This window comes from Streptomyces sp. MH60 (assembly GCF_002939385.1).
Taxonomy (GTDB): domain Bacteria; phylum Actinomycetota; class Actinomycetes; order Streptomycetales; family Streptomycetaceae; genus Streptomyces.
Genome location: NZ_MULI01000001.1, coordinates 1 through 56,775 on the forward strand (window position 1 = coordinate 1; position 56,775 = coordinate 56,775).

Genomic DNA, 56,775 nt, shown 5'->3' on the forward strand with positions numbered 1-56,775 from the left:
CTGTGGGGCACGATCCTGCGCTCCCTCGGCACGGCCCTCGGCGACCGGGACGCCCCGGACGCCGCCCGCGTCGCCGAAGGGGTCGTACGGGCCTGTGCCGCCGTACGCCGGCTGGGCGGGGCCGAGGTCGGCGACAAGACCATGGTCGACGTCCTCGTGCCCTTCGCCGACGCGCTGGCCGCCGCCACCGCCGACGGCCTGACGCTGACCGACGCCTGGGACCGCGCCGCCACCACCGCCACCGCGGCCGCCGCCGCGACCGCGGACCTGCTGCCCCGCAGGGGCCGGGCCCGCCCGCACGCCGAGAAGTCCCTCGGCACCCCTGACGCGGGCGCCCACTCACTCGCCCTGATCACCCGCGCCGTCCACGGCGCACTGCTCGACCACCACTGAGGAAAGCCGCCATGACCGACAAGCTCCGCATCGTCGTCGGCTCCGACGACGCCGGCCACCAGTACAAGGAAGCCCTCAAGCAGGACCTGCGCGCCAGCGCCCTGGTCGCCGAGGTCACCGACGTCGGCGTCGACGCCGACGGCCACACCGCCTACCCGAAGGTGGCCATCGCCGCCGCCGAGATGGTCGCCCGGGGCGAGGCCGACCGCGCCCTGCTGGTGTGCGGCACCGGCCTCGGCGTCGCCATCGCCGCCAACAAGGTCAAGGGCATCCGGGCCGTCACCGCCCACGACTCCTTCTCCGTCGAGCGGGCGATCCTCTCCAACAACGCGCAGGTGCTTACCTTCGGCCAGCGCGTCGTCGGCCTCGAACTCGCCCGCCGCCTGGCCGCCGAATGGCTCACCTACCGTTTCGACGACAGCTCGGCGTCGGCCGCCAAGGTCCAGCTGATGAGCGACTACGAGAGCGCCGACGACGCCGGCGCGGCGAACGCGAGCGCGGCCGGCGACGGGGCGGCCGCCTGATGCCCGCCCCCGCACCGTCGCCCGTGCTGCTGGGGGTGAGCCTCAAGATGTACTTCGGCCACCACCAGACGCTCAACTGGTCCCGCAGGATCGCCGCCCTCGCCGAGCGCCACCCCGCCGTCACCTCCGGCGCCGCCCGCCTCTTCGTCCTCCCCGCCTTCCCGGCCCTGGTCCCCGCCACCGGCATCCTCGCCCCCTACGGCGTCGCCCTCGGCGCCCAGGACATCGCCACCGAGGACAGCGGCCCCTACACCGGCGAGGTCGGCGGCCCCGTCCTCAAGGAGATCGGCTGCCGCTACGCCGAGGTCGGCCACGCCGAGCGCCGCCGCCTGTACGGCGAGGGCGACACCGTGGTCGCCGCCAAGACCGCCGCCGCCCTGCGCAACGGCCTCACCCCCGTCCTGTGCGTCGGCGAACGCGACGAGGCCGACCCGGCCGACGCCGCCGCCCGCACGGTCGCCGAGGCCGAGCGCCTGCTCGGCGGACTGCGCGGCGCGGTCGTGCTCGCCTACGAACCCCAGTGGGCCATCGGCGCCCCCGAGCCCGCCTCCGCCGACCACATCGCGGCCGTGTGCACCGCGCTGCGCGGCTGGCTCGACTCCCACCCCGGGCACGCCGGTTCCACCGTCATCTACGGGGGCAGCGCGGGCCCCGGCCTGCTGACCCGGCTGGCCGGCACCGCCGAGGGCCTGTTCCTCGGCCGCTTCGCCCACGACCCGGCGAACGTCGAGGCGATCCTCGACGAGATCCGCTCCCCGGCCCCGGCCCCGGCGGCGGTGGCGTGATGGCGTACGGCATCAGCACCTACGCCTACTTCTGGCGCGTCTCGGCCCGCGCCCCCGAGCCGATGACCCTGCCGGACATGCTCCGCGACACGGCGGAACTGGGCGGCGAGGTCTTCCAGATCTGCGACTACGCGCCGATCGAGTCCTACGACCGCGCGCGGCTCGCCGACCTCCGCGACACGGCCGCGGACCTCGGACCGACCCTTGAACTCGGCACCCGCGGCATCCGGCCCGAGCACCTGCTCAGCTACCTCGACATGGCGGGCGAACTGGGCGTCACCCTGGTCCGCTCCATGCTCAACACGGCCGACCACCGTCCGGACCCCACCGAGGCGGTGGCCCTCCTGAAGGAGGCCGTGCCCCGCTACGCCGACGCGGGCGTCACCCTCGGCCTGGAGACCTACGAGCAGGTCGCCACCGACGACCTGGTGAGCGTCGTACGCGCCGTCGACGATCCTCACCTGGGCATCGTCCTCGACCCCGGCAACAGCGTCGCCCGGCTGGAACGCCCCGCCGACGTGGTCCGCGCCACCGCGCCGTACGTGGTCAACATCCACGTCAAGGACTTCGCCTTCACCCGCCGCGACGGCTGGGTCGGCTTCACCTACGCCGGCTGCCCGCTCGGCGAGGGCCTCCTCGACTACGACGGCATGATCGCCGCCGTACGCGCCGCCCGGCCGGGGGACCGCGGCACCCACCAGATCGTGGAGCACTGGCTCCCGTGGCAGGACGAGGGCTACGACGCCACCGCCCGGCTCGAACACCAGTGGACGCAGCACGGCATCAACACCCTCCTGAGGAGCAAGTAATGGCCACCGAGATCCAGACCCGCGCCGACGTGCAGACCGTCGCCGTCATCGGGGCCGCCGGCAAGATGGGCCAGCGTGTCTCCAACAACCTGGTCGGGAGCGACTTCCGGGTGCTCTTCAGCGAGGCCTCGCCCAAGGGCCAGGAGCTGATCCGTGGCCTCGGCCGGGAACTGACCGAGTCCGCCGCCGCCGCGGCCGAGGCCGACGTCGTCATCCTCGCCGTGCCCGACGTGGTCCTCGGCAAGGTCTCCGAGGAACTCGTGCCGCTCATGAAGCCGGGCACCGTCGTCCTCACCCTCGACCCGGCCGCCGCCTACGCCGGACTGCTCTTCGCCCGCGACGACATCCACTACGCCTGCGCCCACCCCTGCCACCCCTCGGTGTTCCTGGAGCGCACCACCAAGGAGGAGTGGCAGGACACCTTCGGCGGCATCGCCGCCCCGCAGGAGGTCGTCGCCGCCTACGAGGGCGGGGACCCGGCCAAGCAGGAGCTCGCCGACTCCGTCGTCCGCGTCATGTACGCCCCGGTCGTCGACGTCCACTGGGTCACCGTCAAGCAGCTCGCCGTCCTGGAGCCGACCCTCGTGGAGACCATCGCCTGCATGGTCGGCGCCCTGCTCACCGAGGCCCTGCACGAGACCGTCCACACCGTCGGCGTCCCCGAGAAGGCGGCCCGCGCGATGCTGCTCGGCCACACCCAGGTCGCCCTGGCCAACACGCTGAAGGGATCCAACCCCTTCTCGGACGCCTGCCTGATCGCCATGGACTACGGCCGTGAGTCCATCGTGCGCGAGGACTGGAAGAAGGTCTTCGACGACGAGGAGCTGGACAAGGTCATCACGCGCATGCTGAAGATCAAGGAGATCAAGCGCTGACCCACTCGTACAGGCGTCGCCGGAGACCCGCACGGGCCTCCGGCGTCGACGTCGTCAGGCGCGGGTGTCGAACCGCGCCCGCACGCGCAGGAGTTCGGACAGGTCCGAGCCCACCGTCAGCTCGCGCGGCGCCGTGCCCCGCCGGAACAGCCGGGCGTCGCGCTCACCGCCGAGCACCGCCCGGTCGCCCTCGACCCGCAGCCAGGAGCCCTCCCGCAGGCCCAGCACGGGCACGTCGTTCTCCTCCAGGAACTCCGTGAGCCGCTGCTCGCGGGTCTCGCCCTTGTGCGTCGAGCCGGGGTCCGGGTCGAGGTAGTGCGGATTGATCTGGAACGGCACGAGACCGAGCGTCTCGAAGGACGGCGGCTCGACGATCGGCATGTCGTTGGTGGTGCGCAGCGAGGGCGCCGCCATGTTGGTCCCGGCGCTGGCCCCCATGTACGGCAGCCCGCCGCGCACGGCCTCGACCAGCGCCTCCCGCAGCCCCGTGCGGTACAGCGCGGAGAGCAGCCGGAAGGAGTTGCCGCCGCCGACGAACACGGCGTCCGCCTCACCGAGCCGGGCGAGCGGGTCGCCGCCCTCGTGCACGCCCCGCACCTCGATCCCGGCGCCGGAGAGCGCGCCGCGGACCCGGGCGGTGTAGGCGTCGTGGTCGGCCAGCGCGTACGGGACGAAGGCCAGTTGGGCCCCGGTGGGCAGGAAGCCGGTCACGGTGTCGAGGGCGTGTTCCAGATAGCCGCGGCCGTGCTGGGTGGAGTTGGACAGGAGCAGCAGATTCACGGGGTCGGTCCTCGCAGACGGGTGGATCGGGTGGATCAGGTGGGCCGGTGGGTCAGGCGGTGGGGGACGTGCGGGGTGGACGCGGACGCCGGTGGTGCTGGGGCGGATGCGTCAGGCGCTGCTCCAGCAGCCGGGCGGCGCGGCGCAGCATCTCGAGGCGGTCCTCGGGCCCCTCGGGGAAGCGTTCCTTGGCGGCGCCGAGACTGAGGCTGCCGTAGGGCTCCGAGCCGAGGAACACCGGCATGGCGACCGTGCCGATGCCCGCGTCGTACTCGCCGACCGTCCACGCGTAGCCCTGCGCGCGCACGGTGCGGAACTCGCGTTCCAGCTGGTCGGGGTCGGTGACCGTGCGCTCGGTGAAGCGCGCCATCGGGCGTCCGCGGAAGAGCCGGTGGCGCTGCTCGTCGGGCAGGAAGGCGTAGAACGACTTGCTGGTGGCCCCCGCGTGCGCCGGGTACAGCTCGCCGACCAGCGGGTAGTAGCGCAGCGGTCCCTCCTCGCCCTCGACGGCCGCGACACAGCGCATGTGGAAGCTGTCGGGCAGGCAGAAGAGCACCGTGTCACCGGTCGCCGCCCGCAGCTCGTGCAGCACCGGTTCCGCGAGCAGTTCCAGGGAGCCCGAACGCTCCCACAGGCGGCCCAGGCGCAGGGCGGCCGGGCCGATCCGGTATCGGCGGGTCGCCGGGTCGGAGACCAGGAAACCGCGGCCCGCGAGGGTGGACAGCAGACGCTGGGCGACCGAGGTGTCCCAGCCGAACTCGGCAGCGATCTCGGTGACGCCCCAGTCCGGGCGGGTGCGCTCGAACGCCAGCAGCACCAGCAGGGCGCGGTCGACGGTCTGCAGCGCCCCGGCCGGTGTCCTGCGGTCCACGGGTTCGACCGGGCGACCGGTCATGACGGGCTCCTCTCCCTCACCTCTCACCATCTCACCATTCAGACTCGTATTGCAGATAACGGGAAAGAGTTGCGGACAACGCTAGTCGATCCCGAACCTGCTGGGAGCACCGCCCCCGGTGCGGATCAGGAGAACTGCCCATGTTGAAGTACGTCCTGGACCTCGTGGATCTGCTCGACGATCCCGACGTCGACGGCAAGCGCGTCGCCGCCCACCTCGACGCCGTGGCGGGCCCCGAGGGCTCCGGCGCCGAGGTCACCACCGTCACCGGCGAGCGCGGCTCGACGGACTTCGTGCTCGTGCGGATACCGGGCCGGGCGGGCCGTACCCGGGGCGGTTCCGCGCGGACGCTCGGCGTGGTGGGGCGGCTCGGCGGCGTCGGGGCGCGCCCGGAGGCCGTCGGCCTGGTCTCGGACGCGGACGGCGCGGTCGCGGCGCTCGCCACCGCCGCCAAGCTGCTCGACATGCGGCGCCGGGGCGACGTGCTCGACGGGGACGTGATCGTGGCCACGCACATCTGCCCGGACGCCCCGACCGCGCCGCACGACCCGGTGCCGTTCATGGACTCGCCCGTCGACATCGCGACCATGAACCGGCACGAGGTCACCGGCGAGATGGAGGCCGTGCTCTCCGTCGACACCACCAAGGGCAACCGGATCATCAACCACAAGGGCCTCGCCCTGTCGCCCACTGTCAAGGAGGGCTGGGTGCTCAAGGTGAGTGAGCCGCTCGGCGAGCTGCTGGCCGTGGTGACCGGTGAGCCCTTGGTCACGTACCCGGTGACCACCCAGGACATCACCCCGTACGGTAACGGTGTACACCACATCAATTCGATCCTGCAGCCCGCCACGGCGACGGCCGCACCGGTGGTCGGCCTCGCCATCACCTCCGCGGCGGCGGTGCCCGGCTGCCAGACGGGCGCCAGCCACGAGACCGACATCGCGGCCGCCGCCCGGTTCGCCGTCGAGACCGCCAAGGCCTACGGCGGCGGACAGCTCGACTTCCACGACGACCAGGAGTTCGACGCCCTCGTGTCCCGCTACGGCTCGCTGACCCGGCTGCAGACCCTCGGCCGCGAACCCGGGGGAGCGTGATCATGACCACGCACAAGGACTCCGTCACGGAACCGGCGCAGTCGGCCACGGGAGCCGTGGGCAGCGACGACTACGCCCTCTCCCGCGTTCCGCGCGACAAGCGGCTCGGCTTCTGGACCATGCTGCTGCAGTGGCTCGCGCAGTCCGGCTCCATCTCGCAGTTCACCCTCGGCGCCACCATCGGTGTCGGCATGACCTTCGGCGACGCGTTCCTCGCGTTCACCCTCGGCGCGGTGATCCTCGAAGTCGTGATCTTCGCGATCGGCCTCGCGGGCATGCGCGAGGGCCTGGCCACCCCGCTGCTCACCCGCTGGGCGGGCTTCGGCCGCAACGGCTCCGCGCTGGTCAGCCTGGTCATCTCGGTCAGCCTCGTCGGCTGGTTCGGCGTACAGAACACGATCTTCGGCGACAGCGTGTCCGCGCTCGTCGGCGGGCCCTCCTGGCTGTGGTGCACGGTCGCCGGTGTCGCCATCACCGTGCTGGTGATCTTCGGCTTCCGGTACATGGCCGTCTTCGCGAAGATCGTCACGCCGCTGTTCTTCGCCATGGTCGCCTGGTCGGTCACCGACGCGCTCAGCGACCACTCGTTCTCCGAGCTGATCCACTCCCCGGCGCCCGGCGAGACCATCCCGCTCGCCGTCGCCGCGACCGCCATCGCGGGCGGCTTCATGACCGGCGCGATCGTCTCCCCGGAGATGACCCGCTACAACCGCAAGGGCAGCCACGTCTTCCTGCAGAGCGCCTCGTCGATGATCCTCTCCGAGTACATCGTCGGCCTGACCGGCGTCCTGCTCGGCCACATGGTCGGCAGCGGCCAGGTCTCCCAGATCGTGCTCTCCACCTCCGGCGTCTTCGGCGTCCTCGTCGTCCTGATGTCCACCGCGAAGATCAACGACTGGAACCTGTACGGCTCCTCGCTCGGCGTCGTGAACTTCTTCCAGGTCGTCTTCGGCAAGCGGGTGCACCGCGGCGCGGTCACCATCGTCCTCGGTATCGCGGGCACCCTGCTCTCCGCCGTCGGCATCATGACCCACTTCACCGACTTCCTGTCCGTGCTGGGCGTCGCCATCCCGCCGGTGGGCGGCATCATCGTCGCCGAGTACTGGGTGGTGCGCCGCATGCGGGCCCCCCTGGACGCCACCCGCGCGTCGGGCACCCTGCCCGCCACCTCGCCGACCTGGGTGCCGATGTCCCTGGTCATCTGGGCCGCCGCCTTCTGCGTCGGCAAGTTCTACGACGGCGGCATCCCCGCCCTGAACTCCCTGCTGACCGCCTTCGTCCTGTACTGCGTCCTCGGCCTCGCCGGCTGGATCAGGACGTACGGCACCACGGCCCTGGACGACACCGCCGAACCCACCCCGGCCGTCTCCGGCACGGCCACCGTAGGAGCACCGTGAGCACCACCGTCCCCTGCCCCGTCCCGGCCTCCGAGGAGGCCCAGCGGGAGGTCGTCGGCCTCTGCGCCGAGCTGATCCGCTTCGACACCTCCAACCCGACCAGCGACGAGCGGGCCTGCGCCGACTGGGTCGTGGCCAGGCTCGCCGAGGCCGGCATCGCCTCCGAGCTGGTGGAGAGCGCCCCGGGCCGCGCCAACGTCGTGGCCCGCATCCCGGGCACCGACCCGGCCCGCGGCGCCCTGCTGGTCCACGGCCACCTGGACGTCGTACCGGCGGACGCGGCCGAGTGGCGGGTGCCGCCGTTCTCCGGCGAGATCCGGGACGGCTACCTGTGGGGCCGCGGTGCCATCGACATGAAGGACACGGTGGCCGTCATGCTGGCCACCGCCCGGCACTTCGCCCGCACCGGCACCCGGCCCGCCCGCGAGATCGTCCTGGCCTTCCTCGCCGACGAGGAGGCCGGCGGCGCGTACGGCGCCCACTGGCTGGTCGAGCACCGGCCGGACCTGTTCGCGGGCGTCACCGAGGCGATCGGCGAGGGCGGCGGCTTCAGCTACGCCCTGGACGACACCCGGCGCCTGTACCCGATCGAGAACGCCCAGCGCGGCATGGCGTGGATGGAGCTGACGGCGTCGGGCCGCGCCGGGCACGGCTCGTCCCCCAACGACGAGAACGCCGTCACCGACCTCGCCGAGTCCCTCACCCGCATCGGCCGGCACACCTTCCCGGTCCGGCTGATCGAGCCGGTGCGCGCCCTGCTCGCCGAGGCCGCGCGGCTCCAGGGGATCGACCTCGACCTCGACGCCGAGGACCTGGACGCCGAACTGGCCAAGCTCGGGCACGTGGCGGACTTCATGCAGGTCGTGCTGCGCAATTCGGCCAACCCCACCATGTTCACCGCCGGCTACCAGACCAACGTCATCCCCGGCCGGGCCACGGCCCGCGTGGACGGCCGCTTCCTGCCGGGCCACGAGCAGGAGCTGATCGACACCATCGACGCCCTGCTCCTGCCCTCGGTCTCCCGCGAGTGGGTCAACCACGACATCGCCATGGAGACCGGCTTCGACGGCCCGCTCGTCGACGCCATGTGCGCCGCCGTGCGCGCCGAGGACCCCGACGGCCACCCCGTGCCGTACTGCAACCCGGGCGGCACCGACGCCAAGGCCTTCACCAAGCTGGACATCCGCTGCTTCGGCTTCAAGGGGCTCAAGCTGCCCCACGACCTCGACTACGGCCGGCTCTTCCACGGCGTCGACGAGCGGGTGCCGCTGGAGGGTCTGCGCTTCGGCGTACGGGTGATGACCCGGCTGTGGCAGGAGTGCTGACGCGCGCGGCCGGTGGGGAATGCCCCGGCGGCCGACGGCGTTGTGCAGCGTGACTGACATGCGCGGGACAGAACGGCAGCCCGCGCCGCGGTCGGAAGGAGCACCATGGCACGCAGTACCGCACGCCCGGTCGTCAGGCTGAAGTCGACCGCGGGCACCGGTGTCACCTACGTCACCCGCAAGAACCGACTCAACGACCCCGACCGGCTCGTTTTGCGCAAGTACGACCCGGTGGCGGGGGAGCACGTGCCGTTCCGCGAAGAACGCTGAACGGCGCCGAGGAGAGCGAGGAGGCAGTCATGAAGGTACGCAACTCCCTGCGCGCCCTCAAGGCCAAGCCCGGCGCGCAGGTGGTGCGCCGCCGGGGCGTGACCTACGTGATCAACAAGAGAGACCCGCGTTCCAAGGCCCGCCAGGGCTGAGCGGACGACGCTTTCCGGCCCGGCCCCCGCTGTCGACAGGGGGGCCGGGCCGAGGTGTGCGCGCGACCCGCGCCGCGCGCTCCCGGCCCGTCCTGACACACTGCTGAGCGCGCCATCCGCCCGTTCACAGGAGGACTTCGTCATGACCGAGCAGCCGCCGGCCCGCCTCGCGGGGTACGAGCGCCGGTTCAACACGCTGTTCGCGGAGTACTTCGACACGCTCGGCGCGACGCTGGACGCCCCGTCCTTCAGCCGCTTCACCCCGGACTGCGTCGAGTTGCTGCGCGACCTGTCGCTGCGCGGCGGCAAGCGGATGCGGGTCGTACTGCTGCACGAGGCGGCACGGCTGGTGACCGCCGAGCCGGTGGAAGGGCTGGACGCCGCCGCGCTGAGCGTCGAACTGCTCCAGACCCACGGCCTGGTGCACGACGACCTCATCGACGACAGCGCCACCCGCAGGGGCGGCCCCACCACCTACTACGCCTTCCGGGAGAAGTTCCCCGGGCATCCCCGGGCGGCTCTCGCCCTCACCGTGCTCGCGGGCGACCTGGCACTGGCGCTCTCCCTGCGCGTGCTCCTTGAGGCCCGGCTGCCGGTCGAGATGCGCCAGGCCATGGTCGAGGTCCAGACCCGGGCGGCGGCCGACACCTTCGTGGGCCAGATCGTCGACCTGGAACGCGACTTCCTCCCCGCCGCCCCGGACGACGACCTCCTGCACACCGTCGCCGACCACAAGTCGGCCCGGTACTCGGTCCTCGCCCCCCTGCGCCTCGGCCTCCTGGCCGCGGGAGGCCGACCAGAAGCGTATGAGACGGAGTTGAGTCACTACGCCCGCCTGATCGGCATCTGCGGACAGATGCGCGACGACTACCTGGACCTGTTCGGTGACGCGGCGGCGATGGGGAAGCCGACCGGCACCGACATCCGCGAGGGCAGGCGCACGTACACCGTCGTCCGCCTGCTGTCCGCCGTGAGCGGCCCGGAGCGGGCCTTCGTGGAGAAGGCCCTGGGCGATCCCGCCTGCACACCGGAGACCGTCGCGGAGATCCGCGCGATCGCCGAACGCGCCGGGGTCGCCGGCCGGATGCGCGCGGACATGCGCCGGTACGCCGATCAGGCCCGCGCGGTGGCGGCGGGCTGGCGTCCCCGGTGGCGCGAGGACGCCGTCGCCTTCTTCGAACGGCTGCCGCGGTGGAGCGTCGAGCGGACCGCCTGACACCTGTTCCCCATGTCGCTCGAAGGGGTATTCGGGATCTTTCGCCCCGGCTGCCCGGTCATGCTCTGACCGGAGGTGCCGTCGACCAGGCGCTTCCGTCCCGTGACCCTTTGGGGGAGAAGCATGGCGCACTCGATACGACGGGGACCGGGCGGGGACGACCGGACCGTGCTGCTGGCCGCCGGACTGGCCGACCTGGCGCTGAGCACGATCGGCTCGGCGGTGGGCGGGCTGCGCGGGCTCCTCGGCCGCTCGGACACCGCCGACCTGGTGCGCGAGGCCGAACAGGACCTCCGGGCCCGGGGCAGACTGGCCCTGGACCGCTGCGCGCCCGTGCCCCCCGCTCACCTGGAGGTTCTCGCCCAGCACGTGAAGGCCCGCCGGGCCGCCGACGACGGCGATGTCTGACCACTGGGACCCGGCCGACTTCAGAGCCCGCGTCGACGGCGTCCTGCGGGACTTCCTGGCCGAGGAGAGCGGTCACCTCGTGGCGCTCGACGAGGATCTCGCGCCCGTGGCCGAGCAGCTGCGGAACTCGGCCGGACACGGCAAACGGCTGCGCGCGGCCTTCTGCTACTGGGGCTGGCGGGCGGCCGGACAGCCCGAGAGCGACGCGCTGGTGCGGGCGGCGGCCTCCATGGAACTGGTGCACGCCGCCGCGATCGTCCACGACGACCTCATCGACGACAGCGCCCTGCGCCACGGCCTGCCCACCGCCCACGTGGCCCTGGAAGCCGTCCTCGCCCGGGACGGCCGCCCGGGAGCCCGGACGGCGGCGAGATCCCTGGCCATGCTGGTGGGTGACCACCTGATGGTCCTCGCGGGCCGCCTGTTCACCACCAGCGGTCTGCCGGCCGCCTATCTCGCCCGCGCCCGGGACCTGTGGGCCGCGCTCGCCCGCGAACTCATCGCCGGCGAGTGCCTGGAGATCCTGCACACCGGCGGTTCGCCGGACACCGACACCTCCCTGAAGGTCGTCCGCTACAAGACCGCCAAGTACACCGTCGAGCACCCCCTGCTCATCGGCGGCCTGCTCGCCGGCGCCGCACCCGCGCTGCGGGACACCTACCGGGCCTACGGACTGCCGCTCGGCGAGGCCTTCCAGCTGCGCGACGACCTGCTCGGTCTCTTCGGGGACCAGGAACGCACCGGGAAGGCGGCCCTGGACGACCTGCGCGCCCACCGGCCCACCGCGCTGCTGGCCGAGACCTGGAAGGCCGCCGACGCCTCCCAACGGACCTGGCTGCGGCGCCTGCTGGGCCGTGACGACCTGGACGCCACCCATCTGCGCGACGTGCGCCACCTCATGCTGGAGCTGAGGGCGCCGCAACGGATCGAGCAGATGATCGCGACCCGCGTCGAGCGCGCCACCCGCGCCCTGGACACCGCCGGGACCCCGCCGCACGCGCGCCGGGCGCTCGGCGAACTCGCCCGGCAGGCCACCGACCGCACGCACTGACGAGGAGACCGCGATGCCCCACACCGAGAAGTCGATGGACGCCCTGCGCCGCAGCGGAGACGAACTGGCCGACGCGGTCGTCGCCACCCTGTTCGAGCGCGGCGAGGTCGGCACGTTCAACTCCCTGATGCGCTACGTCTCCACCACCGGCCAGGAACTCCCCGACGGCCTCCCCGGCGTCGCCCGGGAGTACCTGCGGGTGACCGCCACCCCGCCGGACTGGGTGGACTGGGACGAGATGGAGAAGGCCCGCCTGTTCTTCACCGACAACAACGTGCACATCTCCACCGCGCTGTCGTTCGCGTCCATGCCCGCCTGCTACCTGGTGCCGCACGTGGCCCGGCTGCTGTCGGCCACCCACGGCCTGAACTACCCCTCCAAACGGATGGCGGAGACCGGACAGTTCACCGTCTACCTCATGCGGCCCGACGCGTTCGAGGCCGGCGGACGCTTCCTCCCGGCCGCCCAGAAGGTACGCCTCCTGCACGCCGCCATCCGCCACCACCTCACGCGGGAGGACCGCTGGGACACCGACACCCTCGGCGTGCCGATCTGCCAGGAGGACATGATCGGCGGGCAGATGTTCTTCTCCCTGCTCGTCCTGGACAGCCTGCACCGGCTCGGCATCCACCTGTCCGCCGAGGGCGCGGACGCCTACTACTACGCCTGGCGCGTCGTCGGCGCCATCCTCGGCGTCGACCAGGCGGCCGTCCCCACCACGCTCGACGAGGCACGCCGGTTCCTCGACTCGTACATGCTCCGCCACATGGGCCCCTCCCAAGAAGGCGCCCACCTCACGCGGCAACTGATCGACCTGTACGAGGAAGTCGTCCCCGGCACCCTCTTCGACCCGGTCGTCTCCGCGCTGATCCGCTACCTCGTCGGCGACACGTGCGCCGACTGGCTGGACGTGCCCCGCACCGCCTGGGACACCGTGGTCAAGGCCGCCCCGCACCTCCTCGGCGTCCTGGAGACGATCGAGGACCGCTCACCGCTGGGCGCGTGGGCACTGGACCGGCTGGGCCACCTCACCACGGCCCTCGAACTCTCCTCCCTCACCCGCGGACGCGTGATGCACTACGCCATCCCCGAGCAACTGAGGAAGGAGTACGGCCTCACCAACCCCGCGGCCCGCACCCGTCGCTGGACCCCGCCGCCCGCGACCGTCTCCTGAGCCGCCGCTCCCGCCCGCCGCTCCTGCCGGTCCGCGGTCACGGCCCACTGTCAGTGGGACCTCCTACGGTGTGATCAGTGGGACCCGCGGAACACGCCGCGGGCCCGAGCGGGGAGGGGTCTGCCATGTCGACGACGTACCTGGAGCTGTCGCAGGACGACGGGAGCGCGCACAAGTTCTACGAAGTCACCGTCCAGGGGCAGGTCGTGACGGTGCGCTACGGCAGGATCGGCGCGGCAGGACAGACCCAGACGTCGGCCTTTCCCACCGCCCGGAAGGCCGAGGCCGCGGCCGCCAAGAAGATAGGCGAGAAGGTGCGCAAGGGCTACGAGGCCGCCGTGCGGGGACAGCGCGCGCCCCGCGCCGTCACCCGCCGGCAGGTGGCCTCCGCGCCGTCCACGGCCCGCGCGGTCGCACCGGTCCTGTGGCGGTTCCGCACCGGCTCCGCGGCCTTCGGCATCCACATCGACGAGGACCGGTGCTGGGTGGGCAACCAGGCGGGCGACGTCTACACCCTCGCCCACGGCGGCGAGGTCCTCGCCCGCTACCAACTGCCCGACGGCGTCAAGTGCCTGGTCGCGGACGACTTCTGGATCTACGCGGGCTGTGACGACGGCCGGGTCTACGACCTGTCGTCCAAACTGCCCTTCGCCGCCTACGACATCGCCGCCGACGTGGACATCTTCTGGCTCGACATCCACGAGGGCGTGCTGAACGTCGCGGACCGCGCCGGACGGCTCACCGTGATCGACCACGAGGACGAACACCAGTGGTCGCGGGGCGGACGCGGTGAGCACGCCTGGATGGTGCGCGCCGACGACCGCGCCGTCTACCACGGGCACACCCGCGGCGTGACCGCCCACTCCCCGGACGGCGGCGCCGAGTTGTGGCACACCCCCACCCAGGGGGCCGTGCTCTTCGGCTGGCAGGAGGACGACGCGGTCTACGCCGGCACCGCGCGGCACACGGTCCAGCGGCTCTCCAAGTCCACCGGTGCGGTCGAGGCGACGTACCACTGCGACAGCCCGGTGTACTCGTGCGCCACCTCTCCCGGCGGCCGGTTCGTCTTCGCCGGCGACTCCGCGTCCTCGGTGTACTGCTTCGACCGCGACGGCACCCGGCTGTGGAAGCTGGGCACCGGCGGCGGCTCCGCCCTGTCCATGCAGTACCGCGACGAGCGGCTGTTCCTCGTCACCACCGACGGTTCGCTGGTGTGCGTGGACGCGAGCGAGGCGGCGGTCACGGCCGCCCAGCAGGGCTCGGTGCCCGTCGCCCGCGATGTGAAGCTCGCCGCCACCCTGCCGACGTACGCGCCCGCCACCGCGGCCGCCGCCGTGACGACCGTGACCGCGGCGCCCGCGGGCTCCGTCGTCGTCGAATGCGTCCAGGAGAACGGCCGCACCCGCATCCACGTGGTGTCGCAGGGGTACGACCGGTCGTGGAACGTCCAGTTCCCGAGGGCGATCCGGGAGCCGGGCGCGCGCTACGTGGTCGACGCGCTGCACGCCGCGTCGGGCGGTTTCTACCGGGTGCGCGGGGACATCAGGCGCCTGCGGTGACGGGGGAGCGGCGTCAGGCGATCGAGGCCGCGATGACGGCGGAGACCGCGAGGTTGCAGGACGCCGTCACCCACACGGCCGGATGCGGCTCCGGCTCGACCAGCGTCGCGCCCAGCCGCCCCGGGGTGATCAGGTCGACCACCAGGAAGGCCACCGCCATCATCACCAGACCCAGCAGTCCGAACACCGCCGTGGAGACCAGGCCCTTGCCGAAGTCCTCGTACGTCGTCCATATGGAGGTGAAGACGATGCCGCCGATGCCGAGCAGCGCGGAGCTGAGCACCAGAGCGGCGTTGCGGTTGCGCTGCTCCCAGATCTGCCGGCCGAGCTTTCCGGGTGTCAGCACGTCCACGAGGACGATGCCGAGGACCAGGAGGACCAGACCCAGGCCGCCGTAGGCGGCGGCCCGGCCGAGTCCGTTGACGATGTCGCTCATGGCGTTGCCGGCTCCGTAGCGTGAGGGATCGCGAGTGATCGTGGTCAAGGCGATGCAAAATGTAGCGCACCGGCCGGACCGCTCAAGAGGCCGTCCGCAGCGCGCGGTTGCGGCGCACGGAGGACCAGAAGGACGCACCGATCAGGACGACGCCGACGAGGCCGGTGATGATCTCGTTGATCTCGTACTGGATGGTGACCAGCAGGATCAGCGACAGGGCGCCGATGGCGTAGTGGGCGCCGTGCTCCAGGTAGACGTAGTCGTCGAGGGTGCCCTGGCGGACCAGGTAGACGGTCAGGGACCGCACGTACATGGCGCCGATGCCGAGGCCGAGGGCCATCAGGACGATGTCGTTGGTGATGGCGAAGGCGCCGATGACGCCGTCGAAGGAGAACGACGCGTCCAGGACCTCCAGGTAGAGGAACATGAAGAACGCCGCCTTGCCCGCCAGCTTGACGGGGGACCCGGAGGACCTCCCCGCCCGTTCCGCGTCCTCCTCCGCCTCCTGTTCGCGCTCCTCCTCGTCCTCGAGCCGCTGCTCGAAGAAGCCGGAGAGGCCGCCCACGACCATGTAGGTGATCAGACCGGCGACGCCCGCCAGCAGGACCGTCTCCGCCTTGTCGGCATGCGTGCCGCCGTGCTGATGGGCATGCGCGCCGAAGGTGGTCGCGGCGATCAGCAGCATGACCAGGGCGATGCAGACCGACAGCATGTCCACCCTGCCGAGCTTGGCCAGCGGACGCTCCAGCCACCCCAGCCACTTGATCTCCCGGTCCTCGAACACGAAGTCCAGGAAGATCATCATCAGGAACATGCCACCGAAGGCGGCGATCGACGGATGGGCGTCCGTCACCAGCTCCTGGTAGCGGTCCTTGTCGGTGAGCGCCAGGTGCACCGCGTTCCAGGGACTCAGCCGGGCACTGATCGCCACGATCACCACCGGGAAGACCAGCCGCATCCCGAACACCGCGATGACGATGCCGACGGTGAGGAAGATCCTCTGCCAGAAGGCGTTCATCTTCTTCAGGATCCCGGCGTTGATCACCGCGTTGTCGAAGGACAGCGAGATCTCCAGGACGGACAGGATCGCCACGATGCCGAGGGCGGTCCAGCCGTCGTAGAGCACGCCCGCCGCCAGGCCGAGGGCCGTGACGGCGAAGGCCCAGCGGAACGTCTTCAGAAGCACCGGCCACTCATTCCTGTCGTCGCGTCGTACGGGGCGGCATCCCATGCCAGTGCCCACCACGCACGTTGTTTACCACGCTGGAGTTGTTCGTTTCCTTGAGTGGTTCGTGTTTCAGGGAGTAGGTTCGCCGCCATGACGGCATCCCGGCACTCCCGGAATCCGGCCACCGCCGAGGAGCTGCGCAGGGCGGGACTGCGGGTGACCGCCGCCCGTGTCGCGCTGCTCGAGACCGTACGGGCGGGGGACCACCTCGACGCCGAGGCACTCACCTCCGGCGTGCGCCTGCGCGTGGGGCACGTCTCCCTCCAGGCCGTGTACGACGCCCTGCACGCCCTCACCGCGGCACGGCTCGTGCGCCGTATCGAACCGCCCGGCGGCCCGGCGCGGTTCGAGGGACGGGTCGGTGACAACCACCACCACGTCCTGTGCCGGTCCTGCGGTGCCCTCGCCGACGTCGACTGCGCCGTCGGCGACGCGCCGTGCCTGACCGCCTCCGACGACCGCGGCTTCGTGATAGACGAGGCCGAGGTCATCTACCGGGGCCTGTGCCCCGACTGCTCCACCCCCGGCAGTTCCCCAGCACCCTGATCCGCCCCGTCCGGAAGGATTCCCATGTCCGAGAACCACGACGCCATCGTGACCGACGCGAAGGCCGAGGAGACGGGTGGCTGCCCGGTCGCCCACGGACGCGCCCCGCACCCCACGCAGGGTGGCGGCAACCGCCAGTGGTGGCCGGAGCGGCTCAACCTGAAGATCCTCGCCAAGAACCCGGCCGTCGCCAACCCGCTGGGCGAGGAGTTCGACTACGCCGAGGCCTTCAACGCCCTCGACCTGGCGGCCGTGAAGCAGGACATCGCCGAGGTGCTGACCACCTCGCAGGACTGGTGGCCCGCGGACTTCGGCAACTACGGCCCGCTGATGATCCGGATGGCCTGGCACAGCGCCGGCACCTACCGCATCAGCGACGGCCGCGGCGGCGCGGGCGCCGGCCAGCAGCGCTTCGCCCCGCTCAACAGCTGGCCGGACAACGGCAACCTCGACAAGGCCCGCCGCCTGCTGTGGCCGGTCAAGAAGAAGTACGGCCAGAACCTCTCCTGGGCCGACCTGCTGGTCCTCACCGGCAACGTCGCCCTGGAGACGATGGGCTTCGAGACCTTCGGCTACGCCGGTGGCCGCGCCGACGTCTGGGAGGCCGAGGAGGACGTCTACTGGGGCCCCGAGACCACCTGGCTCGACGACCGGCGCTACACCGGCGACCGCGAGCTGGAGAACCCGCTCGGCGCCGTCCAGATGGGCCTGATCTACGTCAATCCGGAGGGCCCCAACGGCAATCCGGACCCGCTCGCCGCCGCCCGCGACATCCGTGAGACGTTCCGCCGCATGGCGATGAACGACGAGGAGACCGTCGCGCTGATCGCCGGTGGACACACCTTCGGCAAGACCCACGGCGCCGGTCCCGCCGACGCCGTCGGCGACGACCCCGAGGCCGCCGCCATGGAGCAGCAGGGCCTCGGCTGGCAGAGCACCCACGGCACGGGCAAGGGCGGCGACGCCATCACCTCCGGCCTGGAGGTCACCTGGACCAGCACGCCCACCCAGTGGGGCAACGGCTTCTTCAAGAACCTCTTCGAGTTCGAGTACGAGCTGGAACAGAGCCCGGCCGGCGCCAACCAGTGGGTGGCCAAGGACGCCCCGGAGATCATCCCCGACGCGCACGACCCGTCGAAGAGGCACCGCCCGCGGATGCTCACCACCGACCTGTCGCTGCGCCTCGACCCCGTCTACGGGCCGATCTCCCGCCGGTTCTACGAGAACCCGGAGGAGTTCGCGGGCGCCTTCGCCCGCGCCTGGTTCAAGCTGACCCACCGTGACATGGGCCCGAAGTCCCGGTACCTCGGCCCGGAGGTGCCCGAGGAGACCCTGCTCTGGCAGGACCCGCTGCCCGAGCCCGAGGGCGGGGTCATCGACGCCGAGGACGTCGCGACCCTCAAGACCAAGCTCCTCGAGTCCGGCCTGTCCGTGGCGCAGCTGGTGACCACCGCCTGGGCCTCGGCGTCCACCTTCCGCGGCAGCGACAAGCGCGGCGGCGCCAACGGCGCCCGCATCCGCCTCGAGCCGCAGCGCGGCTGGGAGGTCAACGAGCCCGACGAGCTGGCGCAGGTGCTGCGCGTCCTGGAAGGCGTCCAGCGGGAGTTCAACTCCGGGTCCGGCGCGAAGAAGGTCTCCCTGGCCGACCTGATCGTCCTCGGCGGCTCGGCCGCCGTCGAGAAGGCCGCCAAGGAAGCCGGCTTCCAGGTGGAGGTCCCGTTCGCCGCGGGCCGCGTGGACGCGACGGAGGAACACACCGACGCCGAGTCGTTCGAGGCGCTCGAACCGACCGCCGACGGCTTCCGCAACTACCTCGGCAAGGGCAACCGGCTGCCGGCCGAGTACCTGCTCCTCGACCGGGCGAACCTGCTCACCCTGAGCGCACCCGAGATGACCGTCCTGGTCGGCGGCCTGCGCGTGCTGGGCGCGGGCCACCAGCAGTCCCAGCTCGGCGTGTTCACCCGGACGCCCGGCTCGCTGACCAACGACTTCTTCGTCAACCTGCTCGACCTGGGCACCACGTGGAAGTCGACGTCCGAGGACCAGACGACCTTCGAGGGACGCGACGCCGCCACCGGCGAGGTCAAGTGGGCCGGCAGCCGCGCCGACCTGGTGTTCGGCTCGAACTCCGAGCTGCGGGCGCTCGCCGAGGTCTACGCGAGCGACGACGCCAAGGAGAAGTTCGTGCACGACTTCGTCGCCGCCTGGGTCAAGGTCATGAACCTCGACCGCTTCGACCTGGCCTGATCCGCCTCACCCGCCTCCGGAGTCCCGTCCCAGGGCCCCCGAAGGCGGGCGAAATCCGGTGGCCGTCCGCGGCGCACGGTGCTGGGATGGCGTGATGCTCAGTGACACGCCGACGGCCGTGGACCGGGGGCGGTACCAGGACACCGTCACCCCCTGGGAAGCACCGGCCTGGCGCACCGAGGCCATCGGCTGGATCGAGGCCCGGCTGGCCGCCCGTGGCCTGCGGCCGACGGGACGGTGGCGGGTGCGGCTGCGGCCGTGGTCCGTCCTGCTGCGGCTGTGCGTCGAGGGAGGCGACTCCGTCTGGTTCAAGGCGAACCCGCCGGCCAGTGCCTTCGAGGGCGCACTGACCGCTGCGCTGGCCCGCTGGGTCCCCGGGCACGTACTGGAGCCGCTGGCGGTGGACCCCGGCCGGGGCTGGTCGCTGCTGCCCGACGGGGGACCGCTCTTCCGGGACGTCCTGGCACGGGAGACGGTCGCTCCCGGCGCGTGGGAGGAACTCCTGCGCCAGTACGCGGCCGTGCAGCACGCCCTGACCCCGCGCGCGAGCGAGATCGAACGCCTCGGTGTGCCGGCCGTGCCCGCCGACGCGCTGCCCGGCGTCCTCGACCGGCTCGACGAGACCCCGCTGCCGTCCCGGGACCGGGCCGCGCTCCGGGAACTGCGCCCCCGCCTGCCGGACTGGTGCGCGGAACTCGCGGACCTGGGCGTCCCCGACTCCCTCGACCACGCGGACCTGCACGACGGCCAGCTCTTCCACCCCGCGCCCGGCCGGTTCACCTTCTTCGACTGGGGTGACGCCGTCGTCGCCCACCCCTTCTCCAGCTTCGCCGTCCCCGCCCGCCGGGCTGCCGAGCGCTACGGGACGCGGGTACTGCCGCGCCTGCGCGACGCCTACCTCGAACCCTGGACGGGCGCCGGACGTACACCCGCGCAGCTGCGGCGCGCGGTGGGCCTCGCCTGGCGGCTCAGCGCCCTGAACCGCGCCGCCGCCTACGGCAGGCTCTTCCCCACCGTGTCCGGCGACGCCGGTGCCGCGACGGCCGCGGCGGGCGCACGCTGCCTTCTCGAACTGCTGGACGAACCCCCTCTGTAGCGGCGGCCGGTCCCGGCGCGCGGGCCGTTGTCAGTGGCGGATGCGAGGCTTCACCTCATGGATGAGGTGGAGTTCATGCGGGGCAGGGTCTACGGCGCCGACCACGACAGCCCCGGGCCGCGCGCCGGGCGCGTCTACGCCCATCTGGTGGGCGGCCCCCTGGACGGTCTGCTGCTGGACGTCACGGACCTCACGGCGCAGGAGCGCGACCGTTCGGTCGCATTGCCGACGGAGATAGGCCGCTACGGCCCGGGCGGCCGCTCCGCCTACGCCCCGAGGCCGGGCGACGCCCGCCGCTTCGACTGGCGGGGCGACGTGCCCTGATCCGGCGCCGCCTCCGTCTGACGGGTCAGTGCCGCCAGCAGCCAGTCGCGCGCCGTCCCGGGGGTCGGCTCCGCCCGCTCGGCGCGGTGTTCATCTCGGCCACCAGCTCCCAGTAGCGGTCCAGCCGGGGATCAGCCGCGAGCTGCCCGGCCAGCCGGTGGCGGAAGCCGGGAGTGTCCCGCACCCCCGTACGCACTCGTGTGCGCGGTGACGAACCCGTCCAGCGCCTCCCCCGACGCACCGGTGCGTCGTCGGGTACGGAGCCGTGGGCGTGCTCCGCCGACGTACCGGGCCCGCCCGGCCCCGGGCGGAGCAAGCGTTTTCTGTCCGCGGTCTTGACGTGTACGCGGCGCAGTGAGTTTCATGGAGGCTCGTGGGAGCGCTCCCACGGTACGGGAACCACCCACCCCACCGTCACCCGCCCCCGTGTCCGCACTACTCAGTCCTGGAGTCGCCGTGCGCTCAGCAAGACGCGATACCTCCGCACCGAAGACCCTCGCGGCCCGCCTGGTGGCCGGTCTCGCCGCGCTGATCGGGCTGGTCGTCGTCGGTGCCCTCTGCCCGGGCGCCGCCGTGGCCCAGGCGCCCGCGGACCGGGCCGCCGGCGACCGGTCGGCCGGTGTGCAGGCGGCCGGCCTGCACATCAGCGAAGGCCGGCTGGTGGAGGGCAACGGCAACGACTTCGTCATGCGCGGGGTCAACCACGCCCACACCTGGTACCCCGGCGAGACCCAGTCGCTCGCGGACGTCAAGGCGCTGGGCGCCAACAGCGTCCGGGTCGTCCTCTCCGACGGGTACCGCTGGAGCGAGAACGGCCCCGAGGACGTCGCCGCCGTCATCGGGCAGTGCAAGGCCAACCGGCTGATCTGCGTGCTGGAGGTGCACGACACCACCGGCTACGGCGAGGACGCCGCGGCCGGCACCCTCGACCACGCCGCCGACTACTGGATCGGCCTCAAGGACGTGCTGGCCGGCCAGGAGGACTACGTCGTCGTCAACATCGGCAACGAGCCCTGGGGCAACACCGACCCCGCGGGCTGGACCGAGCCGACCGTGGCGGCCGTCAAGAAGCTGCGCGCCGCCGGGCTCCAGCACACGATCATGGTGGACGCCCCCAACTGGGGCCAGGACTGGCAGGGCGTCATGCGCGCCAACGCGCGGTCCGTCTACGAGGCCGACCCCACCGGCAACCTGATCTTCTCCATCCACATGTACAGCGTCTTCGACACCGCCCAGGAGATCACCGACTACCTGAACGCGTTCGCCGACGCGGAACTGCCCATCCTCATCGGTGAGTTCGGCGGTCCGGCCGACCAGTACGGCGACCCGGACGAGGACACCATGATGGCCACCGCCGAGCGACTGGGCCTCGGCTACCTGGCCTGGTCGTGGAGCGGCAACACCGACCCGGTCCTCGACCTGGCGCTCGACTTCGACCCGAGCAGGCTGAGCGGCTGGGGCGAACGCATCTTCCACGGCGCCAACGGCATCGCCCAGACCTCGAAGGAGGCCACCGTCTACGGCGGCGACGCCCCGGACACCCAGGCCCCGACCGCTCCCGGCACCCCGACCGCCACCGCGGTCACGGACACCTCCGTCACCCTCGGCTGGACCGCGGCCACCGACGACACCGCGGTCACCGGCTACGACGTCGTCCGCGTCGGCGACGGCACCGAGACCACCGTCGCCTCCTCGGCCGGCACCACCGCCACCGTGACCGGACTCACCGCCGCCACCAGGTACACCTTCGCCGTCCGCGCCCGCGACGCGGCGGGCAACCGCTCCGCCCGCTCCGCCGCCGTGGAGGTCACCACCGACGAGGACGGCGGCACCCCGGGCGGCGCCTGCTCCGTCGGCTACCGCGTCGTGGGAGAGTGGCCGGGCGGCTTCCAGGGCGAGATCGCCGTCCGCAACACCGGGAGCGCCGCCGTCGGCCCGTGGACGCTCGCCTTCGCCTTCGCCGACGGCCAGACCGTCACCACCATGTGGGGAGGCACCGCCACCCAGAACGCGGGCGCGGTCAGCGTCGCCCCGGCCCCCTACACCGCCACCATCCCGGCCGGCGGCACGGTCACCCTCGGCTTCACCGCCCACAAGGGCGGCACCAACAGCGCCCCGACCGCGTTCACCCTGAACGGGGCCTCCTGCGCCACGACGTGACCGTCACCACGACACCTCGCGGACGTCGGCCCGGCTCTGCGGCTGCGTCGTCGCGGTGATCTCCGAGCGGTGGCGGCTCGCCGTGAACGTCACCTTCAGCGTCTGCGGCGCGCCCTGCTCCGTACGCACCGTGAAACCCTGGTTCGGCACCGCCGAGATCAGGCACACCCCGCCATCACCGAACCGCACGGTCGCCTTGCCGCCCTCGGAAGGCACCGTGTACACGCCCGCCCCGCCCTCCTCGCAGCCCGGGTCGCCCCCGCTCGCGGGAGGTCGCGGGGCCGTGGTGCGGGGGCTCGGCGTCGGCGTGGGGGTCGCGGTCGGCTCCGGCGGCCGCGCGCTGGTGCGGGACGGCTCCGGGCTGGGCTTCCGGCTCGTCGGCGACGGGCTGGGAGTGGCCGTCACGGTCTTGGAGACGGTGGGGCGGGGCGGGGCCGGGAACTCCTCGGGCGCCGTCTGCGCGACCGGCGCCGTCGGCCGGGTCGACCCCACCACGAAGTGGATGGTGATGATGACGGCCGTCACACTGGCCGCCGTGCAGGACAGCCAGATGATCAGATAGCGCAGGAGGCGGGACACGACACCATAGTGACGGACCGGCTAACGTGCCTGCCCATGGCCTCCGTACTTGTCGTCGAGGACGACCCTGTGATCCGGGCCGCGCTGATCGAGGTCCTCACCGGGCACGGCTACGCGGTGAAGACCGCACACCAGGGTTTCGAGGCGCTGCGCGAGATCACCCAGAGCCCGCCGGACATCGTCGTGCTCGACCTCGGCCTGCCCGACCTGGACGGACTCGACGTGCTGCGGATGATCCGGGGCATATCCCGCGTCCCGGTGCTGGTCGCCACCGCCCGGGACGACGAGACCGAGATCATCCGGCTGCTCAACGCCGGGGCCGACGACTACATGGTCAAGCCCTTCTCCGGGGGCCAGCTCGCGGCCCGGCTCGCCGCCGTGCTCCGCCGCTCCGCGCCCGCCGACCTCCGGGCCGCACGGCTGCCCGTCCTCCAGGTCGCCGACCTCCGCATCGACCCCACCGCGCGCACCGCCCACCTCGCCGGACGGGAACTGCCCCTCACCCGCCGCGAGTTCGACCTGCTGGCCTACCTGGCCGCCAACGCCGACCAGGTCATCTCGCGGCGGCGGATCCTCGCCGAGGTGTGGCAGCAGCCGTACGTGGAGGACCAGACGGTGGACGTCCACCTCTCCGCACTGCGCCGCAAGATGGGGGAGAAGGCGCGAAAGCCCCGCTATCTCCACACCGTGCGCGGCATCGGCATCAAGCTGGTCAGCGCGCCATGAGACGTGCCCTCGCCGGGATCGCCCTGGCCGTCACCTCCATGGTGGCGCTGTCCTTCCTCATCCCGCTCGCCCTCCTCGTGCGCGAACAGGCCCGCGACCGGGTCACCACCGCCGCCGAGCAGCGCGCCGCGGCGCTCTCGCCGGTGCTCGCCCTCACCACCCGGCGCGCCGACGTCCAGCAGGCCGTCGCGGAACTCGGCTCCGCCGACCAGTTGGCCGTACGGCTGCCCGACGGCGGCTTCGTCGGCACCCCGCACGCGCCCGAGGAGGCACTCGACCGGGCCGTACGGGGGCGCGAGACGCTCGCCGTGGACACCTCGGACGGCTGGGCCTACCTCCAGCCCGTCGTGCTGCGGGGCGAGCGGGTCGCGGTCGTCGAGGCCTACGTGCCCGCCGCCGACCTCACCCGGGGCGTGACGGCCTCCTGGGGGGTGATGGCCCTGCTCGCCGTGGGCCTGGTGGGCGGCTCGGTGCTGGTCGCCGACCGGCTCGGCGCCCGCGTGGTCCGCTCCTCCCGGGGCCTCAAACGCGCCTCCCTCGCCCTCGGCTCCGGCGACCTCGGAGTACGGGTGGAACCGGACGGCCCGCCCGAGCTCCAGGAGGCGGGAGTGGCGTTCAACACCATGGCGGACCGGGTCGTCGACCTGCTCGCCGTCGAACGCGAACTGGTCGCCGACCTCTCGCACCGGCTGCGCACCCCGCTGACCGCCCTCTACCTGGAGGCCGACCGGATGGGCGCGACGCCCGGCGCGCAGCGGGTCACGGAGGCGGCGGGGCAGCTGGAACGCGAGCTGGACTCGATCATCGCGGCGGCGCGCACCCCCCTGGCGGCCGCACAGCTCGCCGGGACCGGGACGGGCACGGCGAAACCGTGCGACGTCGCCGAGGTGGTCGCCATGCGCCTGGACTTCTGGTCGGTCCTCGCCACCCAGCAGGAGCGGCTGTGCGAACGGTCCTTCACCCCGCGCCCGACCCCCGTGGCCTTCCCCGAGGACGACCTCGCCGCCGTCGTCGACGCCCTGATCGGCAACGTCTTCCGGCACACCCCGCAGGGCACCCGCTTCGCCGTGCGCGTGGAACGCCGGGACCGGCACGTGCACCTCACGGTCGACGACGCCGGACCGGGTGTCGCGGACCCGGCGGCGGCCCTCACCCGGGGCGTCAGCGTCGGCGGTTCCACCGGGCTCGGCCTGGACATCGTGGCGAGGGCGGCCCGTACGGCGGACGGCGAACTGACGATCACCCGGGCACCGCTCGGGGGCGCACGGGTGACGGTGTCGTTCGCGCTGGCGGACGCGCGTGCGGCCGGCGGCGGTGAACGATGAGGGTTGGCGGGGGTGGCCGGGCGGCGATGACCGGCGTCAGCGGCCGGTGCCGAAGTCCTGGGTCCACCAGGGGCCGCCGTCGCCGAAGTGGACGCCGACGCCCAGCTCCTTGAAGGAGCAGTTGAGTATGTTCGCCCGGTGGCCGGGGCTGTTCATCCAGGAGTCCATCACCGAGGCGGCGTCCGCCTGGCCCTGGGCTATGTTCTCCCCCAGGGTCGACCACTGGTAGCCGGCGGCCTCGACCCGGCTCGCCATGGTGGAGCCGTCGGGGCCCGTGTGGGACATCACCCCGCTGCTCGCCATCACGTCGCTGTAGTCGTCCGCGGCCCGGGTCAGCTTGTCGTTCGCGGTTACCGGCGAACAGCCCGCCGCGGCCCGCTCCTCGTTCACCAGCGAGAGGACCTGCGCCTCGGCACCGCCCGTCGCACCGGAACCCGAGCCGTTACCCGAGCCGGAGCCGGAGCCGGAGCCGGAGCCCGATCCCGACCCGCCGCCCGACCCCGAGCCGCTGCCACCGCCGGACCCGTCACCGGCGCTCTTCGTGGTGGCCCTGACGGGAGCCTTCGAGGCCGGCGCGGGTGCCTCGGCGGTGCTGGTCGTCGGGCTCGCCGTCTTCCTCGGCTTCTTCTTCGGCCTGGCGCTCGGGCTCGGCGAGCCGCTCGCCGTGGCGCTCGGGCTCGCCGACGTGGAGGCGAGCGGTGCCGCACCGCCCGCCGCGTCCTCGGTGTTCGGCGCCCGGTCGGCGGCGTTCGCGGCGACCCGGTCCGAGGCCCCGCCGTCGTCGCCGTCGGTGACGGCCAGCGTGATCCCGACGCCCGCCGTCAAGGTGACGGCGCCGAGCGCCAGCGCGGTACCGCGGGTCCTGAGCCCACCGCGGGGGCGGGCGTGGGAGCGGGACGGGCGAGCGGCTCGGCGGGAACCCATACGCAGGACACCTCGGCTTGTCGGTCGGCTGACGGAGCCCCGTACCCGGTGGACGCGACCGCGCCCACCGGGACTGTGGGGGGTGTTCGAGAGCCTAGGACCCGACCGGCGTGGAAACGCCCGTTCGAAGGTCATCTTCAGAAAGCCTTAAAAGAGCCGCCAAAGTCCGTTGAGGAAGTACGGCGCCACCCCCCAGTCCCGCCCGCCCCCATACGCACGCGCCGCCCGCCACCCTCGGTCGGTCCCGGGGCGCTTCAAGGTGAAGGGCGGACACGGGTGCTCACAGGAGCCCGTCCCGTGCCCCCGATGCTCCGCCGTCCCCCTGTACCCGGCGATTGCCGCGCCGGCCGGCCGGACAGCCTGTCGGCGTGAACCGGCAGGTCGCCGGACACTGCCGGCGCGCCCGAGGGGCCGGGTCCTCCCGCCCACCGCCCCCGGGCGCGCCGTGCACGGAGCAAGGAGGTACCGGACATGCCGTCCACCACCGACGAAGGACAGCTGCTCGACGAGCTGCGGGACCTGCTGGCCGCCACGGTCGAGGACCTGACCGTGGAGGAGATCGAGCCCGACTCCTCCCTCCAGGACGACCTGGGGGTGGACTCGCTGGCCCGGCTGGAGCTGGTCGCCGCGATCGAGGACCGCTGGCAGATCGAGGTGCCCCAGGAGCAGGCGGACCGGCTCACGACGGTGCGGCAGATCGCCGCCCACCTCGCCGCGGCCGTCACCGCCCCCGCGGGCGGCACCGCGTGAGCCCACGACATGCGTCCGACCCCGCACCCGAGGACCGGTTCGCCGTCGTCACGGGGCTGGGACTGACCACCGCGCTGGGCGGCGACGTGTCCGCCACCTGGCGGGCCCTGCTGGACGGCGTGTGCGGCGTCGAACGCGTCGACTTCGGCGATCCGGACGGGCCCGAGCAGGTCTATCTCGCGGCCCCGGCGGCCATCGACCCCAGGACGGTCCTGTCGTCGGCCAAGGCGGCGCACTGCGACCGCGCGGCGCAGTTCGCCCTCGTCGCCGCCCGTGAGGCCGTGCGCGACGCGGGGTTCCGCGACGTGTCGGCGCTCGCCGAGAGCGGCTCGCGGGTGGCCGTGGTCGTCGGGGTGGGCCTGGGCGGCCTCACCAGCATCCTGGAGCAGAACCGCCGCCTCGAGACGCAGGGCGCGGGGCGGGTGAGCCCGCGCACCATCCCGGTGATGCTGCCGAACCACCCGGCCGCCGAAGTGGGGCTGATGGTGGGCGCCAAGGCAGGCGTGCACGCCCCCGTCAGCGCCTGCGCCTCAGGAGCCGAGGCCCTCGCCCAGGCCCTCGGCATGATCCGGGACGGCCGCGCGGACCTCGTGGTCGCGGGCGGCGCCGAGGCCGCGCTGCACCCGCTGGTCCTCGCCGGGTTCGCGCGGCTGCGGGCCCTCTCCCGGCGCCACGACGACCCCAAGGGCGCGTCCCGGCCCTTCGACGCCGACCGGGACGGCTTCGTGATGGGAGAGGGCGCCGGCATGCTCGTCGTCGAGAGCGCCGCGCACGCCGCCGCCCGCGGCGCCCGCGTCCAGGGCCGGCTGACCGGGGCGGGCATCACCAACGACAGCCACCACGTGGCCCAGCCCGCGCCCGGCGGTACGGGCTGTGCGGCGGCCGTCGGTGCCGCGCTGTGCGACGCGGGGCTCGTGCCGGAGCGGGTCCAGCACGTCAACGCCCACGCGACCTCCACACCGCTCGGCGACCTCGGTGAGGCGCAGGCGCTGCACAGCGTCTTCGCCAAGGGAGTCGACGACGTGGCGGTCAGTGCCACCAAGGGCGCTTTCGGGCACACCCTCGGCGCCGCCGGAGCCATCGAGGCCGTCCTCACCGTCCTCGCCCTGCGGGACAGGACGGCACCGCCCGCGTGCAGCCTCGAACGGATCGATCCCGAGATCGGTCTGAACGTCGTCGGCCGGGACCCGGCGGCACTGCCCTCCGGGCCCCTCGCGGCCGTCACCACGAGCATGGGTTTCGGCGGGCACAACGTCGCGCTCGCCTTCGCCGACGCCTCATGAGGAACGACCGCCCGGCCCCCGCCGGCGGCACACCACGCACCGTGCTGATGTGCCCCGGCCAGGGGGCCTACCTCCCCGGCGCCCTGCGCCACCTGCGCGAGGTCCCGTCCGTCTCGCGGGTGCTGCGGACGGTGGACGCCCACGGCGCCGCGCTCGGCGGCACCCGCACACCGGTCGGCCGCCTCCTCACGGATGCCGCGGCCCCCGAACCCGACCGCCTCGTGCGCACCGACCCCCTCGCCTTCGACCTGGCCACCTACGCCGCCGTGGTCGCCTCCGCCACCCTCATGCTCGACCTCGCGGCGCCGCCCGTCCACGCGGTGCTCGGGCACAGCGTGGGCGACCTCGCGGCGCTCACCGTGGCCGGAGCCATCACCCTCGAACAGGGCGTCCGCCTGCTCCACGTCCGCGACCGGCTGCTGCGCGACGCGGCGCTCCCGGCGGCGGGCCTGCTGGCCACCGACCTGACCGCCGAGCGGGCGGCCGACCTGCTGCGCGCCGAGGACCTGCCGCAGGTACGCATCGCCGCCCGCAACGCCCCCGGCCAGACGGTCCTGGCCGGGCCCGACGACCAGTTGGCCGCCCTCCGGCGCGCCGCCGAGGCGCTCGGCCGCCGCGCCACCGTGCTGACCAGCCGCACCGCCTACCACCACCCCCTGCTGACCGAGGTCCACCGGACCTTCCGGCGCCTCCTGCGCGCCCAGCCCGTCGCCCCGCCCGCGCTCCCCGTGTACACGGCCACCACGGCGGGGCCCGCCCGCACCCCGGCCCAGCTGCGCACCGTGGCCGCCGCCCACCTCTGCGAGCCGCTCGCCTTCCACCGGACCCTGCGCGCACTGCGCCTGGCCGGTTTCACCACCTACCTCGACAGCGGACCCCGGGCGCTGCTGAGCACCCTGGCCAGGGCCGGCCTGCCCGGCTGCACCACCGCCGCACCCTCCCGCACCCCGGTCGGCGTCGACCGCATCCGCCACCGCCTCACCGCCGCCCTGCGGTGACGAGGACCCTTGACCCGACAGCGACGGCGCGCCTTCATGAGGGAGCCGGGAGTGGCCCGGCTCACATGGCGTACCGAGGACGGCGCCGACACCATGGTCTCGTCACCCGGCAGGCTGAAGGGATCAAGAATGTTCCGCAAGGTGCTGGTCGCCAACCGCGGTGAGATCGCGATCCGTGCGTTCCGTGCGGGCTACGAGCTCGGCGCGCGTACCGTCGCCGTCTTCCCGCACGAGGACCGCAACTCGCTGCACCGGTTGAAGGCCGACGAGGCCTACGAGATCGGGGAGCCGGGGCACCCGGTGCGCGCGTACCTCTCCGTGGAGGAGATCGTCCGCGCCGCCCGCCGCGCGGGGGCCGACGCCGTCTACCCGGGGTACGGGTTCCTGTCGGAGAACCCCGAACTGGCCCGTGCCTGCGAGGAGGCCGGGATCACCTTCGTCGGACCCAGCGCCCGGATCCTGGAGCTGACCGGCAACAAGGCGCGGGCCGTGGCCGCCGCCCGCGAGGCCGGCGTACCGGTGCTCGGCTCCTCCGCGCCCTCCACCGACGTGGACGAACTGGTGCGCGCCGCCGACGACGTCGGCTTCCCCGTCTTCGTCAAGGCGGTCGCGGGCGGCGGCGGGCGCGGCATGCGCCGCGTCGAGGAGCCCGCCCAACTGCGCGAGGCCATCGAGGCGGCGTCCCGCGAGGCCGCCTCCGCCTTCGGCGACTCCACCGTCTTCCTGGAGAAGGCGGTCGTCGAACCCCGCCACATCGAGGTCCAGATCCTCGCCGACGGCGAGGGCGACGTCATCCACCTCTTCGAGCGGGACTGCTCGGTGCAGCGCCGCCACCAGAAGGTGATCGAACTCGCCCCCGCGCCCAACCTCGACCCGGACCTGCGGGCGCGGATCTGCGCCGACGCCGTGAACTTCGCCCGGCAGATCGGCTACCGCAACGCCGGCACCGTGGAGTTCCTCGTCGACCGGGACGGCAACCACGTCTTCATCGAGATGAACCCCCGCATCCAGGTCGAGCACACGGTCACCGAGGAGGTCACCGACGTCGACCTGGTCCAGTCCCAGCTGCGCATCGCCGCCGGTGAGACGCTCGCCGACCTCGGCCTCGCCCAGGAGAACATCACCCTGCGCGGTGCCGCCCTCCAGTGCCGCATCACCACCGAGGACCCGGCCAACGGCTTCCGCCCGGACACCGGGCAGATCAGCGCCTACCGCTCGCCCGGCGGCTCCGGCATCCGCCTCGACGGCGGCACCACCCACGCCGGTACGGAGATCAGCGCCCACTTCGACTCGATGCTGGTCAAGCTCTCCTGCCGGGGACGGGACTTCACCACCGCCGTGAACCGCGCCCGGCGCGCGGTCGCCGAGTTCCGCATCCGCGGCGTCGCCACCAACATCCCCTTCCTCCAGGCGGTCCTGGACGACCCCGACTTCCAGGCCGGCCGGGTCACCACCTCGTTCATCGAGCAGCGCCCGCACCTGCTCACCGCCCGGCACTCCGCCGACCGCGGCACCAAGCTGCTGACCTACCTCGCCGACGTGACCGTGAACAAGCCGCACGGCGAGCGCCCCGAGCTGATCGACCCGCTGACCAAGCTGCCGGCCGTGCCGACCGGTGAACCCCCGTCCGGCTCACGCCAGTCGCTCGCCGAACTGGGCCCCGAGGGCTTCGCCCGCCGGCTGCGCGCGTCGTCCACCATCGGCGTCACCGACACCACCTTCCGCGACGCCCACCAGTCGCTGCTCGCCACCCGGGTGCGCACCAAGGACATGCTCGCCGTGGCGCCCGTCGTCGCCCGCACCCTGCCCCAGCTGCTGTCCCTGGAGTGCTGGGGCGGCGCCACCTACGACGTGGCCCTGCGCTTCCTCGCCGAGGACCCCTGGGAGCGGCTGGCCGCGCTGCGCGAGGCGGTGCCCAACATCTGCCTCCAGATGCTGCTGCGCGGCCGCAACACCGTCGGCTACACCCCGTACCCGACCGAGGTGACCGACGCCTTCGTACAGGAGGCCGCCGCCACCGGCATCGACATCTTCCGCGTCTTCGACGCCCTCAACGACGTCGAGCAGATGCGGCCCGCCATCGACGCCGTACGGCAGACCGGCACCGCCGTCGCCGAGGTCGCGCTGTGCTACACCGCCGACCTGTCCGACCCCTTCGAGCGGCTCTACACCCTCGACTACTACCTGCGGCTCGCCGAGCAGATCGTGAACGCCGGCGCGCATGTGCTGGCGGTCAAGGACATGGCCGGCCTGCTGCGCGCCCCGGCCGCCGCGACGCTGGTCTCCGCGCTGCGCCGGGAGTTCGACCTGCCGGTGCACCTGCACACCCACGACACCACCGGCGGCCAGCTCGCCACCTACCTGGCCGCGATCCAGGCCGGCGCGGACGCCGTCGACGGCGCGGTGGCGTCCATGGCCGGGACCACCTCGCAGCCGTCCCTGTCGGCGATCGTGGCCGCCACCGACCACACCGAGCGGCCCACCGGCCTCGACCTCCAGGCCGTCGGCGACCTGGAGCCGTACTGGGAGAGCGTCCGCAAGGTCTACGCGCCCTTCGAGGCGGGCCTGGCCTCCCCGACGGGGCGCGTCTACCACCACGAGATCCCCGGCGGTCAGCTCTCCAACCTGCGCACCCAGGCCGTCGCGCTCGGCCTCGGCGACCGCTTCGAGGACATCGAGGCGATGTACGCCGCCGCCGACCGGATGCTGGGCCGCCTGGTGAAGGTCACTCCCTCCTCCAAGGTGGTCGGCGACCTGGCCCTGCACCTGGTGGGAGCGGGTGTCTCCCCGGCGGACTTCGAGGCGGAACCGGACCGGTTCGACATCCCCGACTCCGTGGTCGGCTTCCTGCGCGGCGAGCTGGGCACCCCGCCCGGCGGCTGGCCCGAGCCGTTCCGCAGCAAGGCGCTGCGGGGCCGCGCCGAGGCCAAGCCGCTCGCCGAGCTGTCCGAGGACGACCGCGGCGGCCTGGACAAGGACCGCCGGGCGACGCTCAACCGGCTGCTGTTCCCGGGACCGGCCCGCGAGTTCGACACGCACCGCGCCTCGTTCGGCGACACCAGCGTCCTCGACAGCAAGGACTTCTTCTACGGGCTGCGCCCGGGCAAGGAGTACACGGTCGACCTCGACCCCGGCGTCCGGCTGCTCATCGAGCTGCAGGCGGTCGGCGACGCCGACGAGCGCGGCATGCGCACCGTGATGTCCTCCCTGAACGGGCAGCTCCGCCCGATCCAGGTCCGCGACCGCTCGGCGGCCTCCGACGTCCCGGTGACGGAGAAGGCCGACCGGGCGAACCCCGGCCACGTCGCGGCGCCGTTCGCCGGCGTGGTGACCCTCGCCGTCGCCGAGGGGGACGAGGTGGCGGCCGGGGCCACCGTCGCCACCATCGAGGCGATGAAGATGGAGGCGTCCATCACCGCGCCGAAGTCCGGCACGGTGACCAGGCTCGCCATCAACCGCATCCAGCAGGTCGAGGGCGGCGACCTGCTCGTCCAACTCGCCTGAGGGACCGGGCTTCCCGCCCGGTGGGTGACGCGCCCCGCACCGCCGCGGGGCGCGTCGTCGTACCTCAGGGGAACTGGACGACCTTGGACGGCACGGTGTCCGTCCCCGACGTGGCCGCGCCGGTGTCGTTGACGACATGGCGGTACTGGCCCATGCCGCCCAGTGAGATCACCTGGAGGTTGCGCATCCGCACGCCCGGCTTGACCGGCACCTGGAAGCCGTGCTGCTGGACGATGCCCGGGTCGGCGGTGAAGTTGCAGTAACTGCCCAGCGCCACCGCGTCGTGCACGTTCACCGAGTCGGCGACCTTGTAGGCCGCGTAGCCGACGATGCCGTCATGGGTGATGGCGGCCTCGTTCGGGGCGTCGTACGCCTTCTCGTTCTGGAAGAAGATGGTCCGGCCGCGCTCCCCGCTCCAGTAGACGTCGTACTTGTTGAAGTGCTCGACGAACAGCCCGGTCGCGAGGACGTCGTCGCCGTTGACCCGCAGGCCGTAGTCGGCGCGGTTGGTCTCCCAGCCGACGCCCTCGCCGTGGTCGGCCCGCCAGATCCAGGTGTGGTCGATGATCACGTCGTCGCTCTCGACCACGACGGAGTCGGTGGCCTTGCCGGGTCCCGCGCCGCCGACGCGGATGAACACGTCCTGCATGGTGGTGGGGTTGGCGGAGTGGTCGGCGTTGCCGCCCGGCGTGCCGATGCGCAGCAGCGCGGCGGAGTTCACCGGACCCGCGTCGATGAGGAAGCCGGCGAGCCGCACGCCGTCGACGTCGGCCACGTGCAGGGCGTCGACGCCGCCGTCCGGGATGATCGTGGCCAGCCCGAGGCCCAGCACGACGGTGTTCGCCCGGTCGACCTCGATGGTCTGGTCGATGTGGTAGACACCGGGCGTGAACAGCAGGTTGAGGCCCTGGTCGAGGGCGGCGTTGATGGTGGCCGCCGTCGCGCCGGGCTTGACCACGTAGAACTGGCTGAGCGGCAGGGAGGTGCCTCCGGCGTTGGCGGGCCACGAGACACCGCGCGCGTTGGTGCGCTTGGCGGGCACGCGCACCTTGTACTCGTTGCCGTCCAGGTAGAGGAAGGGCTTCTCCCGGGAGACCGGCGTGGTGTCGAGCGTGGTGTACGGGCCGGTCTCGAAGTTGCTCGCCGGTGCGCCCTCGACGCCCGTGAACGTCATGTTCCAGACGCCGTTGGTCCAGCCGCCGACCGAGCTGTCCCGGGTGTACCACTGCTGCTGGGAGTAGGGACCGACGGTGCCGTCGACCTTCGAGTCGGCGATGTAGCCGCCGGAGGCCCAGCCGTAGCCGTTGGGGGCGAGGTTGAGGCCGCCCTTGACGTGGATGCGCCGGAACGGGGCGGCCTGGGCGACGGCCCAGCGGTCGGTGCCGTTGGAGGGCGTGATGGCGAGGTTCTCGGCCGAACGCCAGAAGTTCTGCGTCGCGTTGCCGTTGAACCAGCCCGCGTCCACGGTGACGTCACCGTTGATCTGCGTGTCGTCCGGATTGAGGCCCAGACCGGAGAGGGAGGTGTAGAAGCCCAGTTGGGCGTTGATCCCGTTGTAGGTGCCCGGCTTCAGCAGGAACTGGTAGCGCCCGCCGCCGAACTGGTTGGACTCCTGCTGGGCGAAGACCTGGTCGAACTTCTGCTGGAGGTTCGGCGTGGACGGGTCCACGACGATGACGTTCGGCCCGAGGTCGCCGCCGCCCTCGACGGGGGGAGTGCCGGTGGTGCCGGTGTGCACGGCGACCTCCCACAGCGAGTAGCCGTAGCCGGTGGCGCGGGCCGTGCCGTGGACGCGGACGTAGCGGCCCGAACCGCTGACGTCGTAGGAGGTCTTGCCCCCGGTGGCGCCCGTGACGTTCTTCAGCGTCTGCCAGTTCTGCCCGTCCGAGGATGCCTCGATCCGGAAGTCCTTGGCGTAGGCGGCCTCCCAGTTCAGGTCCACCTTGCACAGGTCCTGTACGGCGCCCAGGTCGACCCGCACCCACTGCGGGTCGGAAGCCTGGCTGGACCAGCGGGTGCCGGCGTCGCCGTCGAAGGCCGCGGCGGCCGGTGTCCCGGCGTTCTCCACGGAGGAGGCGGAGGCGGGCCTGCCCTGCGCCGCGTTGGCGGTGCCGCACGAGCCGCCCGGCGTGGTGCCGCCGGTGGTGCCGAAGACCTGGAACTCCCACAGGGAGTAGCCCCAGGGGGTGGCCCGGTGGACGCCCTGCATGCGGACGTAGCGGCCCTGGCCCGAGACGTCGAGCGTGTCGGTGCCGCCGTCGCCGCCGGTGACCGACTTGGCGTCGCTCCAGGTGCTCCCGTCCTGGGAGAGCTGGATCTTGTAGTCCTTGCCGTAGGCCGCCTCCCAGTCGAGCACCACCCGGGTGACGGAGGCGGTGGCGCCGAGGTCGACCTGGAGCCACTGGTCGTCGCTCGCGGCCGAGGACCAGCGGGTGGTCGTGTCGCCGTCGACGGCGTTGCCGGACGGCGTTCCGGCGTTCTCGGCCGACGACGACGTGGCCGTCCGGCCCTGGGAGAGGGGAGTGTCGGCCGCGGTGGCCGTCATCGGGGCGGGGAGGGTGACGAGCGCCGCCGTGGCGACGAGCGCGACACCCAAGGATCTCAGTCTCATGCGGGCGCTTTCTGGGGATGCGGACAGGACCGGTCAACCGCGTGACGCGGCGGCTTAGTTCAAGGTGTGATTTAAGTGGTGAGCCTTTGATCCGGCAAGACTCCGGACAGGAGTTGTCAGTGCCGTGCTGAAGAATGCGGTCCATCGAGATCAACTCCGGCCGGACCGGGTAGGCGTTCTCGAGTCACTGACCTGGAAAGGCCACCGCCGATGCCGCTCACCGCCGCCGCCCGTCCGCAGACCGCCGACTTCCGTGGTGCCAGGCGCCCCGCCCGGATCGGTGCCGCCGAGACCGAGATCCTGCGCATCGTCACCGACGCGCGCACACCCGTCTTCGTCACCGTGCGGGCGGACGGACGGCGCAGATACAGCTACTGGCGCCCCCTGGACTCCGCCACCGGCCGGGGCGGCTGCTACGCCGCGCTGCCGACCGCCGAGTGCGACGCGCTGCACGCCGCGGGCCGGATCACTCTCGGCGAGCCGCTCGCCGACCCGGACCGGATCACCTACCGGGTCAGCGCCACCCGCACCCCGGCGGCGCCGCTGCGCGCGCTGCCGGAGCGGGCGCGCGCCGCGTGAGAACGGCCCGTGCCGTACGGCGCGCGAAGCGGCCGACTCGCCGAGACGGCACCGCCGTTCAGTGTTCGAGCGGTGCCCGCAGCGCGGGGTCCGACGCCGCCCGCCACACCTCGGGCAGCTCCTGCTGCCGAGCTTCGGCCCCCGCCCGTTCGAGGCCGTGCAGCAGTCCCCAGGTGAACGCCGACTCACCCGCCCCGTGGGCGGCCACCGCCAACTCCCGCAAGGTGTCCTGGGCGACCACGGCGTCCTGGTGGTCGCCGAGCAGTCGCTGCACCGCCTTGGCACGCTTGCCGAGCCGGGCGACCGGCTTGCCCAGTGCGGGACGCGCGACCTCGGCCGCGTAGCGGAGCTTCTTGGCCGCCTTGCGCGCCTCGTGCAGCTCCGCCTCCCGCGACCGGCCGGCCGGCCGCGCCATCGCGCGCTCCATCCGTCCGGCGAGACGGCCGTACTCCTTGAGCACCGCCCGGGCCATCGTACGGGCGGGCTTCCCCGCGGCCTTGGCGCGCAGCGGCGGTCGCCGGACCAGGGAGTCCAGCGCGTCCAGCAGACGCAGGTAACGAGGCGTGGCCAGCGCCTCCCGCGTACGGGACCGCCCCTCGCCGCCCTGGGACACCTCCCAGACGCGCAGCCGGGCGGCCACGGGACCCAGCACGAGTGTGTCCGGCAGCTCCGCCACCGCGGCGCCGATCCGTTCGCCCAGCACCTCCTGGTCCCGCGCCGCTCCCAGCTCACCGGCCAGCCAGCGCAGTTCCGCGCGCAGGGGATCGGTGACCCGCCGGTCGAGCACCGACCGGTACGAGCGCAGGCAACCGCGCAGCCGTCGGCACGTGACGCGCATCTGGTGCACCGCGTCGGGCAGGTCACCGCGGACCGCCGGATCCAACGACACCAGCTTGCCCACCTGCTCACTCACATACGCGAGCACGTAGGCGCCCGCGGACCCGGGCACCACCGCCGAGCGAGGCTCCCGGTCCACCTCCGTCCCCGTCTCCCGCAGCGCCCGGGCGAGCTTGGACGGGGAGTCGGCGCGGACGATCCCCTTCTTGCGGAGCTTCTTCTCGACGACGTCCAGCAGCCCGGCGGGCACACCGTCCGCGAGTTCGACCTCCAGCTCGCCCCACTCGGCGCGGCCACCGCCGGACGCCGACGCGTCCGCGCGTACCTCGTCGAGGCTCAGCTCGGCGAGCACCCTGCCGTCCGCGTCCCGCAGCCGACGCACGGTCCGGGTGGACCGGATGCGTACGACCGGACGCAGCTCGGCACCCCGCGTGCGGGACAGGGCCAGCTCGCGCAGCGACTCGGGCACGTCGTCCGACAGCGCGGCCCACACCTCCTCCCGGGTGTCCCCGGCCAGCGGCAGCTTCAGATGCCAGCCCGCGTCCGGACCGCCCGTACGCCGGCGCAACGTGACCGAGGAGCGGGCGAGCCGCAGATCCTCGGTGTCGTGGTACACCGCGTCGAGTTCCTCGGGCCCGGCCGTGGTCACCGAGGCGACGGGCCCGGCGCCGGTGAGGTCGGGCAATCCGGCGACGCCGCCGGAGGGGGGTTCGTACTTCCGCTCTGTCTCGCGCTTCGACTGGGTCATGCTGTGGTCTTCGACGCGATCCGCCGAATCAAACCCCCTACGTGGCCAGCCAGGGGCGCGGATCGGTGTAGTACCCGTCGAGGATGACCTCGAAGTGCAGGTGGGGGCCGGTGGACAGACCGGTGGAACCGACCCGCCCGATCGGGGTCCCGGCCTCCACGGTCCGCCCCACGGCCACGCCCAGGGAGGAGAGGTGACTGTAGGTCGTCTCCACCCGCTTGCCCTGGATGGTCCCGTGGTCGATCACGATGCGGTTGCCGTAGGCGCTGGTGAGCGCGGCGAACACGACGCGGCCCCGCCGTGCCGCCACGACCTGCGCGCCCTGCGGGGCGGCGAAGTCCACGCCGGTGTGCAGCTTGGTCACCCCGGTCAGCGGGTGCTCCCGGGACCCGAAGGGCGAGGTGATGGTGAGCGGGCTCACCGGCGCGGTCAGCAGGGCGCCCGCGGGGCCGCCCGCGCCGCCGCCGGAGTCCTCCCGGTCGAGTGCCTCGTAACGTGGCAGCAGGGCCTGGACCTCGTCGAGGTACGTCTTCGCATCCGCGGGGACACGCCCCGCCTCGGTCACGGCGGCCGGTCCCGCGGCGTACGCGGCCAGGGTCAGCTCCACGAGGTCGCCGCTGACCCGGCCCTCGGTGCGCAGTTCGGTGACCTTCTTCGCCAGCGAGCAGTCCCGCCGGCCCAGCGCCATGATGGCGTCCGCCGGATCGCGGGGCGAGGACTTCCCGTTTCCGTCGTCGTCCTTGCCCCAGGTCCGCCACTCGCTGTCGGTGAAGGCGGCGATGCCCTTCTGGCCCGAGAGGTCGTCCGAGTCGTCGACCCAGCCCGAGAGCTGGTCGATCTGCGCGGCGAGCACGGACGGCTCAAGCACGGTGCAGGCCGAGGCGGCCTTGCGCAGCCACGGGACGTAGGAGGGATCGATGTCGGCCCCGGCGGACGCGCCGGTGTCGGAGTCGTCGGGCCACGGGTCGGGCAGTCCGCCCAGCGCGAGGAAGGCGGCCACACCGGTGACGGTCAGGAGCCCCGGCAGCAGCAACAGGGTGAAGGGCCCCGGTCCGCGGCGCTTTCGCTTGCGCGGTTGCTCCGGTTGCTCCGGTTGCTCCCGCTGCTCCGGCCGGTCCGGCCGGTCCGGCGGCTCCGGCCGGTTCCCGGCCGGTCGGGGGCCGTTCGTGCCGTCGGGCGTCTGCGCCACGGTCAGCCGCTCGTCGTTCATCTGGCCGCTCGCCGGGACGTGATACTCACGAGGGGACGCTATCGCCTCTCCTGTGCCGGCGTCAGGAGCCGTCGAGGCAGCGGGAGATGCCCGAACGGGCACGGCACCCGGCGCCCGTCCGCCCCACCGGGGCACGCGGACGACGACCTGTCCCGGCCGTCACCCCCGGGGCGACCCGGGCCGCGCGGTCGAGGGCGGCGAGGGCCGGACGGCGAGGACCGCGATGTCGTCCGCGCTGTCCGCCCCCAGACCGATCAACAACTCGTCGCAGAACGTGTCGAGGGGCTCGCGGGCCAGGTCGGCGGCGTGCCGGCGCAGCCGGTCCAGGGCCTCGTCGAGGGGCTCGTCGCGGCGCTCGACGAGGCCGTCGGTGTACAGCAGGAGCGTCGAGTGGGCCGGCAGCGCGTCACGGGCCGTGCTCCGGGCCGCATGGGGGTCCATGCCGAGCAGCAGGCCGGCACCGCCGTCGAGGTAGTGGGTCCGGCCGTCCCGGGTGGTGAGCAGCGGCGGCGGATGGCCGGCGGAGGAGTGCGTCAGCTCCCAGGGGCCCTCGGGAGGCCCCTTGATCAGACCGTAGACGCAGGTGCCGGTCGCCTCCCGGTGGAGACTGTGGTTCGCCAGGTCCAGCCGGCGCAGCACCTCCGCGGGCGGCTCCTCGCGGTCCACCGCGATGCCTCGGAGCATGCTGCGCAACTGGCTCATCGCGATGGCCGCGTCGAGGTCGTGACCCGTGACGTCGCCGATGACCAGCGCGGTGTTCCCGCCGGGCAGGACGAAGCTGTCGTACCAGTCCCCGCCGACCTGCGCGGTGGTCGAGGAGGCGGCGTAGCGGGCGGCCAGCCGCAGACCCTCGACCTCCGGCAGCACCGGGAGCAGCGAACGCTGGAGCCGTTCGGCGATGGAGCGGGTGTCCTGGTACAGACGGGCGTTGTCCACCCCCAGCGCCAGACCGTGCACCAGGTCGTCGACCAGCGTGAGGTCCTCCTCCGTGAACGGCGGGCCGCCGGACGCGCGGGCCAGCGTCAGGGCGCCGAAGATCTTGCGGCGGGCCCGCAGCGGAGCGACGACGGCGCTGCCCGCCCCCAGGTCCCGGAACAGGTCGACATACGCCCGGTCCAGCGCGCTCCCGGTCTGGCCCGGCTGCGGTGCGTCGGTCAGCAGGAGCGGCCCGGCGCCGCGCAGCACCCGGGCCAGCGGGCCCCGCGACTCCTCGGCGACCTCCGAGAGCGTCCCCTCGTACGCCCCCGGACGCAGGGCCCGGGGGTCCCGGTGGACGACGCAGACGCGGTCCACCCGGGCGTCGGCGGTGAACAGGTCCACCACGCACCAGTCGGCCAGCCGCCGCGTCAGCAGCCGGCCGGCCCGCTGCAGCCCCTCGTCCAGGTCCAGCGTGTTGTTGAGCTGCGCCGCGAGTTCGGCCAGAAGGGTGAGCCGGTCCAGCGCCGTCAGGCCGCCCCGGGCACCGGCCGTCCTGGTTCCGTCCGTCCCGGCACCGGCGTCCGGACCGGCCGGTGCCCGGCCCCCGTCGGGCTCCCCGACGGCCGCCTCCCGGATCCTGCCGGGAGTCCGGGGACCGCCCAGGAACGTGGCCGCCCGCGGGACGAGCTGGGCGACGAAGACGGTGCGGCCGTCGGCCGTCTCCTGGGTCTGGATGTACAGCCGCACCGGAACCAGCCGGCCGTCGCGGTGCAGCGCCGGAAGCGGCACCGAGCGGCCCACGATGCGGGTCCGGCCGGTGAGCAGCATCGAGGTGAACGCCGCCGTGTGCCGCTCGCGCAGATGCTCGGGGACGAGGGTGGTGAGACGGCGCCCGACCAGGTCGTCCGGGTCCCAGCCCAGCAGGTCCGCCGCGGCCCCGTTGGTCGCCACGATCCGGTTGCCCTCGTCGGCGGCGACGGTCGGCATCCTGCTGGCCCGCACCTGGCCGACGTCCCACGGGACGAGCTCGGCGGAGCTGACCTCAGGCGCGCGGGGGACCACGGTCCACGCGGTGGGCGGCCCCCCGGTCAGCTGCCCGGCGATCTCGTCGAAGAGCCAGTCCTGGAAGGCGCGGCCGCGGGGCAGGGCCGGCAGCGTGAGCAGCCGTTCCTCCCGTGCCCGCGCCTCGGCCAGGCCGAGCACGCGGCGCAGCGCCCGCACCGCCGGCAGGGCGGCGGCCGACAGGGGGAGGGCCAGGGTGCGCAGACCGGACTCGGGGGCCGGTCCCGCCGGCGCGGCCGCCATACCGGCGCTGATCACGTTGTTGACGTCGTGGGCCGCCACGAGGTCCTCGGGCGGCACGCCGAGGGGGTCTCCCGCGGACGCGGCGAGGGTCAGCTCACGCAGCACCGCGTGCCGGTGCTGCCGGCACGCGGACTCCAGGGCGGTCGGCATGTCGACGAGCGACACCGTCCGTTCGGCGGGCAGCGGCGGCACGGTGGTCTCCCACCCGGCCGACGGCGGCGGGGGACCCTCGTGCCACAGCTCGAACCACACCGTCTTGCCCCCGTCGGCGTCGTCCGCCCCGAACCGGGAGGCCAGCCGCTCCACCAGCGCCAGCCCCTGCCCCGTACCGGCGTACGGCGAGCAGCGCTGCGGTACGAGTCCACGGCTCGGCCGCCGGTCACCGACCCGTACGCGCACCCGGCCGTCCAGGCGTGCCACGCTCACCTCGATCTCGGTGCGCGCGTGCAGCACCGCGTTGGTGACCAGCTCGCTGACCAGGAGCTGGGCCGTTCCCACCAGGTCCGAGGGGGCACCGTCCAGCGCGGCGCGCACGAACCGACGGGCCGCCGCGACGCTCACCGGTCGGTCGGGAAAACGCCGTGACACCGCCGCCGGCGGCGGATCGGGGTAACCCATGACCTCAGTGTGGGCCCCGCACGGCCCGCCCCGCAGCGCGCGCCGTTGCGGCGCGCCCCGCTCCCGGCGACCCTCCTGTCCGCCGGTCGGGTGAAGCCACCTGGTGAAAGCCCGGGGACGACGGGCGCCGGCGGAGGACAGACGTGGCAGGTTCGTGCCGGTGGAGGGCCCCGGGTCTGGCAGGCGGCAGATTACTCCGATAGCTTGCAGGTGCGGCCCCGCGTTCTCCCCCGTACGCGGGGCCGCACCAGTGCCGCCGCGAGGCGGTCGGCTCAGAGGGCGAGTACGCCCCGCAGTCCTGGTTGCAGCCGGTCCCCGTGCGCACGGACCATGTCGTCGCACAGCTGCCAGATCTCCTCGACCCTGAGCGTCGCCGCCGTCGCCGGGTCGGCCATCGCGGCGTGCCTGATGTGCCGCGGGTCGTCCTCGGTCGCCGCCCGCACCACCAGGTCGGTGGTGCTGAGGTAGGCCCGGTTGAGGGCCGCCAGCTGCGGGGGCAGCGCGCCGACGCGGGTCGGCTGGAGGCCCGCGGAGTCGACCAGGCACGGCACCTCGACGGTGCCCCGGGCCGGCAGGTTCTCGATCAGCCCGTGGTTCGGCACGTTGCCGTAGACCGTGCGGGGCGTGCCGGTCACCATGCTGTGGATGATCTGCGGCGCGTACTCCATGGTGCCCTCGACCGTGAGCGGCGCCCCGCACGCCAGCGCGTCGCGGGTGCGCTCGTACTCGGCCACGTTCTCGTCCACGATGCCCAGATAGGCGCCGACGGGCAGCCGCAGCCGGTCGATCTCGCTGTCGTGGTGCAGGTACCAGGGGACGTACTCGGAGGAGTGCTCGCTGGTCTCCGTCGGGTAGTGGCCGAGGCGCCGGTACATGTCCATGCGGACCCGGCGGCGCAGCTGCGGGTCCTCGGCGATCAGGGCGTCGAGGCGCGGGTGGAGGTCCTCGCCCCCGTGCTCCAGACGCAGCACCCACGCCTGGTGGTTGACGCCCGCGGCCCGGTAGGTGACCTCCTCGTAGGGGACCTTCAGCAGCTCGCACAGGCCCTGGACGGTCCAGTACACGGAGTGGCACAGCCCCACCACCCGCGTCAGACCGGTCGCCTCGGCGAGGTACTGGACGTTCATCGCCATCGGGTTGGTGTAGTTGAGCAGCCAGGCGTCCGGGCAGACCTCGGCGATGTCCTGGCCGAGCGCCTTGAGCAGCGGGAAGGTGCGCAGGGCGCGGAAGATGCCGCCCACGCCGAGGGTGTCGCCGATGGTCTGGCGCAGCCCGTACCGGGCCGGGACCTCGAAGTCGGTACGGGTCGCCTCGCCCATGCCGACCTGCACGATGTTGATGACGAAATCGGCACCGACCAGCGCCTCGCGGCGGTCGGCGTGCGCGGTGACCCGCGGGCGGGCACCGCGCTCGGCGGCGATGTACTCGGCGGCGGCCCGCGCGGTGGCCAGGCGCTCCGCATCGATGTCGTGCAGCGCGATGTGCGCGGACTTCAGCTCGTCGAAGGCGAAGAGGTCGGCGAGCAGACCCTGGGTGAAGACGACGCTGCCGGCTCCGACGAAGGTGATCTTGGGTGCGTTCGGGTGGGCGGTGCTCATGCGGGGTTCTTTCCGTTGCAGGTGACCTGGACGAACGCTTCGTCCCAGGTGGGCTGGGCAGTGGTGCCGCCGTGCGCGCGGGCGGCGTGGTCTTCCCCGGACCGAGGGCGGACGACGGGCGGGCGGTCAGCCCTTGAGTCCGCTGGAGGTGATCGACTGGATGAAGGTCTTCTGCGCCCCGAGGAAGGCGAGCAGGACCGGCAGCACGGTGATGACGTTGCCCGCCATCACGGCCGCCCACTGGGTGTGGTGCTGGCCCTGGAACGTGGTCAGGCCCAGTTGCAGGGTGTACTGCGTGTCGTGGTTGATGGCGATCAGCGGCCACGTCAGGTCGTTCCACGTGGTCAGGAAGGTGAGCACGGCCACCGTGGCCAGCGCCGGACGGGACAGCGGCAGCACGATCCGCCACAGCACCCGCAGCCGGGAACAGCCGTCGATCCAGGCGGCCTCCTCCAGCTCCCTGGGCAGCGAGAGGAAGAACTGCCGCAGCAGGAACACCGCGAACGGCGTGACCAGCGACGGCACGATCAGCGCGCCCAGGGTGTCGATGAGGCCGAGCTTCTTCATCACCAGGAACGTCGGGATCATGGTCAGCTGGAACGGCACCGCCATGGTGGCCAGCATCAGCCCCATCAGCACCCGGGAGCCCGCGAACCGCATCCGGGCGAAGGCGTACCCGGCGAGCGAGCCGAAGACGAGGTTCGCGGCGACCGTGACGGCGGAGACGATCAGCGAGTTGACGAACCAGCGGGGGAACATCGCGTTGCCCAGCACATAGCGGTAGCCGCCGAGGTCGATGCCGGACGGCCACAGCGCGGGCGGAAAGCGGTTGATCTCCGCGTTGCTCATCACCGAGCTGAGCACCAGCCAGACCAGCGGCACGGCGAAGACCAGGGCGAGCGGCGCCAGCAGCAGGTGCCAGGGGCTGAACGGGAGCCGCGGGCGGCGCCGTTCGCCGGCGGGCGCCGTCACGATGTCGTGGGCGCCGGCGGCGGTGCCGGGCCGGGCGGAGGTCGCCGTCATGATCGGGCCCCTTCGAGACGGTGGCGTCCCCGACGCCGGACGATGCGGACGGCCCCGGCGACCAGTCCGAGGGCGACGGCCAGGACGTAGGCGGCCGAGGCCCCGTATCCGGCGGTGGCGTTCTTGAAGGCCTGCTCCCAGATGAAGTAGACGATCACCGTCGTGGAGCCGAGCGGCCCGCCCTTGGTGGTGACGTACACGAGGTCGAAGACCTGGAGGGACTGGATGGCCTGCCACAGCACCAGGAAGACGGTGACCGGCGTGAGGGTGGGCAGCGTGACGTGGCGCAGCAGGTGCCGGCGCCCGGCGCCGTCGAGGCGCGCCGCCTCGATCAGGGACTGCGGCACGTCCTGGAGGGCGGCGAGGTAGACGACGACACAGAACCCGGTGCCGCTCCACAGGGTGATCGCGACCAGCACCAGGAGCGCCTGGGAAGGGTCGGACAGGAAGCCCTGCGACGAGACGCCGAGGCGGTGCAGCACCGAGTTGGCGGCGCCGAACTCCGGGTCCAGGATGAACGAGAACAGCACACCCTGCGCGGTCGCCGACAGCACGAACGGCACGAAGATCAGGGTGCGGTAGAGGCCGACGAAGCGGATGCGCCGGTTCAGGACCAGGGCGAGGGCCAGGCCGAACAGCAGGCTCAGCGGCACGTACAGGACCGTGTAGAGCAGGGTGTTGCGGACCGCCTGGCTGAAGTTCGGGTCCTGGGCGAGGGCGCGGTAGTTGTCCAGGCCGACCCAGCGGCTGGGCGTGACCAGGTCGCTGGCCTGGAAGGACAGCAGCAGCGACCAGACGACCGGGACGATGCTCAGGCCGAGGACGATCAGGACCGCCGGTGAGACGAACGCCCAGGCGGTGCCGGTTTCGCGGCGGCGCTTGCGGCGCAGTGGCCGTGGGTCCGGCGGCGGGCCCTCGACGGTGATGGGGCGGGGGAGGCGCGGCATGGCGGTGTGGCTCCTCAACGCGGAATGAGCAGGGCGGCGTTGGCTTCGTCGGCGCAGGCGCGCAGCGCCTTCTCGGGGGTGCTGCGCCCCAGGAGCACGGCGACGATCGCCTGTCCCAGCGCCTGCGAGACCTCCGGGTACGCCGGGTGGACGGGGCGCACCCGCGCCGTCTCCAACGCCGTGGTGAACACGTTCAGGCCCTCGGTGCGGGCGACCTTGTCCCGCCAGGCGGGCAGGGCCTCGGTGCGGCGGCTGAGCGGGAGGCTGCCGGCCTCGATGTCCCAGCGCACGTCCTGCTCGGGCCGGGCGAGCCAGGTCAGGAAGGTCCGGGCCGCCGTCGACCGGGCCTCGCCGTTGTCGAACACCGTCCAGGTGTCGGGACCCGAGATGGTGACCGGGCGTCCGCTGAAGGAGGGCAGGGGGGCCACGTGGTAGTCGACCCCGGCGGTCTCGATGTCGGGCAGCTGCCACGGCCCGGTGACCACCATGCCCATGCGGCCGGACTGGAACACCTGGTACATCTGCTCGCTGCCGGGCTTGGGATCGACGTACACGCTCTTGTCCCGGGCCAGGTCGGCCACCACCTGAAGCGCCCGGGCGCCGGTGTCGGCGAAGCCGATGCCCTTGCCGCCGTCGTCGACGACGTCGCCGCCCAGGTCCCAGATCAGCGGCCACAGACGCCACACGGTGTCCTCGTCGCCCGTGCCCGGCCAGCCGGTGCCGAAGCGGCCCCGGCCGGACTGGGTGAGCGTGCGGGCGCAGGAGACGAAGTCCTGCCAGGTCCAGCCGGGCTTCGGCAGCGGCAGGCCGGCCTCGCGGAACAGCTTCTTGTTGCAGACCACGGCGAGCGAGTCGAGCACCGCGGGGGCGGCCCTGACCCTGCCGTTGAGCGTGACGGCGTCCCTGGAGGCCGCCCAGTAGTTCTTCCACGGCACGGGTCCCGACCCGACCATGTCGGTGAGGTCCACGACCTGCGGGCTGCGGGCCACCCGGGCCAGGTCCGACCCGAAGATGTAGGCGATGTCGGGGTAGGAACCGGCGGCGAGGGCGGCCGTCACCTTCTGCAGCATGACGTCCGACAGCACGCCGCCGCCCAGCTTCACCCTGATCTTCGGGTGGGCCCGTTCGAAGTCGGCGACGAGCCCTTCCAGGGCCTTCTTCGCCGTGTCCGCCTGGCCGTGCCACATCTCCACCGTGACCGTGCCGTCGGCCGCGACGCCGTCGTCCGTACCGGCCCCGCAGCCGGTCACCGCGGTGCCCGCGACGGCCGCGAGCGCGGCACCCCCGCCGGCCCGCAGCACACCCCTGCGCGAGGGGCGCGCGGCACGTCGGACCGCATCCATCTGTACCTCCAAGGACTGCACTGGCCGTCGGGTGGTGTCAGCAGGTCTCACGGACGTAGCCGCTGCTGCCCTTCGGCGACACGTCCAGGTCGCGCCGGACGATGCTCAGCTCGTCGCCGAAACCCGCGCACGCCTTCGACAGGCCCTTGGCGGTGTACTCGATGACGATCACCCGGTCGCCGAACTCGGCCGTGTAGTCGCCGCACTCGTCCCACTCGCCGCACTCCTCGGCGACCGCGAAGTCCAGCCCGTTCCGCTCGCGGTTCGGGGCCAGTTCGACGGTGTTCTTCTGCCCGATGGCCAGTCCGTCGGAGTGCGCGCGCTCCGCCAGCAGTTTGATCAGGCCCTGCGCGTCGGCGGCGTCCAGCAGGTCGCCCGCGCGGGTGTAGCTGTCGTAGTTGTCCGGTTCGACGGCCTGGAACCCCTTGTCGGCGCAGCCGTCGATCCACGTGCCGACCTTCTCGGCGATGCGCTCGCGCTTGTCGGCGGTGCGGATGTCGAGGAAGGCCTCGCCCCAGGCGGTGTCGTAGACGACGTCGCCGTTCGCGTCGCGCAGCAGCAGGTCGTCGTCCCAGTCCTGCTCGGCGCCGGGCTGGGCCTGGAAGGCGTTGACGTAGCAGATGTTGTACAGGCCCGGCGCGGGGGAGGCCGTGTGGTCGCGGCTGACCACCTTGACACCGGCCGGCGGGGTGTAGGCGCCGCCGATCTGGTAGTCGAAGCCCGCGTGGGCGGGCGGCGGGGTGTAGGTCGCCGCCTCGGCCGGGGTGCTGCCCGGGACGAGTGCGGCGGCGGTGACGAGGACGGCGGTGGCACCTATGCCGGCCAGTACCGGCTTCCTGGGGGTGTGCACCTGTGTACGGCTCATGGTTCGAGCTCCGGAGGTTGGTGGGCACGTCCCCGCCTCGGAGGCGCGTGGCCGTCCTGGCGACTCAGTCCGGGCTCCTGGCGCGAAGCCAGCTACCGGCTGGGCGTACCTCTGCCGCCGATCACACGACATCGGCGTTGATCGGGAGTAAATCGACCGGATCCAGGCCCTGTCAAGGGTTCGAAACCAGAGAGGTGATGCATGAAGATGATCGAAATCTGCTCGTACGGCGCAGAAACAATCATCATGCGTCGGTTCCCGGATGTCCGGGAACGATGGATGAGGGCCGGGCGGGAGCCGTGATCACCAGCTCCCGCGGGGGCTGGTAGCGTCGCGTGGTCGCGGCGGGCGGCGCGAGAGAGGTGTCGGTGCGTGGGAGAGCGGCAGGACCGTGACTGGGTGGCGATGACCCCGGGCGACTTCGACCGGGACGCCCCGCTGGTCCTCAACGTGGGCACCGGCCCCGCCACCGTCCCGGCCGAGCCCGACGAGTACGGCACCGCCCCCCTGTTCGGCGAGACGGCACCCGAACCCGGCACCCGGCCGCGCAACCGGCGGGGACGGCCCGCGCCCGGTCAGGAGCGGCTGTTCTGACCGTCCCCGCCGGGAGTCACGGGGCGGGCACCTCGTCCACGAACCCGGTACCGGCGGCGCGGTACCCGGCGACCTTCGCGGCCACCTCGGCCGGGGTGAGCACCTGGTCCTTGACGTGCAGCACGTAGTCGACCTGCTGGTCGTAGGCGCGCGGCGTCGTCGAGGTCTGGCCGTTCAGGTCGATCAGCCACTGGTTGAAGTTGATCGACATCGGCCGCTCCGGCAGGTACTGGGCGCCGTGCGTGCCGAACGGCTGCCCGTCCACGTAGTAGGTGATGGCGCTGCCGTCGATCGTCACCACCAGGTCGTGCCAGCCGGCGTAGCTGGTGCGCTGCTCGGAGTGCTGGTTGACGGCCTGCCAGGGATCGGGGTTGTAGGTCTCCCAGGAGGTCGTGTACAGGATGTTCGAGGGTTCGCCCCACCCGCCGTTCGGCAGGTACTCGAAGTCGTACTCGGCGTAGTCGTCGGCCATCGGCGCCTTGAGGTCGTTGATGGTGAAGAAGGTCTGCACCAGGTGGTCCCCGTCGGGCCCGGACTTGGGCGCGTCGGCGAACTTGACCCGCGCGGCGTACGTGCCGTCCTTGAACTTCGTCGACTTGGTCAGGACCTCGGTCTGCGTGGTGGACGCGCCGGTGCCGGCCGTGGAGGTCTCCAGGTTCATCACCGAGTTGCCGCCCGCTGAGACGAAGGTGACCTTCGACGGGTCCCAGGTGGCACCGGGCACGCCGGGCCCGCCGGAGTTGGAGCGCACGCTCCAGCCGTGCGCCGAGATCGCGGGATCCGTGTGCGAGCTGTAGTCGAAGTCGTCGAAGAGCGTCTGACCGCCGCCGGGAGGATCGGTCGGGTCCGTCGGATCGGTCGGGTCGGTGGGGTCGTTGCCCTCGGGAGCCGCGCCCCAGACGGTGGCCCCGGCCAGCTGGGCGGTGACCTTGTCCCAGTTCGCGTACGAGGTCTGGGCGCCGTTGAAGGAGTAGTCGTCGCTCTGCCGCAGCGTCTGCCAGTTGCTCTGGTAGAAGCGCAGTTGCAGGTCGCCGGTGTCCGCGCCGGGTGCCAGAGAGCCGGCCGCCGCCGTGAAGCCGACCTCCAGGTAGCGGTCGGCCGTCGCGGTCGGGTGGCTCAGGGTGCCGAACGTACCGGTGACGGCGGCGCAGCCGCGCACCGCCCAGGAGCAGGCGAAGCGGTAGGAGGCGTTCGGGGAGTCCGCCTTGAAGTAGTAGCGGATCTTCACCTGGCTCAGCTGCACGGTGGACGAGCCGGTGTTGCGGACCTTGAACCAGGGTTCCGTCTGGTCCGCGGTGGCTCCGCTCGCGCTGGTGCGGTACTGGACGCTGAGACCGTCGGCGGCGGGAGCGGCCTGGGCGGGGAGGGCGGTCAGCGCACCGCCGCCCAGCAGGACGGACAGGGCGAGCGCCAGGCGGGCGCGGCCGACGGCGGGTCGGTTTCTCATGCGGGATCCTTTCGGCACGGCTCCCGCCTGAGCGGGAGCGTCGATGGGTGGTGCGTGGTGTGGGGGAACGACGAGGGGACCGGTCCGGCCGGCGGGGCGGCGTGCGGGACGTCCAGGGCGTCCAGGCGGGCGCGGTGCCCGGCCAGCCGGGTCGTGAAGTCCCGCCAGCCCGACGTGCCGTCCCAGACCCGGTCGGCGAGCGCGCACAGCCGGGGGAAGGTGAGGTACTCGATGTGCTCGGGAGTGCGCACGAACTCCGTCCACAACTGGCCCTGGGCGCCCAGCACCCGGGACGCCGCCTCCCGGGTCGGCGCCGCGAGGTCCACGTCGTGGACGGCGCGCAGGTCGACGACGCCTCCCGGCTGCGCGGGCGGCTCCCCGGGACTCGCGGTGCGCGCGTAGTCGAAGTAGGTCGCGCGGTGGTCGGCGTGCACGACCTGGTGACCGCGCAGTGCCGCCGCCCGGGCGTGCGCCGGTTCGCGCCAGCTCATCACCGTGCAGTCCAGGGGGAGGGCGACGCCGCTCTCGGCCCAGACCACCGGCCGGCGTCCGGCGCGCACCAGGTGCTCGGACAGCCGCGCGATGAACCAGGGGTGCAGCGCACGGGGCCCCGCCAGCCCTTCCCGGGCGGCACGGGCCCGCGCCGCCGGGCTCCGCTCCCACTCCGTGGTGGGGACCTCGTCCCCGCCGAGGTGCACGTACGGCGACGGGAAGACGTCCATCACCTCGTCCAGGACGGTGCGGAAGAAGTCCAGGACGTTCTCGCCGGTGCCCAGGACGTTCTCGCACACGCCCCAGCGCGTCCACACGTCCAGTCGGCGGGCGGGGTCGGTGCCCAGCTCGGGGTAGGCGGCCAGGGCGGCGCGGACGTGCCCCGGCACGCCGGTCTCCGGCAGTACGCTCACCCCGCGCTCCGCCGCGTACGCGACCAGCTCCCGCAGCTCGGCACGGGTGTAGGAGCCGCCGTGCGGCACCCCGTCGAACCGGTCGCCGCCCGCCGGGCCCACCATCGACTCCGCGCGCCGGCCGCCGACCTCGGTGAGCCGGGGGTGGGCGGCCACCGGCATCCGCCAGCCCTGGTCGTCGGTGAGGTGCAGGTGGAAGACGTTCAGCTTGTGCAGCGCCAGCAGGTCCACGTAGCGCCGCAGATAGGACACCGGCTGGAAGTGCCGGGCCACGTCGAGCATGGAGCCGCGCCAGGCGTGGCGGGGTACGTCGGTGATCTCCACGGCCGGCAGCTCCCACGGCACCCCGCGCACCGGCCGCCCGGACAGGGCGTCGTAGGGCAGGAGTTGCCGCACCGTCTGCACGCCGCGCAGCAGCCCGGCCGGGCGGGCGGCCCGGAGCAGGGCGCCCTGGGGGCTCACGGTCAGGCCGTACCCCTCCTCGCCGAGGCCGGTCAGCGCCGGGTCGAGGGCGAGCACGAAGGCCCCGTCGGTCGCGGAGTCCAGGCGCAGTCCGGTGGCCGGGGCGAGCAGGGTGCGCAGCAGGGTCGCGGCCGCACCGGCGCCCGGGGTGACCCGCAGCCGGGTCGTGCCGTCGAGGCGGAAGCGGCCGGAGCGGGTGGAGAGGCGGCTGGGGCGGGGAACGAGGGCCAGTTCGGGGCGTGGCAGGTCCACGGGGCGGCTCCGGTGGTCGGCGGTGCGCGACGGCGAGGAGGACGGAAGGAGTGGGGAGGGGGAACGGCGGGCCCGGTCAGCCCTTGACGCCTCCCGAGGCCAGACCGGCCGTCACATGCCGTTGCAGGGCGAGGAAGATGATCAGCGCGGGGAGTGCGAAGAGCGTGGAGGCGGCCATGGTGGCCCCCCAGTCGGTGCCGAAGGTCGACTGGAACGAGGAGAGCCAGACCGGGAGCGTGCGGCTGTCCTGCTGCTTGATGATGAGGAAGTTGGCGTAGGTGAACTCGTTCCAGGCGGTGATGAAGCCGAACAGCGAGGTGGCCATGAGCCCGGGGGCCAGCAGCGGGAACGCCACCTTGCGGAACGCCATGGCACGGGTGCAGCCGTCGACCTGTGCCGCCTCCTCCAGCTCCGGCGGGATGCCCGCGATGAAGCCGCGCAGCACGACCACCGTGAACGGCAGCGTGATCATGAAGTAGATCAGGGTCAGTGTCGGCAGCCGGTCGAGCATCCCGGTGTCGCGGGAGATGATGTAGATCGGGATGATCAGTGACTCCCAGGGCGCCATCTGCGCGACGAACACCGCCAGCATGAACTGCCGGCGCCCGCGCCAGCGCATGCGGGCCACGGCGTAGGCGGCGCCCAGGGCGACCAGCAGGGCGAGCAGGACGGCACTCAGGGTGACCAGGAGGCTGTTGCGCCAGAACAGCGCGAAGCCGTCGGCGCCGACCGCCTTCCGGAAGTGCTCGAACGTCCAGGCGCCCGGCACCAGCCGGGGATCGTAGGACTGGATGTCCGTCGACGGTTTGAACGCGGTCGTGACCATCCAGTACACGGGGAACAGGCAGACCACCACGGTGAGCGCGGCGGCGGCGTTCAGCGGGAGGCGGCGCAGCGCGCGGCGCACCGGGGGACGGGGACGCGGGGTGCTCACGGCTGCTCGCCCTCCTGACGGAACAGTTGACGGAAGTAGAGGACCAGCACGCCGCTCATCAGCAGGACCGTGAGCATCGAGGCGGCGGAACCCAGGTCGTAGCGCTGGTGGGCCAGCGCGGTCTGCACGGCGTACACCGGCAGGATGGTGGTGGCCTCGCCCGGTCCGCCGCGGGTCATCACCCAGATCTGGACGAACGCCTTGAACGTCCAGATCACTTCGAGGGACAGGACCAGCATGAAGATCGGCCGGATCAGCGGGAAGGTGACGGAACGGAAGACGCGGGTGGCCCCCGCGCCGTCCATGCGGGCCGACTCGTACAGTTCGGCCGGCACCGTGACCAGCGCCGAGTAGAGCGTGATCGCGGCGAACGGCACGGACTGCCAGACGATCAGCACCACCACGATGCCGAACGCGGCCCCGCCGTGGGCGAACCAGGGATAGCCCTCGAACGACTCGAACCCGAGGCCGGTGAGGGTCTCGTTGACGATGCCGAACTCGGAGTGGAACAGCCACTGGAAGACGGTGGTGGCCGCGACCACCGGTACCGCCCAGACCAGGACCAGGGAACTGAGGACCACGGTCCTGGCCACCCGCCCGAGCCGCTCGGTCATCAGCGCGACCAAGGTGGACAGCACCATGATCGCGACGACGTTGACCGCCATGAACACGAAGGTCCGGCGCACCACCTCCCAGAACTCCGGGTCGCCGAGCAGCGTGCGGTAGTTGCGCAGCCCGACGAAGTCGGCGTCGCCCAGGATGAGTTGGCGCAGCCGGAAGTCCTGGAAGGAGATGAGTACGGCGCGGACCAGCGGATAGAGCAGCAGGTACAGCATGCCCAGCACGGCGGGGGCGACCAGCAGGTACGGCCAGAGCGCCCCCCGGCCCGCGGCGCCGGGCGGCACGCTCCGCTCACGGACGGTCGACACGTCGCCTCCTGATCTCGTGGTGTCGGGGACGACGGCGGTCAGGAGTCGCTGCCCAGCGTCTCGGTGATGGTCCGGGATGCCTCCGCCGCCGCCGACTTCGCGTCCTCGCCGGTGAGCACAGCCGTCATGTACTCCTTGATCGGGTTCTTGGCCTCGACCGCCGCCCACTGGGGCGTGTTGGGCGTGGCGTGTCCGTTGGCGGCGCCGGCCGCCATGGCCGCGGTGCCCGGGTCGCCGGCGACGGCGCCGGCCAGGGTGGTCTTGTTCGGCACGTAGCTCATGGCGACGGCGAGCTTCTTCTGCCAGGCGTCACCGGTCAGTTCGCGGATGAGGGTGAACGCCTCCTCCTGGTGGGCGGCGACGGCCGGGACGACCAGGTCGGAACCGCCGGTGAAGACGGCGCCCGGACGGTCGGCGGTCTTGCCGGGGATCGGGAAGAAACCGAGCTTCCCCTTGAGTTCCGGGTTCTTCTCCTCGATGACCTTGGCCCCGCCCGGCACGGCGATGATCTGGGCGACCTGCCCCTTCGCCATCACCTCGGCCTGCGGCGGCTGGGCCTCGTCGGAGTCCTTGGGGCCCTTGCCGAGGGCCTGGAGACGCCGGTAGAAGTCCATGGCCCGCAGTGCCCCGGAGCTGTCCAGGCCGCCCTTCCACCCGCCGCCGGACTTCACGGCCAGGTCGCCGCCCTCGTCCCAGACGAAGCCGGACAGCACGTACCAGTTCTGCCCCGGCAGGTAGATGCCCTGGGTCCCGCCCGTGTTCAGCTTGCGGGTGGCGGCGATCCACTGGTCCCTGGTCCTGATCCGCGCGGGATCGATCCCGGCCTTCTCGAACAGGTCGGTGCGGTGGATGACGACCCGGTTGGCCGCGTAGTACGGGATGCCGTACTGCTTGCCCTCGTACGACCCGGGCTCCGCGAGCCCCTCCAGCCAGTCGCCGCCGCCCAGTTCCCCGACGCGGTCCGAGAAGTCGGTGAGGCCGCCGCTCTGGGCGTACTGGGCGACCTGGGTGTTGCCGACCTCGATGACGTCCGGGGCGTCGTTGCTGGCCAGGGCCGCGGTCACCTTCTCGCCTATGCCCTCCCACTCCTGGATCTGGATCTTCACGTCGATGTCCGGGTGGGCCTTCTCGAAGCCCGTCTCGAACTCCTTCTGGAACTGGGCCGAGACGCTGTCGCGCATGAGCCAGACGTCGAGGGCGGTTCTGCCGTCCCCGGCGCCGTCGGAGGTGCCGTCGGACGAGGAGCAGGCGACGAGCCCGGCACTGAGCACCAGTGTGGAGAGCAGGGCGAGCGAACGGTACTTCACGGTTCACCTCTGGGAGAGCTGGAAGGGACGACACACCCACAGTTGACCAGTAAGGGGCGCTGGGCTTACCAGTCGGCGTTGGTCGAAGGTGGCATGGACCAATGAGGGCGTCAACCCCTCACGTATGTACGGGTTTTAGGCCGATCGAACCGGTGGAGTGGCTGGTTCGCGCCCGAGGTGGACAGGTAAGCTCGGCTGACCAGCAGACCAGTTACGGGAGTACTGCATGGAGATCGACGCCGCCGCCTCCGGTGCGGTGCTCAAGCGGGAGCGTGTCCGCGACGCCGTCCTGGAGCTCATCGAGGACCGGCGCCCGGGGGACGCGATTCCCTCGGAGCGCACCCTGTGCGCCGAACTCGGCGTGTCCCGGCCCACGTTGCGTGCCGCGGTCGACGAACTGGTGGTCGCCGGACTGCTGGTGCGCGAGCACGGCCGGGGCATGTTCGTCGCCGCCGAGAAGATCACCCAGGAACTGGTCTCCGACCGCCGGGCCTTCAGCCTCCCGCAGGCCGCCGGTGCCTGGACCAGCAGGCTCCTGGAGGTCCGCACCCTGCCCGCGGGAGCCCGGGTGGGCCGCAAGCTGCGCATGTCGCCCGCGGCGCAGATCCACTACGTGGCCCGCCTGCGCCTGGTCGACGGCTCGCCCATGGCCATCGAGTACCTGCACGTGCCCGCCGACCTCGTCTCGGACCTGACCAGTGAGGAACTGGAGCAGGGCGACCTCTACGAGCACCTGGGCGAGCGGCACGACGTCCGGGTCAGCGAGGCCGTGCAGTCCATCGAACCCACCGTGGTCACGCGCGCCGAGGCCGACCTGCTCGACGTGCCCGAACTCTCCCCGGCACTCCTCTTCGAGCGGCTGACCACCGACACCCGGGGCCGGCCCGTCGAGTACGTGCACTCCCTCTACCGGGGCGACCGCTACCGGATCGTCTCCCGGCTCACCCTGGGCCCGCGCGACCGGACACCGCCCTCGGACGAGGGCCACCATCCGGGCATCCCGCCGGGGGACTTCACCACCAAGGGCCCCGTCACGCTTTCCACGCGCGGGGTGGTGCAGGACGGGATGTAGCGGCGCCACAGGTGCGCGGAAATGCTCGGAACGGCTTTGCATCGAGCACGTATTGACATGTCTCGGCTGACGCCGCAGAGTCATGCCCCGAATGTGCTCGACAGCTCGACAGCCCGACGTTGCCCGACCGCGCCCCGACCGTGATGCGAACCACCACGAGGAGTGTTGCCGTCATGTCCGAAACGCCCGCTGTCTCACGCCGACTGCTCCTGGGCTCCGCCGCCGCCACCGGCGCCCTCGCGGCCGGAATCGGAGCCGCCGCCCCGTCCGCGTCGGCGGCGGCCGAGCAGGCGCCCCGCCGCAGGCCCGGCCAGACGTCGATGATCGGCGTGCCCTTCGCCGCCCACTGGACCGTCCGCGTCGCGGTCATCGGCCTCGGCAACCGGGGCGGCGGCATGATCACCGGCTGGGCGTCCGTGCCCGGCTGCACCGTGACCGCCGTCTGCGACATCCGCGCCGACCGGGCCAAGCGCGCCGCCGACCGCCTGGAGAGCAAGGGCGCCCCGCGCCCCGCCGAGTACGGCGGCTCCGCCGACTCCTACGCCCGGATGCTCCGCCGCGACGACATCGACCTCGTGTACGTCGCCACGCCCTGGGAGTTCCACCACGAGCACGGCCGGGCCGCGCTCCTCAGCGGCAGGCACGCCGTCGTGGAACTCCCCGTCGCGACGGAACTGCGCCAGCTGTGGGATCTCGTCGACACCTCCGAGCGCACTCGCAGACACCTGCTCCTGGCCGAGAACTGCAACTACGGCCGCAACGAACTGGCCATGCTGAAGGCGGCGCACGACGGGCTGTTCGGAGACCTCACCAACGGCCACGGCGGCTACCTGCACGACCTGCGCGAACTCCTCTTCTCGGACACCTACTACACCGACTCCTGGCGGCGGCTGTGGCACACCCGCAGCACCGCCTCCTTCTATCCCATGCACGGGCTGGCCCCGATCGCGGCGGCCATGGACGTCAACCGCGGGGACCGCATGACGACCCTGCGCGCCACCGCGACGGCCCCGAAGGGGCTGGCCGACTACCGGGCCCGCTTCGTGCCGCGGGACCACCCGTCCTGGAAGGAGACCTACATCAACGGTGACCTGGTCACCTGCCTGATCGAAACGGCGAGGGGCAGGACGATCCGGGCGGAGCACGACGTGAGTTCGCCCCGGCCCTACAGCCGGATCAACACCCTCGCGGGCAGCCGCGGCATCGTCGAGGACTACGCGGGACCCGCCCCGACCGGCGCCCGCGTCTACGTCGAGCCGGACCACAGCGGCCACACCTGGCGCGACTTCGAGGGCTACCGCAAGGAGTACGACCACTGGCTGTGGCAGAAGGTCGGCGACGACGCCGCGAACAACGGCGGACACGGGGGCATGGACTACGTCCTGCAGTGGCGCACCGTCCAGCTGATGCGCGCGGGGCTGGTACCGGACATCGACGT

The 56,775-nt window shown here is 72.7% G+C and carries 51 protein-coding genes and 1 pseudogene (1 of these 52 only partly in view); 31 read left to right on the forward strand and 21 right to left on the reverse strand.

The window, feature by feature from the left end; genetic code table 11:
- From BZZ08_RS00005 to BZZ08_RS00025, 5 genes are all read left to right on the forward strand, one after another.
- Window positions 1–393 (forward strand): DAK2 domain-containing protein (locus BZZ08_RS00005; RefSeq protein WP_133169131.1); only part of this gene is annotated, 393 nt, incomplete at its 5' end.
- Window positions 394–404: 11 nt separating this feature from the next.
- Window positions 405–917, forward strand: coding sequence for a ribose-5-phosphate isomerase (locus tag BZZ08_RS00010; protein WP_104630014.1), 513 nt, complete (start codon window positions 405–407; stop codon window positions 915–917).
- Window positions 917–1,702 (forward strand): triose-phosphate isomerase family protein, encoded by a 786-nt coding sequence (locus BZZ08_RS00015; RefSeq protein WP_104630015.1) that lies wholly within the window; start codon window positions 917–919, stop codon window positions 1,700–1,702. The genes BZZ08_RS00010 and BZZ08_RS00015 overlap by 1 nt, the downstream gene beginning before the upstream one ends.
- Window positions 1,702–2,511, forward strand: coding sequence for a sugar phosphate isomerase/epimerase family protein (locus BZZ08_RS00020; RefSeq protein WP_104630016.1), 810 nt, complete (start codon window positions 1,702–1,704; stop codon window positions 2,509–2,511). The genes BZZ08_RS00015 and BZZ08_RS00020 overlap by 1 nt, the downstream gene beginning before the upstream one ends.
- The gene (locus BZZ08_RS00025) at window positions 2,511–3,386 is read left to right on the forward strand and encodes a phosphogluconate dehydrogenase C-terminal domain-containing protein (RefSeq protein WP_104630017.1); all 876 of its coding nucleotides are present in this window, start codon (window positions 2,511–2,513) and stop codon (window positions 3,384–3,386) included. Before BZZ08_RS00020 ends, BZZ08_RS00025 begins: the two co-directional genes overlap by 1 nt.
- 54 nt (window positions 3,387–3,440) lie before the next feature.
- Here BZZ08_RS00025 and pepE read toward each other — a convergent pair whose 3' ends face one another.
- Window positions 3,441–4,166: a dipeptidase PepE gene (gene pepE, locus BZZ08_RS00030; protein WP_104630018.1), complete on the reverse strand. Its 726-nt coding sequence runs from the start codon at window positions 4,164–4,166 to the stop codon at window positions 3,441–3,443.
- Between the two features lie 52 nt (window positions 4,167–4,218).
- On the reverse strand, window positions 4,219–5,061 hold the full coding sequence (locus tag BZZ08_RS00035) for an IclR family transcriptional regulator (RefSeq protein WP_104630019.1): 843 nt from the start codon (window positions 5,059–5,061) through the stop codon (window positions 4,219–4,221).
- 140 nt (window positions 5,062–5,201) lie between these two features.
- Here BZZ08_RS00035 and BZZ08_RS00040 point away from each other — a divergent pair, with 140 nt between their 5' ends.
- The 10 genes from BZZ08_RS00040 to BZZ08_RS00085 all read left to right on the forward strand — a co-directional run bounded on the left by BZZ08_RS00040 (window position 5,202) and on the right by BZZ08_RS00085 (window position 14,707).
- Window positions 5,202–6,155, forward strand: coding sequence for a DUF1177 domain-containing protein (locus tag BZZ08_RS00040; protein ID WP_104630020.1), 954 nt, complete (start codon window positions 5,202–5,204; stop codon window positions 6,153–6,155).
- A gap of 2 nt (window positions 6,156–6,157) precedes the next feature.
- Window positions 6,158–7,552 carry a cytosine permease gene (locus tag BZZ08_RS00045; protein WP_104630021.1) on the forward strand — a complete coding sequence of 465 codons (1,395 nt, stop codon included), beginning with the start codon at window positions 6,158–6,160 and terminating at the stop codon, window positions 7,550–7,552.
- Window positions 7,549–8,877, forward strand: a complete 1,329-nt coding sequence (locus tag BZZ08_RS00050; protein WP_104630022.1) for a M20/M25/M40 family metallo-hydrolase — start codon at window positions 7,549–7,551, stop codon at window positions 8,875–8,877. The genes BZZ08_RS00045 and BZZ08_RS00050 overlap by 4 nt, the downstream gene beginning before the upstream one ends.
- Window positions 8,878–8,982: 105 nt before the next feature.
- Window positions 8,983–9,147 (forward strand): 50S ribosomal protein L33, encoded by a 165-nt coding sequence (gene rpmG / locus BZZ08_RS00055; RefSeq protein WP_019330754.1) that lies wholly within the window; start codon window positions 8,983–8,985, stop codon window positions 9,145–9,147.
- Window positions 9,148–9,176: 29 nt separating this feature from the next.
- Complete coding sequence (ykgO, locus tag BZZ08_RS00060) at window positions 9,177–9,299, forward strand: type B 50S ribosomal protein L36 (RefSeq protein WP_104630023.1); 123 nt, start codon at window positions 9,177–9,179, stop codon at window positions 9,297–9,299.
- Window positions 9,300–9,441: 142 nt separating this feature from the next.
- Window positions 9,442–10,515, forward strand: a complete 1,074-nt coding sequence (locus tag BZZ08_RS00065) for a polyprenyl synthetase family protein (protein WP_104630024.1) — start codon at window positions 9,442–9,444, stop codon at window positions 10,513–10,515.
- 123 nt (window positions 10,516–10,638) lie between these two features.
- Window positions 10,639–10,923, forward strand: coding sequence for a polyprenyl synthetase (locus tag BZZ08_RS00070; RefSeq protein WP_104630025.1), 285 nt, complete (start codon window positions 10,639–10,641; stop codon window positions 10,921–10,923).
- The gene (locus BZZ08_RS00075; RefSeq protein WP_104630026.1) at window positions 10,916–11,974 is read left to right on the forward strand and encodes a polyprenyl synthetase family protein; all 1,059 of its coding nucleotides are present in this window, start codon (window positions 10,916–10,918) and stop codon (window positions 11,972–11,974) included. The genes BZZ08_RS00070 and BZZ08_RS00075 overlap by 8 nt, the downstream gene beginning before the upstream one ends.
- 13 nt (window positions 11,975–11,987) lie before the next feature.
- Complete coding sequence (locus BZZ08_RS00080; RefSeq protein ID WP_104630027.1) at window positions 11,988–13,148, forward strand: oxygenase MpaB family protein; 1,161 nt, start codon at window positions 11,988–11,990, stop codon at window positions 13,146–13,148.
- 125 nt (window positions 13,149–13,273) lie between these two features.
- Window positions 13,274–14,707, forward strand: a complete 1,434-nt coding sequence (locus BZZ08_RS00085) for a WGR domain-containing protein (RefSeq protein WP_104630028.1) — start codon at window positions 13,274–13,276, stop codon at window positions 14,705–14,707.
- 13 nt (window positions 14,708–14,720) lie between these two features.
- Here BZZ08_RS00085 and BZZ08_RS00090 read toward each other — a convergent pair whose 3' ends face one another.
- Together BZZ08_RS00090 and BZZ08_RS00095 are read right to left on the reverse strand one after the other, a co-directional pair.
- On the reverse strand, window positions 14,721–15,143 hold the full coding sequence (locus BZZ08_RS00090) for a DUF350 domain-containing protein (RefSeq protein ID WP_052841286.1): 423 nt from the start codon (window positions 15,141–15,143) through the stop codon (window positions 14,721–14,723).
- 82 nt (window positions 15,144–15,225) lie between these two features.
- Entirely contained in the window at window positions 15,226–16,329 is a 1,104-nt protein-coding gene (locus BZZ08_RS00095) for a DUF475 domain-containing protein (protein WP_104630029.1), read from the reverse strand.
- 132 nt (window positions 16,330–16,461) lie between these two features.
- Between BZZ08_RS00095 and BZZ08_RS00100 the strand changes: the two genes are divergently transcribed.
- From BZZ08_RS00100 to BZZ08_RS00115, 4 genes are all read left to right on the forward strand, one after another.
- Complete coding sequence (locus BZZ08_RS00100; RefSeq protein ID WP_104630030.1) at window positions 16,462–16,917, forward strand: Fur family transcriptional regulator; 456 nt, start codon at window positions 16,462–16,464, stop codon at window positions 16,915–16,917.
- Window positions 16,918–16,941: 24 nt separating this feature from the next.
- Entirely contained in the window at window positions 16,942–19,164 is a 2,223-nt protein-coding gene (gene katG / locus BZZ08_RS00105; RefSeq protein ID WP_104630031.1) for a catalase/peroxidase HPI, read from the forward strand.
- 94 nt (window positions 19,165–19,258) lie between these two features.
- Window positions 19,259–20,260: a phosphotransferase gene (locus BZZ08_RS00110; protein ID WP_104630335.1), complete on the forward strand. Its 1,002-nt coding sequence runs from the start codon at window positions 19,259–19,261 to the stop codon at window positions 20,258–20,260.
- A 57-nt stretch (window positions 20,261–20,317) separates the two neighbouring features.
- Complete coding sequence (locus tag BZZ08_RS00115) at window positions 20,318–20,584, forward strand: hypothetical protein (protein WP_104630032.1); 267 nt, start codon at window positions 20,318–20,320, stop codon at window positions 20,582–20,584.
- On the opposite strand, the pseudogene BZZ08_RS00120 reads toward BZZ08_RS00115, so the two are convergent.
- Window positions 20,527–20,835 (reverse strand): annotated as a pseudogene (locus BZZ08_RS00120) (MerR family transcriptional regulator); the annotation flags it as partial. The gene BZZ08_RS00115 and the pseudogene BZZ08_RS00120 sit on opposite strands and share 58 nt — an antisense overlap.
- Before the next feature lie 205 nt (window positions 20,836–21,040).
- Here BZZ08_RS00120 and BZZ08_RS00125 point away from each other — a divergent pair.
- Complete coding sequence (locus tag BZZ08_RS00125) at window positions 21,041–22,744, forward strand: cellulase family glycosylhydrolase (protein ID WP_104630033.1); 1,704 nt, start codon at window positions 21,041–21,043, stop codon at window positions 22,742–22,744.
- Between the two features lie 3 nt (window positions 22,745–22,747).
- Here BZZ08_RS00125 and BZZ08_RS00130 read toward each other — a convergent pair whose 3' ends face one another.
- A complete protein-coding gene (locus tag BZZ08_RS00130; RefSeq protein ID WP_104630337.1) occupies window positions 22,748–22,969 on the reverse strand; it encodes a hypothetical protein in 222 nt (73 codons plus the stop codon).
- Here BZZ08_RS00130 and BZZ08_RS00135 point away from each other — a divergent pair.
- The 3 genes from BZZ08_RS00135 to BZZ08_RS00145 are packed head-to-tail and all read left to right on the forward strand — an operon-like array spanning window position 22,962 to window position 25,374.
- Window positions 22,962–23,306 (forward strand): hypothetical protein, encoded by a 345-nt coding sequence (locus BZZ08_RS00135; protein WP_241965297.1) that lies wholly within the window; start codon window positions 22,962–22,964, stop codon window positions 23,304–23,306. The two genes, BZZ08_RS00130 and BZZ08_RS00135, sit on opposite strands and share 8 nt — an antisense overlap.
- A gap of 53 nt (window positions 23,307–23,359) precedes the next feature.
- Window positions 23,360–24,049, forward strand: coding sequence for a response regulator transcription factor (locus tag BZZ08_RS00140; protein ID WP_198601189.1), 690 nt, complete (start codon window positions 23,360–23,362; stop codon window positions 24,047–24,049).
- Window positions 24,046–25,374, forward strand: coding sequence for a sensor histidine kinase (locus tag BZZ08_RS00145; protein ID WP_104630035.1), 1,329 nt, complete (start codon window positions 24,046–24,048; stop codon window positions 25,372–25,374). Before BZZ08_RS00140 ends, BZZ08_RS00145 begins: the two co-directional genes overlap by 4 nt.
- A 36-nt stretch (window positions 25,375–25,410) precedes the next feature.
- On the opposite strand, the gene BZZ08_RS00150 is transcribed toward BZZ08_RS00145, so the two are convergent.
- Window positions 25,411–26,298 carry a CAP domain-containing protein gene (locus BZZ08_RS00150; RefSeq protein WP_104630036.1) on the reverse strand — a complete coding sequence of 296 codons (888 nt, stop codon included), beginning with the start codon at window positions 26,296–26,298 and terminating at the stop codon, window positions 25,411–25,413.
- A gap of 471 nt (window positions 26,299–26,769) precedes the next feature.
- On the opposite strand from BZZ08_RS00150, the gene BZZ08_RS00155 reads away from it, so the two are divergent.
- From BZZ08_RS00155 to BZZ08_RS00170, 4 genes are all read left to right on the forward strand, one after another.
- Window positions 26,770–27,048, forward strand: coding sequence for an acyl carrier protein (locus tag BZZ08_RS00155; protein WP_104630037.1), 279 nt, complete (start codon window positions 26,770–26,772; stop codon window positions 27,046–27,048).
- Entirely contained in the window at window positions 27,045–28,331 is a 1,287-nt protein-coding gene (locus BZZ08_RS00160) for a beta-ketoacyl-[acyl-carrier-protein] synthase family protein (RefSeq protein WP_104630038.1), read from the forward strand. Before BZZ08_RS00155 ends, BZZ08_RS00160 begins: the two co-directional genes overlap by 4 nt.
- Window positions 28,328–29,329 carry an ACP S-malonyltransferase gene (locus BZZ08_RS00165; protein WP_104630039.1) on the forward strand — a complete coding sequence of 334 codons (1,002 nt, stop codon included), beginning with the start codon at window positions 28,328–28,330 and terminating at the stop codon, window positions 29,327–29,329. The genes BZZ08_RS00160 and BZZ08_RS00165 overlap by 4 nt, the downstream gene beginning before the upstream one ends.
- Window positions 29,330–29,458: 129 nt before the next feature.
- A complete protein-coding gene (locus BZZ08_RS00170; RefSeq protein ID WP_104630040.1) occupies window positions 29,459–32,833 on the forward strand; it encodes a pyruvate carboxylase in 3,375 nt (1,124 codons plus the stop codon).
- 64 nt (window positions 32,834–32,897) lie between these two features.
- On the opposite strand, the gene BZZ08_RS00175 is transcribed toward BZZ08_RS00170, so the two are convergent.
- Window positions 32,898–35,444 carry a discoidin domain-containing protein gene (locus BZZ08_RS00175; RefSeq protein ID WP_104630041.1) on the reverse strand — a complete coding sequence of 849 codons (2,547 nt, stop codon included), beginning with the start codon at window positions 35,442–35,444 and terminating at the stop codon, window positions 32,898–32,900.
- Window positions 35,445–35,654: 210 nt separating this feature from the next.
- Here BZZ08_RS00175 and BZZ08_RS00180 point away from each other — a divergent pair, with 210 nt between their 5' ends.
- The gene (locus BZZ08_RS00180) at window positions 35,655–36,023 is read left to right on the forward strand and encodes a hypothetical protein (RefSeq protein ID WP_104630042.1); all 369 of its coding nucleotides are present in this window, start codon (window positions 35,655–35,657) and stop codon (window positions 36,021–36,023) included.
- A 58-nt stretch (window positions 36,024–36,081) separates the two neighbouring features.
- Here BZZ08_RS00180 and BZZ08_RS00185 read toward each other — a convergent pair whose 3' ends face one another.
- The 8 genes from BZZ08_RS00185 to BZZ08_RS00220 form a co-directional block, all read right to left on the reverse strand.
- Entirely contained in the window at window positions 36,082–37,608 is a 1,527-nt protein-coding gene (locus BZZ08_RS00185; RefSeq protein WP_104630043.1) for a CYTH and CHAD domain-containing protein, read from the reverse strand.
- Between the two features lie 37 nt (window positions 37,609–37,645).
- On the reverse strand, window positions 37,646–38,818 hold the full coding sequence (locus BZZ08_RS00190) for a M23 family metallopeptidase (RefSeq protein ID WP_104630044.1): 1,173 nt from the start codon (window positions 38,816–38,818) through the stop codon (window positions 37,646–37,648).
- Window positions 38,819–38,977: 159 nt separating this feature from the next.
- On the reverse strand, window positions 38,978–41,659 hold the full coding sequence (locus BZZ08_RS00195; RefSeq protein WP_104630045.1) for a SpoIIE family protein phosphatase: 2,682 nt from the start codon (window positions 41,657–41,659) through the stop codon (window positions 38,978–38,980).
- 272 nt (window positions 41,660–41,931) lie between these two features.
- Window positions 41,932–43,257 carry an alpha-glucosidase/alpha-galactosidase gene (melA, locus tag BZZ08_RS00200; RefSeq protein WP_104630046.1) on the reverse strand — a complete coding sequence of 442 codons (1,326 nt, stop codon included), beginning with the start codon at window positions 43,255–43,257 and terminating at the stop codon, window positions 41,932–41,934.
- Window positions 43,258–43,383: 126 nt separating this feature from the next.
- Complete coding sequence (locus BZZ08_RS00205) at window positions 43,384–44,280, reverse strand: carbohydrate ABC transporter permease (protein WP_104630047.1); 897 nt, start codon at window positions 44,278–44,280, stop codon at window positions 43,384–43,386.
- Complete coding sequence (locus BZZ08_RS00210; protein WP_104630048.1) at window positions 44,277–45,227, reverse strand: carbohydrate ABC transporter permease; 951 nt, start codon at window positions 45,225–45,227, stop codon at window positions 44,277–44,279. Before BZZ08_RS00210 ends, BZZ08_RS00205 begins: the two co-directional genes overlap by 4 nt.
- Before the next feature lie 14 nt (window positions 45,228–45,241).
- A complete protein-coding gene (locus BZZ08_RS00215; protein ID WP_104630049.1) occupies window positions 45,242–46,570 on the reverse strand; it encodes an ABC transporter substrate-binding protein in 1,329 nt (442 codons plus the stop codon).
- Window positions 46,571–46,607: 37 nt separating this feature from the next.
- Window positions 46,608–47,435: an endo alpha-1,4 polygalactosaminidase gene (locus BZZ08_RS00220; RefSeq protein ID WP_104630050.1), complete on the reverse strand. Its 828-nt coding sequence runs from the start codon at window positions 47,433–47,435 to the stop codon at window positions 46,608–46,610.
- Between the two features lie 372 nt (window positions 47,436–47,807).
- Here BZZ08_RS00220 and BZZ08_RS00225 point away from each other — a divergent pair, with 372 nt between their 5' ends.
- Entirely contained in the window at window positions 47,808–48,029 is a 222-nt protein-coding gene (locus BZZ08_RS00225) for a hypothetical protein (protein ID WP_104630051.1), read from the forward strand.
- A gap of 16 nt (window positions 48,030–48,045) precedes the next feature.
- On the opposite strand, the gene BZZ08_RS00230 is transcribed toward BZZ08_RS00225, so the two are convergent.
- From BZZ08_RS00230 to BZZ08_RS00250, 5 genes are all read right to left on the reverse strand, one after another.
- Entirely contained in the window at window positions 48,046–49,476 is a 1,431-nt protein-coding gene (locus BZZ08_RS00230) for a cellulose binding domain-containing protein (RefSeq protein WP_104630052.1), read from the reverse strand.
- On the reverse strand, window positions 49,473–51,095 hold the full coding sequence (locus tag BZZ08_RS00235) for a beta-N-acetylhexosaminidase (RefSeq protein ID WP_104630053.1): 1,623 nt from the start codon (window positions 51,093–51,095) through the stop codon (window positions 49,473–49,475). The genes BZZ08_RS00230 and BZZ08_RS00235 overlap by 4 nt, the downstream gene beginning before the upstream one ends.
- A 76-nt stretch (window positions 51,096–51,171) precedes the next feature.
- Window positions 51,172–52,029, reverse strand: coding sequence for a carbohydrate ABC transporter permease (locus BZZ08_RS00240; RefSeq protein ID WP_104630054.1), 858 nt, complete (start codon window positions 52,027–52,029; stop codon window positions 51,172–51,174).
- A complete protein-coding gene (locus BZZ08_RS00245) occupies window positions 52,026–52,958 on the reverse strand; it encodes a carbohydrate ABC transporter permease (protein WP_198601190.1) in 933 nt (310 codons plus the stop codon). Before BZZ08_RS00245 ends, BZZ08_RS00240 begins: the two co-directional genes overlap by 4 nt.
- Before the next feature lie 38 nt (window positions 52,959–52,996).
- Complete coding sequence (locus BZZ08_RS00250; RefSeq protein WP_104630055.1) at window positions 52,997–54,265, reverse strand: extracellular solute-binding protein; 1,269 nt, start codon at window positions 54,263–54,265, stop codon at window positions 52,997–52,999.
- 226 nt (window positions 54,266–54,491) lie between these two features.
- On the opposite strand from BZZ08_RS00250, the gene BZZ08_RS00255 reads away from it, so the two are divergent.
- Together BZZ08_RS00255 and BZZ08_RS00260 are read left to right on the forward strand one after the other, a co-directional pair.
- Window positions 54,492–55,337, forward strand: coding sequence for a GntR family transcriptional regulator (locus BZZ08_RS00255; protein ID WP_104630056.1), 846 nt, complete (start codon window positions 54,492–54,494; stop codon window positions 55,335–55,337).
- 173 nt (window positions 55,338–55,510) lie between these two features.
- Window positions 55,511–56,775, forward strand: the 5' portion of a protein-coding gene (locus BZZ08_RS00260; RefSeq protein ID WP_104630057.1) for a Gfo/Idh/MocA family protein. The gene runs 160 nt beyond the window's last position; 1,265 of the gene's 1,425 nt are visible here — the first part of the coding sequence; its start codon is at window positions 55,511–55,513; its stop codon lies off the right edge, out of view.

Coding starts and splice junctions, on each gene's coding strand:
- BZZ08_RS00075 (WP_104630026.1), top strand. CDS start 10,916: ATGTCTGACCACTGGGACCCGGCCGACTTCAGAGCCCGCGTCGACGGC.
- BZZ08_RS00175 (WP_104630041.1), bottom strand. CDS start 35,444: ATGAGACTGAGATCCTTGGGTGTCGCGCTCGTCGCCACGGCGGCGCTC.
- BZZ08_RS00090 (WP_052841286.1), bottom strand. CDS start 15,143: ATGAGCGACATCGTCAACGGACTCGGCCGGGCCGCCGCCTACGGCGGC.
- rpmG (WP_019330754.1), top strand. CDS start 8,983: ATGGCACGCAGTACCGCACGCCCGGTCGTCAGGCTGAAGTCGACCGCG.
- BZZ08_RS00255 (WP_104630056.1), top strand. CDS start 54,492: ATGGAGATCGACGCCGCCGCCTCCGGTGCGGTGCTCAAGCGGGAGCGT.
- melA (WP_104630046.1), bottom strand. CDS start 43,257: ATGAGCACCGCCCACCCGAACGCACCCAAGATCACCTTCGTCGGAGCC.
- BZZ08_RS00165 (WP_104630039.1), top strand. CDS start 28,328: ATGAGGAACGACCGCCCGGCCCCCGCCGGCGGCACACCACGCACCGTG.
- BZZ08_RS00155 (WP_104630037.1), top strand. CDS start 26,770: ATGCCGTCCACCACCGACGAAGGACAGCTGCTCGACGAGCTGCGGGAC.
- BZZ08_RS00215 (WP_104630049.1), bottom strand. CDS start 46,570: ATGGATGCGGTCCGACGTGCCGCGCGCCCCTCGCGCAGGGGTGTGCTG.
- BZZ08_RS00080 (WP_104630027.1), top strand. CDS start 11,988: ATGCCCCACACCGAGAAGTCGATGGACGCCCTGCGCCGCAGCGGAGAC.
- BZZ08_RS00025 (WP_104630017.1), top strand. CDS start 2,511: ATGGCCACCGAGATCCAGACCCGCGCCGACGTGCAGACCGTCGCCGTC.
- BZZ08_RS00185 (WP_104630043.1), bottom strand. CDS start 37,608: ATGACCCAGTCGAAGCGCGAGACAGAGCGGAAGTACGAACCCCCCTCC.
- BZZ08_RS00140 (WP_198601189.1), top strand. CDS start 23,360: ATGGCCTCCGTACTTGTCGTCGAGGACGACCCTGTGATCCGGGCCGCG.
- BZZ08_RS00065 (WP_104630024.1), top strand. CDS start 9,442: ATGACCGAGCAGCCGCCGGCCCGCCTCGCGGGGTACGAGCGCCGGTTC.
- BZZ08_RS00180 (WP_104630042.1), top strand. CDS start 35,655: ATGCCGCTCACCGCCGCCGCCCGTCCGCAGACCGCCGACTTCCGTGGT.
- BZZ08_RS00115 (WP_104630032.1), top strand. CDS start 20,318: ATGGATGAGGTGGAGTTCATGCGGGGCAGGGTCTACGGCGCCGACCAC.
- BZZ08_RS00085 (WP_104630028.1), top strand. CDS start 13,274: ATGTCGACGACGTACCTGGAGCTGTCGCAGGACGACGGGAGCGCGCAC.
- BZZ08_RS00010 (WP_104630014.1), top strand. CDS start 405: ATGACCGACAAGCTCCGCATCGTCGTCGGCTCCGACGACGCCGGCCAC.
- BZZ08_RS00145 (WP_104630035.1), top strand. CDS start 24,046: ATGAGACGTGCCCTCGCCGGGATCGCCCTGGCCGTCACCTCCATGGTG.
- BZZ08_RS00150 (WP_104630036.1), bottom strand. CDS start 26,298: ATGGGTTCCCGCCGAGCCGCTCGCCCGTCCCGCTCCCACGCCCGCCCC.
- BZZ08_RS00100 (WP_104630030.1), top strand. CDS start 16,462: ATGACGGCATCCCGGCACTCCCGGAATCCGGCCACCGCCGAGGAGCTG.
- BZZ08_RS00210 (WP_104630048.1), bottom strand. CDS start 45,227: ATGCCGCGCCTCCCCCGCCCCATCACCGTCGAGGGCCCGCCGCCGGAC.
- BZZ08_RS00070 (WP_104630025.1), top strand. CDS start 10,639: ATGGCGCACTCGATACGACGGGGACCGGGCGGGGACGACCGGACCGTG.
- BZZ08_RS00015 (WP_104630015.1), top strand. CDS start 917: ATGCCCGCCCCCGCACCGTCGCCCGTGCTGCTGGGGGTGAGCCTCAAG.
- katG (WP_104630031.1), top strand. CDS start 16,942: ATGTCCGAGAACCACGACGCCATCGTGACCGACGCGAAGGCCGAGGAG.
- BZZ08_RS00220 (WP_104630050.1), bottom strand. CDS start 47,435: ATGAGCCGTACACAGGTGCACACCCCCAGGAAGCCGGTACTGGCCGGC.
- BZZ08_RS00040 (WP_104630020.1), top strand. CDS start 5,202: ATGTTGAAGTACGTCCTGGACCTCGTGGATCTGCTCGACGATCCCGAC.
- BZZ08_RS00195 (WP_104630045.1), bottom strand. CDS start 41,659: ATGGGTTACCCCGATCCGCCGCCGGCGGCGGTGTCACGGCGTTTTCCC.
- BZZ08_RS00035 (WP_104630019.1), bottom strand. CDS start 5,061: ATGACCGGTCGCCCGGTCGAACCCGTGGACCGCAGGACACCGGCCGGG.
- ykgO (WP_104630023.1), top strand. CDS start 9,177: ATGAAGGTACGCAACTCCCTGCGCGCCCTCAAGGCCAAGCCCGGCGCG.
- BZZ08_RS00110 (WP_104630335.1), top strand. CDS start 19,259: ATGCTCAGTGACACGCCGACGGCCGTGGACCGGGGGCGGTACCAGGAC.
- BZZ08_RS00020 (WP_104630016.1), top strand. CDS start 1,702: ATGGCGTACGGCATCAGCACCTACGCCTACTTCTGGCGCGTCTCGGCC.
- BZZ08_RS00170 (WP_104630040.1), top strand. CDS start 29,459: ATGTTCCGCAAGGTGCTGGTCGCCAACCGCGGTGAGATCGCGATCCGT.
- BZZ08_RS00230 (WP_104630052.1), bottom strand. CDS start 49,476: ATGAGAAACCGACCCGCCGTCGGCCGCGCCCGCCTGGCGCTCGCCCTG.
- BZZ08_RS00190 (WP_104630044.1), bottom strand. CDS start 38,818: ATGAACGACGAGCGGCTGACCGTGGCGCAGACGCCCGACGGCACGAAC.
- BZZ08_RS00205 (WP_104630047.1), bottom strand. CDS start 44,280: ATGACGGCGACCTCCGCCCGGCCCGGCACCGCCGCCGGCGCCCACGAC.
- BZZ08_RS00045 (WP_104630021.1), top strand. CDS start 6,158: ATGACCACGCACAAGGACTCCGTCACGGAACCGGCGCAGTCGGCCACG.